Source organism: Streptomyces sp. NPDC005784 (genome assembly GCF_042871525.1).
Taxonomy (GTDB): domain Bacteria; phylum Actinomycetota; class Actinomycetes; order Streptomycetales; family Streptomycetaceae; genus Streptomyces.
In genome coordinates, this window is sequence record NZ_JBIAIQ010000028.1 from 1 (window position 1) to 57,671 (window position 57,671).

Sequence of the window (57,671 nt, forward strand, 5' to 3'; positions counted from 1 at the left end):
ACCGCCCTGCTGCTCTCCCTGCCCGGCTCGCCGATCCTCTACTACGGCGACGAGATCGGCATGGGCGACAACATCTGGCTCGGCGACCGCGACGCGGTGCGCACCCCCATGCAGTGGACCCCCGACCGCAACGCCGGCTTCTCCTCCAGCGACCCCGGCCGCCTCTTCCTCCCCACGATCATGGACCCCGTCTACGGCTACCAGGTCACCAACGTCGAAGCATCGATGTCGTCACCGTCCTCGCTGCTCCACTGGACCCGCCGCATGATCGAGATCCGCAAACAGAACAAAGCCTTCGGACTCGGCTCCTACACCGAACTCCAGTCCTCCAACCCCGCCGTCCTCGCCTTCCTGCGCGAAGCGCCGTCGACCGAGGGCGAAGGGGACGACGACCTCGTGCTGTGCGTGCACAACTTCTCCCGCTTCGCCCAGCCCACCGAACTCGACCTGCGCGAGTTCAACGGCCGGCACCCGGTCGAACTGATCGGCGGCGTGCGATTCCCGGCCATCGGCGAACTGCCGTACTTGCTGACCCTCGCCGGTCACGGCTTCTACTGGTTCCGTCTCCGCAAGGAAGCCGTCTAGAACCCGGGCGGCGGGGCGGTTTCTCCCGCCCCGCCCTGGGCACGCATGACTCACACCTCGCCCGGTATCCGGGGCCCCCGGGTCGCTGGGGAAAGGACGCGACGCCATGTCGGAAGCCGTAACCCACTCCGCCCCGGCCCCGGTCGCACGCCCCGAGTTGCTGACGTCGCTCGATCCACTGCTGCGGGAATGGCTGCCCCGGCAACGCTGGTTCGCGGGCAAAGGGCGTCCGGTGACCGGATTCTCCCTGGTGGCCGCGGTGGAACTGCTGCCTGCCGGAGCCCAGTTGGGTCTGATCCATCTGCTCGTACGAGCGCATCAGCCGCGCACTCCCGCACAGGGCGCCACCTCGTATCCCGGGGACTGCTACCAGTTACTGATCGGCGTACGCGAGGCGCTGCCGCCGCGGCTCGCGCCGGCCCTGATCGGGCATCTGGAGGAGGGACCGCTGGCCGGCCGCACGGTGTACGAGGCGCTCCACGACCCGCGCCCCGCCGGCGTCCTCCTGGAAGCCCTGCGCACCGGGGCCCGCGTCGGTGACCTGCGCTTCGAGCACGACCGGCGCCAGGAGATACGCAAGGACCTGGTCCCGCGCCTGGTGACGGCGGAACAGTCCAACTCGTCGGTCGTCTACGGAGATACGTTCATCCTGAAGGTGCTGCGCCGGATCGTGCCCGGGATCAACCCGGATCTGGAGCTCCCGCTGACGCTGGCCCGGGAGGGCTGCGCGCGGGTGCCGGCGCCCGCGGCCTGGATGCTCGCGGACCTCGACGCGGAGACCTACGTACTCGGTGTGCTCCAGCCGTTCGTGCAGGGCGCGGCCGACGGCTGGGAACTGGCACTGCGGGAACTGGCCAAGGGCGAGGACTTCACCGCCGAGGCGCGCGCGCTGGGCCGGGCCACCGCCGAGGTGCACACCGCGCTCGCCCGGTCGCTGCCCACGGTCACCCTGGGCCACACCCATATGCGGCCTCTCATCGACGCCATGACCGAGCGGCTCGACGCCGCCGCGCAGGCCGTGCCCGCGCTCCGGCCCCACGCACCCGGCCTGCGGACCGCGTTCGAGGCGCTGGCCGATCTGTCCGCCGAGGGCCACACCTGGACGGCTCAGCGCATCCACGGCGATCTCCATCTCGGCCAGTGCCTGCGCTCCCCCGACGGGGAGTGGTCGCTCATCGACTTCGAGGGCGAGCCGTCGAAACCGCTCGCCGAGCGCCGTATGCCCCAGCCCACGGCACGCGACATCGCGGGCATGCTCCGCTCCTTCGACTACGCGGCCCACTCCGTCCCCCAGGCTCTCGGCTCCCCGGGGACCCCACTGGCGTCCGGCTGGGCCGACGCCTGCCGGGCCGCCTACTGCACCGGATACGCCGAGGTCAGCGGCCTGGACCCGCGCACGGATCCCGTATTACTGCGTGCCTTCGAGACGGACAAGGCGGTGTACGAGGTCGTGTACGAGGCCCGGCACCGCCCGGACTGGCTGCCGGTTCCGCTGGCGGCGGTACGGCGGCTGGCCGCGTCGCGCTAGATCCCCCTGCTGTTCCCCCAGTTCACCCTCCTGAGGAGGCCCTGCCCGTGACGCCCCGCCCCCCGTCCGACGACAGTCCGAAGAAGAACGGCGCGAAGAAACCGGCCGCCGCCGAGAAGACGCCCACCGAGAGGCCCAAGGCCAAGAAAGCGGCCAGGAAGGCGGCCACCGGGACAGCACCGGCCAAGGCGGTCGAGGGCGAGACAGTTCTCGGCGAGGGCGAGAGCGGTCCAGCGGCGGGCGAGCCGGGTCCCGGCCAGGGCGAAGCGCGTCCCGGCCCAGGCAGGCGCGGTCCCGCCGCCGACGGGACAAGCCCTGGCCCGGGCGAGGCAGGCCCCGGCCGGATCGGAGGCAGTCCCGGCCCGGTCGCAAGCGGTCCCGGCTTCGCCGGTGTCGGTCCCGCGGACCGGCAGCGGCTGCTCGACGGTACGCACCACGATCCGCACGGGGTGCTGGGCGCCCATCCGGTGCCGGACGGGATCGCCTTCCGGGCCTTCCGCCCGTACGCGCTCGGGGTCACCGTCGTCACGGACGACCTGCGCGCCGAACTGCGCGACGACGGGGACGGGTTCTTCTCCGGGCTGCTGCCGCTGCGCGCGGTCCCGGACTCGTACCGGCTGCTCGTGACCTACGAAGGGACGGTGCTGGAGACCGAGGACGCGTACCGATTCCTGCCGACACTCGGTGAGTTGGACCTGCATCTGCTCGGCGAGGGCCGGCACGAGGAGCTGTGGCGGGCGCTCGGCGCCGAGCCGATGGAGCAACAGGGAGTCGCCGGCACGCGCTTCACCGTATGGGCTCCGAACGCGCGCGGTGTCCGGCTGGCCGGCAGCTTCAACTTCTGGGACGGCACGGGACATCCGATGCGGTCGCTCGGCTCCTCCGGTGTGTGGGAGCTGTTCGTCCCTGCGATAGGTGAGGGCGAGCTGTACAAGTTCGACATCACCCGCCCCGACGGTTCCCGCACCCTGCGCGCTGACCCGATGGCCCGCCGGACCGAGACTCCGCCCCACACGTCGTCGATCGTCCACGCGTCCCACCATGTGTGGCAGGACGCGGAGTGGCTGGCGAAGCGGGCCGCCCGGCCGGCCCATGAGGCGCCGTTCTCGGTGTACGAGGTGCATCTGCCGTCCTGGCGACCTGGATTGACCTATCGTCAGCTCGCCGACCAGCTTCCCGCCTACGTCTCGGACCTCGGCTTCACCCACGTCGAGCTGATGCCCGTCGCGGAACACCCCTTCGGCGGCTCCTGGGGCTACCAGGTCACCGGCTTCTACGCCCCCACGGCGCGTCTGGGCACCCCCGACGACTTCAAGCACCTCGTCGACGCCCTCCACCGCGCCGGCATCGGCGTCCTCATGGACTGGGTCCCCGCCCACTTCCCGCGCGACGACTGGGCCCTCGCCCAGTTCGACGGACGCCCGCTCTACGAACACGCCGACCCCCAGCGCGCCGACCATCCCGACTGGGGCACCCTCGAATTCGACTACGGCCGCCGCGAGGTCCGCAACTTCCTCGTCGCCAACGCCAGCTACTGGTGCGAGGAGTTCCACATCGACGGCCTGCGCGTCGACGCCGTCGCCTCCATGCTCTACCTCGACTACTCCCGCGAACCCGGCCAGTGGACCCCCAACGAACACGGCGGCCGCGAGAACCTCGACGCCGTCGCGTTCCTCCAGGAGATGAACGCCACCGTCTACCGCCGCAACCCCGGCGTCGTCACCATCGCCGAGGAATCCACTGCCTGGGACGGCGTCACCCGGGCCACCCACCACATCGGCCCCGGAGGTTTCGGCGGTCTGGGGTTCGGGCTGAAGTGGAACATGGGATGGATGCACGACTCGCTGGACTATGTGTCCCACGAGCCGATCCACCGCAAGTACCACCACAACGAGATGACGTTCTCGATGGTGTACGCGTACAGCGAGAACTACGTCCTGCCGATCTCCCACGACGAGGTCGTGCACGGCAAACGCTCACTCGTCTCCAAGATGCCCGGCGACTGGTGGCAGCAACGCGCCAACATGCGTGCCTACCTCGCCTTCATGTGGGCCCACCCCGGCAAGCAACTCCTCTTCATGGGACAGGAGTTCGCCCAGGGCGCCGAATGGTCCGAGGCCCACGGCCCCGACTGGTGGCTCCTCGACCCCGCCTACGGCGCCGAAGCCGATCACCGCGGTGTCCGTGACCTCGTCCGCGACCTCAACACCACCTACCAGCACGAACCCGCCCTGTGGGAACGCGACACCGATCCTTCCGGCTTCACCTGGGTCACCGGGGACTCCGCCGACGACAACGTCTTCGCCTTCCTGCGCCACGCCGCCGACGGCACCCCGCTCCTGGCCGTCTCCCACTTCTCCCCCGCCGTCCGCCACAACTACCGCCTCGGCGTCCCCGAGGACATCCCCGCCTGGCGCGAAGTCCTCAACACCGACACCGCCCGCTACGGCGGCAGCGACGTCACCAACCCCGACCCCGTCAAACCGGAACCCCAGGGCTGGCACGGCCGCCCGGCCAGCATCCAGCTGACCCTGCCACCCCTGGCGACGGTGTGGCTGCGGCCGGCCTAGCAGCTCGTTCGCGGTGCTCCTCGGCCGTCCCTCGGTGGCCCGGCCACCGAGGGACGGCCGAAGCCGCCGAGGGCGGCACTCCTCCGCGACCTCACTCCAGACCGATGGCGCACATCCCTCATTCCAGACCCGTGCCTCGCAGCGAGGCGGGCAGTTCCCCGGTGTGCACGACGCCCAGGCTCTGGGTGGCCCGGGTCAGCGCCACGTACAGGTCGCTCGTCCCGTACACCGCGGGCTCGACCACCAGGACGGAGTCGAATTCCAGCCCCTTGGCCTGCCGGGGGTCGAGGAGCACCACCGTGCGGGTGAGGTCGGGCTCCTGGCCCGCCGTCACGCCGTCCAGCCGGCCGGCGAGCGCGGTGTGCAGGGCCCGCGGCGCGATCACCGCGAGCCGTCCGTCGGCGGGGGTCAGTTCGGCGACGGCCTTGGCGACCGCGCCGGGCAGGTCGTCCCCGGCGTCCCGCGCCCAGGGCCGTACTCCGGTGGAGCGGACGGAGCGCGGCGGCTCGAACCCGGGGCGCTCGGCCCGCACCACACCGGCGGCGACGTCCATGATCTCGGACGGGGTGCGGTAGTTGACGCCGAGCCGGGTGTGCTCCCAGCGGTCCTCGACGTACGGGGAGAGGATCTCCTCCCATGAGCCGACTCCCGCCGCCTCCGCCGTCTGCGCGGGATCGCCGACGAGCGTCATCGACCGCGTGGGGCTGCGCCGCATCAGCAGCCGCCAGGCCATCGGCGACAACTCCTGTGCCTCGTCGACGATGATGTGGCCGAAGGCCCAGGTCCGGTCGGCGGCGGCGCGTTCGGCGGCGCTGCGGTGGTCGTCCTCCTCGTGCCGTTCGGCCATCCGCTCGGCGTCGATGATGTTGTGCGCGGACAGGATCTCGGAGTCGTCCTCGTCCTTGTCCTCGAACTCGTACGTCCGCGAGGCGTAGGACACGTCGAGCACGCCCTGTGCGTAGGCGATCTGGGTACGGCGTTCCTGGTCGGCCAGCGCCCGTACGACCCGGTCGTCCTCGCCAAGGAGTTCGGCCGCCTCGTCCAGCAGCGGGACGTCCGCGACGGTCCAGTCGCCCGGACGGGTCAGCGGGCGACGGATCGCCGCCGCGTCCTCGTCCGGGACATGGCCGTACGGGTCGGCCAGGAAGTCGGCGACGAGTCGCTGCGGGGTCAGCCTCGGCCACAACTGGTCGACGGCCGACCAGACTTCGGGGTTCTCGGCGAGTTCGTCGCGGATCTGGGTGATGTCGCTCGGGTCGAGGAGGTTGGAGCCGTCGAAGGGGTCCGTGCCGATGCGTTCGGCCAGCATGTCGGTGAGCGTGTTGAGGATGTGGCCCTCGAAGTGCTCGCGGGCCACGTTGTGGGGCAGGTCGGCCGCGCGGGTGCGCTCCCGGGCGACCTGCACGAGGCCCGCGTCGAGCATCAGGACGTCCCGGTCGTGCTCGATCGTGATCACCGGGTCGGGAAGGGCCTGGCGGTCCCGGACGACCTCGGCCAGGACGTCGGCCATCCGGGCACGGCCCTTCACGGCAGCCGCCGCGGGCGTGTCGACGGCCGTCGCGTGGACGCCGGGGAAGAGCTCGCCGACGGTCGAGAGCAGCACGCCGGTCTCACCGAGCGAGGGCAGTACCTCGCCGATGTAACCGAGGAAGGCCGGGTTGGGGCCGACGATCAGGACGGCCCGCTTGGCGAGCAGCTCCCGGTGTTCGTACAGCAGATACGCGGCGCGGTGCAGGGCGACGGCAGTCTTGCCGGTGCCGGGGCCGCCCTCGACGACCATGATGCCCCGGTGCGGCGCGCGGATGATCCGGTCCTGCTCGGCCTGGATGGTCTGCACGATGTCGCTCATCCGGCCGGTGCGGGCCGAGTTGAGCGCGGCGAGCAGCACGGCGTCGCCGGTCGGGTCCTCGTGGCCGGTGCGTTCGCGGTCACCGAGGTCGAGGATCTCGTCGTGCAGGTCGGTGACGTGCCGGCCCTCGGTGCCGATGTGCCGGCGGCGGCGCAGACCCATGGGCGTGTGACCCGTGGCCAGGTAGAAGGGGCGGGCGACCTGGGCGCGCCAGTCGATGAGGATCGGGGTGAGCTCGCTGTCGTCGGCGCGGATGCCGATCCGGCCGATGTGGTGGCAGACGCCGGCGGAGGACGCCCCTTCCACGGGGGATTCCACCGGGGCCAGGTCGATGCGGCCGAAGCAGAGCGAACCGTCCACGGCGTTCAGCGCGGCCAGCAGCCCCGAGCGTTCGGCGACCAGGATGTCCCGCTCGAGCCGGGCCTGCCTGGGTGTGTTGCCCTGGGCGAGCGCGTCCCCGACCGAGGCCTCGGTGGCATCGCGCAGGGCGTCCACGCGCGCATACAACCCGTCGATGAATTCCTGCTCACTTCGCAGTTCGTCGTCGGGGAATTCTGTGTGCAATCCCTTGTTTGACAATTCCGCTCCCACCCAGATATACTGCGCCTAGTGAACTTCTTCACGATTCGATCCCTCGAAGTCGCGAATCATTGAATATACGCAGAGAAATCCCCCGGGCGCAATTGCCCAGGGGATTTTTTGTCTGCCGGGTTGTCTGCCTGGGGGATCAGAGCACGTCGGACAGCTCCTGCAGGAGCCGCCGCTTGGCCCGGGCGCCCACCATCGACTTCACGGGCTCACCGTCGCGGAAAACCATGAACGTCGGCATCGAGAGCACGCCGTACGCCAGGGTCGTCTCCGGATTGGTGTCCACGTCCAGCTGGACCACCTTGAACCGGTCGCCCTCCTCGAAGGCCAGCTCGCTGAGCACCGGGCCCATCTGCCGGCACGGCGGACACCAGTCGGCCGTGAACTCCACCAGCACGGGCAGCTCCGACCCGATGACCTCCGCCCCGAAGTCCGCGTCCGTCACTTCGGCCACGCCTGCCGCCCTGATCATCGCGTCCGCCCTCCCAGTTCACACACGGGTTCCGGACCGCCCGGAACCTCCGCGCCGGCCGCCAGCTCGTCGCGCGCCCGTTCCGCCCGCGCCAGCTGCTCGCCGACCTGCGCGCGCACCGACCGCAGCTCGTCGATCAGCGCGTCGAGCTCGCCGAGCTTGCGGCGGTAGACGTCCAGGGACGCCGGGCACGAGTCGCCCTCGGGATGGCCGGCCCGCAGACACTCCACGAAGGGCCGCGTCTCCTCCAGGTCGAACCCGAAGTCCTGCAGCGTCCTGATCTGCCGGAGCAGCCGCAGGTCGTGCTCGTCGTACGTCCGGTACCCGTTCTCGCCCCGCCGCGCGGGCAGCAGCCCCCGCGACTCGTAGTAGCGCAGAGTCCGCGTGGTCGTCCCGGCCCGTGCGGCCAGCTCGCCGATTCGCATGCCTCGACGGTAATCCTTGACGCCGACGTCAAGGCAAGCGGCCGCGAGGCGCCGTCTCGGCGGACGTCAGCGCGAGGTGCGCGGCAGCAGCGGCTTGCGGTCGACCGGTGACGACAGCACGATCGAGGTCGTCGTCCGCCCCAGCGCGGAGGTCTGTTCCAGGACGTCCTCCAGGTGGATCGTGTCCTCGACGGCGACCTTGAGGATCCAGCAGTCCTCGCCGACGACATGGTGGACCTCGGTGACCTCGGGACGGGCCAGCAGTTCCAGCGTCCGCGGATGCTTGAGCGTGTAGCCGCCGTGCGGGTTGACGCGGATGAAGGCCTGGATGCCGTAGCCGAGGCGGGGTGCGGACACCTGGGCGCCGTATCCGGTGATCGCGCCCGTCGCCTCCAGCCGGCGCACCCGCTCCGCGACCGCCGCCGGGCTCAGCCGGACCCGGCGGCCCAGCTCGCTGAGCTTGATACGTCCGTCGCTCTGGAGCAGTTCCAGGATCTGCCGGTCCAGCGCGTCGAAGCCCACCGACGTTTCGCCGGAGACGGCGCGCGGATGCCGTGTTTCTTTCGGTGCGACGACCGGATCTCCCACGTCTCCCCCTTCGGACCTGACCCCTGCGACGGGAGAATTATGACCACAGGCCGGAGCACCGTGAACGACCGGCGATCGGTGACGGGTGCATGGGCTCGGGCGCATGGGTGCATGAGGCGCGCGTGCAGGGAATTGGGGGAGGGCGACATGCGAGAGATCTGCGTGATCGGCGGAAACCGGTATTTCGGAAAGCGTCTCATTGCCCGGTTGACGGCAGCGGGAGACCGGGTCACCGTCATCAATCGCGGCTCGTCGGCGCCGCCCGCCGGGACGATTCATCTGATCGCCGACCGCAATGACGAGAACTCCCTGGAAAAGGCGCTGGGTTCACGGACTTTCGACGTCGTCGTCGACCAGGTCTGCTACACACCGCGGCAGGCGGAGATCGCCCGCCGGGTCTTCGCGGGGCGCACGCGCCGCTATGTGATGACGTCCACCGTCGAGGTGTACGAGTACGAGGACACGGCGGACCCGGTCGGCGAGGACGCCGTGGATCCCCGTACGGTCGCCGTCGATCTCGGCCTCCCCTGGGACGACGCCGAGTTCCTCGACGCGCACTACGGCGAGGGCAAGCGGCAGGCCGAGGCGGTGTTCGCGGCCGATCCCGGCCTCCCGTACGTGGCCGTGCGCGTCGCCCATGTGCTGGGCGGGGACGACGACTTCACCGGCCGGCTGGAACACTACGCCGACCTGATCCGCGCAGGCGGGACGATCGCCGTGCCGCCGGTGAACCACCCGGCGACCTACATCCATGTCGAGGAGATCGCCGACTTCCTGTTCTGGACGGTGGGCGAGGACTTCACCGGCCCGGTCAACGCGGCCTCCCACGGGCCGCTGACCACGGAGGAGTTGTGCGAGGCGATCACCGCGCACCTCAAGGACGGCAGGACGGTCCTGGGTGCCGTCGAGGTGGGCGAGGTCTCCCCCTTCTCCTTCGGCCGTTCCTACGGCATGGACAACTCCCGGGCCACCCGGCTCGGTTTCCCCTTCGGCGACGCGCGGCAATGGCTGCCGCACGCCGTGGCCGAAACCCTCGGAAAGGGCGACTGCCCACCGGCCGTGAGCCGGACGTGAGCCCGGAGGTCAGACCATGACCCCGGCCGACTCCTCGACCTCCAGAAGCGACGCGCTCTGCCGCTCCGCCTCGAACGCCTTGTGTCCGCCGCGCAGGCCGAACAGCCGTTTGGCCAGGGCGATGTAGAGGACGGCGAGGACGTTCAGGACCAGCGTCGCGATCTTCAACCAGCTGATGTGCTCGGTGAGTTCGTAGATCTCCAGCGGGAGGAACGCGGCGGTGGCGACGACCGTGAGGTATTCCGCCCACCGCTTGGCGTACCAGAGCCCGACCGCCTCGACGAGCTCGATCAGCGCGTACACCAGCAGCAGGACCGCGACCAGCAGCAGCGTGGAGTGCTTGTAGCCGAAGGTCTTCTGGATGGTGCCGACCACGGGCGAGTGGTCGAGGTCGTAGTGGAAGTGCCGGAAGACCGGCCTGAGGACGTCGAGGTACTCGTCGAAGAGCCGGCGCACCGCGTACTGGCTGTTGCTGAACTTCCAGACGGCGGCCGCGACCAGCACGATGAACACCCCGCGCACGGCCCGCTCGATCGCCAGGAAGCGCAGGATGAACAGATCGCGGAGCACCTTGCCGCGCGGCACCAGGGGCGCCTCGTCCGCGGGGCCCGAGCCGTGCGGATCGCCGAGCGCGAAGTCGCCGCAGCGCAGACAGCGCCAGGCCTCGCCGAGGCCCGTCTCGGCGCGCAGCCGCTCCCGCAGCACCCGCTCGTCGGGCGCGTACGTCACGTGGCCGCGCCGCGCGCACGTACGCCGGTCCCAGTCGATCTTCATGCTCGGTGTCCTCCGCAGAACGTGCCGTGCCGTGCCGGTCGGTCCGGCACGGCACGGTAGTGCATGTTCTACGAGACGGCGGCCCGGGGGGTCACGGTTCCGGCCGAATCGCCGCTCGAACCCTCGGCCTCACCGTCGGCCCGCTCCTCGGCATCCTTGTCGACGTCCGCCTCGGGCTCGCTCTCGACCTTGCTACCGGCCTCGGTACTGGCCTCGCTCTCAACCGAGGCCTCGTTCCTGGTCTCAACCGAGGCCTCGTTCTCAGCCTCAGCATTCTCGGCCTCAGCCGAAGCCTTCTTCTCGGCCTCGTCCTCAACCCCCGTACGGCCCTTGCGCGGCAGCAGCACCGCCACCAGCACCGTGCCCACGCCCAGGATCACCGCTCCGACGAGGCTGGTGTGGGCCACCGCGTCCGAGAAGGACGAGCCGACCGCGTCCGCCATCTGCCGTGCACCGCCGGCGAGTTGACCGGCCTGCGCCTTCAACTGGGCCGCCTGCTCGGCGTTCGCCGTCTGCGCGGCCTGTTCGCCGAGCGCGCGGGCCTTGTCGCCGATGCCCTGGGCGACGGCGTACCCGGCGCCCACCGAGTCCTGCGCCGTGGCCAGGGCGCCCGCCGGGAGCTTGCTGCCCGCGGTGGCGTCGGCGAGGTGCGAGGAGTACGAACCGGCCAGCACCGAGCCGAGGATGGCGATGCCGAGTGAGCCGCCGAGCTCCAGCGAGGTGTCGTTGACCGCGCCGCCGACGCCCAGTTCGGCCTCGGGGAACGCGCCCATGATGGCGTCCGTGCAGGGCGAGAGCGCGAGTCCGATGGCGAGGCCGAGGATGACGAGGGGCAGCACGAAGTCGCCGTACGCCGAGGAGGCGTCCACCCGGGTGAGCAGGGCCAGTGCCGTCGCGCCGCCGACCATGCCCGCGGTGACCGTGAACTTCATGCCGATGCGCGGAGTGAGGTACCCGGTGAGTGCCGAGCCCACGAAGACGGCGCCGGCCAGCGGCAGCATCCGCACTCCGGTGTCCAGCGCGTCGTAGCCGAGGACGAACTGGAGGTGCTGGGTGAGGTAGTAGAAGGCGCCGAAGACGGCCAGGAAGAAGAGGGCGACGGCGAGGTTCGAGCCCGCGAAGCGACGGTGGGCGAAGCGTCGCACGTCGATGACCGGGCGCGGGTGGCGCAGCTCCCACAGGACAAAGAGGACCAGTCCGACCCCGGCGACCACCGCGGCTGTCACGGCTTTCACGCCCCACCCGAAGTGCGGGCCTTCGATGATCATGTAGACCAGCGAGCCGATCCAGACGACGGAGAGCAGCCCGCCGACGTAGTCGATGCGGTTGTGGTGCGCGGCCTTGGACGGCGGTACGAGGACGAGGGCGCCGACGATGGCGAGGACGGCGATCGGCACGTTGATCAGGAACGTGGACGACCAGCCGTGGTTCTCCAGCAGGGCGCCCGCGACCAACGGCCCGGCGGCGATGGCGAGTCCGGCGGTGGCGGTCCACAGGACGATCGCCTTGGCCCGTTCGGCGCGCGGGAAGGTCGCGGCGAGCAGCGAGAGCGTGGCGGGCATGATCAGCGCGGCGCCGACGCCCATGACGGCGCGGGCCGCGATGACCCCGGTGGAACTGTCGACGAGCGAACCGGCGACCGCGCCGCCGCCGAAGACGACGAGCCCCAGGATGAGGGCGCCCCGACGGCTGTACTTGTCCCCGATGGCGCCGAGCAGCAGCATCAGCGCGGCGTACGGGACGGTGTAGCCGTCGATGACCCATTGCAGGTCGGCGCTGGACAGGCCGAGGTCCTGGGTCATGTCGGGAGCCGCGACCGTGAGGGCTGTGTTCGCCATCACGATGATCAGCAGGCTCAGGCAGAGCACCAGCAGCGCCCACCACCGCCTGGCGTAGGGCCGGTCCATCCTCTCGACCGGTTCGTTCATGACGAGACGCATGGCTACGGTCGCCCTTCCTTCGTCGACGGGTACGGAGATCCGTCCGCACCAGGACTTGCACTTCAGGACTTGCACAGTGAAGTGCAATTACACAACGCTGTGCAATCTACGAGATTGCACAGCACTGTGCAAATGGAGGAGGTGGAGAGCCTGTGACCGCGGGACGGGAAGTCGCCCGAGGGGCGGGCAGAATGGCAGCCATGACCACGGGTAACCCGAGCCGCGCCGATGTGAACCGCCGCCGCATCCTCGACGTCGCACTCGCCGAACTGCTGCGTGACCCCGACGCGTCCATGGACCAGATCGCCCGGGCGGCGGGTGTCGTGCGGCGCACGGTGTACGGGCATTTCCCCAGCCGCGAGGCGCTGGTCGGCACCCTGACCGACGAGGCCGTGGCGGCGGTCGCGGCGGCGCACGCGGCGGGCCGCGAAGGGGTCGCGGACCCGGTCGAGTCGCTGGCCCGCTCGACCCTGGCCGTCTGGGAGATCGCCGACCGTTACCGGCTGCTGGTCGCCCTCGCCCAGCGCAGCGTCACCATGCAGGGCATCCGCGAACGCCTCACGCCGGTCCGCGAGGCCTGCGCTGAGATTCTCCGGCGCGGCCTGGAACAGGGCGTGTTCGCTTCGCCGCTGCCCCCGTACGCACTGGCGTACGTGCACGAGCAGACCCTGTTCGCCCTCATGGAGGCGGTGAACGACGGCCTCCTGGCAGCGGAGGAGGCGGGCAGCTCCGCCACGGTCACCATGCTGACCGCGGCGGGCGTACCCGCCTCACGCGCCACGGAACTCGTGGCCAAGCTGAGCGACTGAGTCCTCGGGCGTTCAGGGCCTGCGAGGACTCAGCGGCCTTCAGCGGTGCACCGGGCGGCCGGGCCCGTGGGGGGATGCCCGGCCACCCGGCGTCTCAGGGGTTCCTACGCCTCGGCCGGGGCTTTCTCGCCGCCCTGCTCCGGCAGATCCGCGTGGACGTCGGCGGAGCCGGGAGTGGAGGCGGAAGTGCCGGTGTCGGCGTCGTCCAGCAGGGTCTTCTCGTCGAACGGAAGCTGTCCGGCGAGGACCCTGGCCACCCGCTCCTTGTCGATCTCCTTCGTCCAGGTCCCGATCAGGACCGTGGCCACGGCGTTGCCGGCGAAGTTCGTCAGCGCGCGTGCCTCGCTCATGAAGCGGTCGATGCCGACGATGAGGCCGACGCCGTCCACCAGGGCGGGCTTGTGCGACTGGAGGCCGCCGGCCAGCGTGGCGAGGCCCGCCCCGCTGACGCCCGCCGCGCCCTTGGACGCGACGAGGAGGAAGAGCAGGAGCGGGATCTGCTCCCCGATCGCCATCGGCGTGCCCATGGCGTCGGCGATGTAGAGCGAGGCCATGGTCATGTAGATCATCGTGCCGTCGAGGTTGAAGGAGTAGCCGGTCGGGACGGTGATGCCGACGACCGACTTGCCGACGCCCAGGTGCTCCATCTTCGCGATGAGCCGCGGCAGGGCGGACTCGGAGGACGAGGTGGACAGGATCAGCAGGAACTCCCGGCCCAGGTACTTCAGGAACGTGAGGATGTTCAGGCCCGTCACCACGCGCAGCAGCGTGCCGAGCACGATGAAGACGAAGAGGAAGCAGGTGACGTAGAAGCCGAGCATCAGCACGGCGAGACTCTTGAGCGCGTCCAGGCCGGCTGAGCCGGTGACGGCGGCGATGGCGCCGAAGGCACCGAGCGGGGCCGCCCACATGACCATGGCGAGGATACGGAAGACGAGCCGCTGGATGTGCTCCACACCGCGCAGGACCGGCTGCCCGGCCGTCCCCATGGCCTGGAGCGCGAACCCGGTGAGGAGCGCGACGAGCAGGGTCTGCAGGACCTGGCCCTCGGTGAACGCCGAGATCATCGTGGTCGGGATGATCGAGAGCACGAAGTCGACCGGCGGCAGCGCCTCCGCCGACACCTGCCCCTGGCCGGCATGCTTGACCGCGTCGGTCATCGCCAGGCCGGTGCCCGGCTCCAGGATGTTGCCGACGACCAGGCCGATGGCGAGCGCGACCAGCGACATGACCAGGAAGTAGCCGAGCGCGATACCGCCGACGGCGCCGACCTTGGCGGCCTTGCGGACCGAGCCGATGCCCAGCACGATCGTGCAGAAGATGATCGGGGAGATCATCATCTTGATCAGGTTCACGAAGCCCGTACCGATGGGCTTGAGCTCGACGGCGAAGTCGGGGGCGATCAGGCCCACCGCGATCCCGAGGATCACGGCCCCGATCACGGCGATGTACAGATAGTGCGTGCGGTCCCGCTTGGCGGCGGGTGCGGCAGGTGCCGTTTGCGGCGTGCTGGCCACGGCTGCCCTCCTTGACGACGTCGTCGGCATCATCCGGCGTGCGGCTCACGACCGGCAGAACCCGGCGTGCGGCTCACGACCGGGGAAACCGGGAGGCGTGGGCTCCCGGGGGGATGAGGGGACTATCTCCCGGCGTGTGAGGGCGGTCACCCTTCCGTTCATTGAGTTCACGCGCCCCGGCACAGCCGTCCGGCCGGCCGGTGCCGGGTGGAGTCACCCGCGCCCCCCACAGCCGTCCGGCTACCGGCGTCGGGTGGAGTCGCCCACGCCCCGGCACAGCCATCCGCTTACCGGTGCCGGGTGGAATCACCCGGCACCGGCACAGTCATCCGGTTGCCGCCGCCCGGAGGAGCACCCGTCCGGGCGAGGCACACTGAACGGCATGCGCCTCCTCCGTGTCCCGCGACCCCGCAGCCTGGCCGGCCAGCTCTTCGGCATGCAGGCCGTACTGATCGCGGTCCTCGTCGCCGGGTACGCGCTGTTCACCTACGTCAGCGACCGCAGCCAGGCCGAGGACGCCGCCGGCCGCCAGGCGATGGCGGTCGCGCGCGCGGTCGCGGACACCCCGTCCGTCCACGCGGCCATCGGCACCGCGAACCCCACCGGGGAGCTCCAGCCGTACGCCCTGCGGGTGCAGCGGGACACCGAGGTCGACTTCGTGACGATCATGAATCCGCGGGGCATCCGCTGGACGCACCCCAAGGAGAAACTGATAGGCAAGCACTTCCTCGGGCACTTCCGGCCCGCACTGGGGGGCAGGTCCTTCACGGAGACGTACACGGGCAGCCTCGGCGCCTCCGTGCGGGCCGTCACCCCGATCCAGGACGGTGGGCGGACCATCGGCGTGGTCAGCGCGGGCATCAAGGTCCAGGCGATCACCGAACGCGTCCAGGACCAGGTCACCGCCCTGATCGGGGTCGCGGCCGGCGCGCTGCTGCTGGGCGGTGTCGGCACGTACGTCATCAACGCCCGGCTGCGCCGCTCCACCCACGGTATGAACGCGGCCGAGCTGAGCCGCATGCACGACTACCACCAGGCCGCGCTGCATGCCGTGCGCGAGGGGCTGCTCATGCTGGACGGGCAGTTCCGGGTGGCTCTGATGAACGACGGCGGCCGGGAACTGCTCGGCGTCACGGACGACGTGGTCGGCCGTTCGGTGGCCGAACTCGGGCTGCCCGCCCCGCTGACGGGCGCGCTGCTGTCGGCGGAGCCCCACGTGGACGAGGTCCATCTGACGGACGCGCGGGTGCTGGTCGTGAACACCTCCCCGGTGTCCGGCGGCGAACGCCGCGGCACGGTGGTCACCCTGCGCGATGTGACCGAACTCCAGGCGCTGACAGGCGAGTTGGACTCGGAGCGTGGTTTCACCCAGGCGCTGCGATCGCAGGCGCACGAGGCGGCGAACCGTCTGCACACGATGGTCTCCCTCATCGAACTGGGCCGCGCCGAGGAGGCTGTCGACTTCGCCACCGCCGAGCTGGAACTGGCACAGACCCTCACCGACGAGGTGATCTCCGCGGTCAGCGAACCGGTCCTCGCCGCGCTGCTGCTGGGCAAGGCGGCGCAGGCGAACGAACGCGGTGTGGAGCTCGTGGTCTCCGAGGACAGCGGCATCGACGACGGACTGCTCCCGGCCTCGCTCTCCGCGCGCGACCTGGTCACCGTCCTCGGCAATCTGATCGACAACGCGATGGACGCGGCGCAGGGCACGGTGGGCGCCCGCGTGACGGTGACGGCGTTCACGGACGACTCCGCCCTGGTGCTGCGGGTCGCCGACACCGGCCCCGGGGTGGACCCCGCCCATGCCGAGCAGGTCTTCCGGCGCGGCTGGTCCACGAAACCGGCGGGCCCCGGCGGCCGCGGCCTCGGTCTGGCCCTCGCCCGGCAGACGGTGAGCCGGCACGCCGGCACGCTGGACGTACGCGAAGGGGCCGACGGCGGAGCGGAGTTCGCAGTACGCCTGCCGCTCCCCACGCCACCCCCGGACTCCGGCTCGCCCTCGCCCTCGTCCACGCGGTCCGCCCGGCCGTCCGAGCCCGCTCTGCCCGGAGGTGGCGCATGACCGATCCGATCCGTGTGCTCGTCGTCGAGGACGATCCCGTCGCCGCCGACGCGCACGTCATGTACGTCGGCCGGGTGCCCGGCTTCACGGCGGTCGGCAAGGCCCACACGGGTGCGCAGGCGCGCCGCGCCCTGGACCGTACGCCCGTGGACCTGCTGCTGCTCGACCTGCATCTGCCGGACACGCACGGCCTCCAGCTCGCCCGCTCCCTGCGCGCCGCCGGCTATCACGCCGACGTCATCGCGGTGACGTCGGCGCGGGACCTGGCGGTCGTACGGGAGGGGGTGGCGCTCGGGGTCGTCCAGTACGTGCTGAAGCCGTTCACCTTCGCCACCCTGCGCGACCGGCTGATCCGGTACGCGGAGTTCCGCGCGGCGGCCGGCGAGGCGAGCGGCCAGGACGAGGTGGACCGCGCGCTGGCCGCCCTGCGGGCTCCGGGCCCGGCCGCGCTGCCCAAGGGCCTGAGCGCGCCGACCCTGGAACGCGTGACCGTCACCCTCCGCGGCAACGCCGAAGGACTGACGGCGGCCAAGGTCGCCGAGGCCGTCGGCATCTCCCGGATCACCGCCCGGCGCTATCTGGAACACCTGGTGGAGGCGGGCCGGGCGGCACGCGCTCCGCAGTACGGGACGGTCGGGCGGCCGGAGTTGCAGTACCGCTGGGTCAAGGGCTGACCCGGGGCCGCCCCTTCGGCGGGCCGGGGCCGAGGACCTCGGTCAACGCGCCGCCGGAGCCCCGGGGCCCGGCGGCGCGTGATCACGGGCACCCCGAAGAGCGGCGTGCCGAGAGCACCGCCCGGACAACCTCCTTGTCACTTGCGCGACTTGCACTCCTGCACAGTCATTGACCTGACATCCGCACAGCTTTACGTTCGGCGGGCAGACAACTCGGCTCGCACGACAACGATGTCGGTCCGTAGGAGGTCCTGCCCGTGCGCCCCACCGCCGCCCCCGTTCTCCTCGCCACGCTGCTCGCCGCGACGACGCTCACCGCTTGCGGATCCGGGTCCGGAAGCGATCCGGACACCGTGAAGGTGTCCTACAAACAGTCCACCGACAACTCGATCCGGGTGATGGACACCTACCTGGGCGAGATGAAGAAGCAGTTCGAGAAGGCGAACCCGGGGAAGAAGGTCGAACTCGTCCCGATCAAGGCCCCGGACTCCGAGTACTACACGAAGCTCCAGCAGATGCTCAGGTCGCCCAAGACGGCGCCCGACCTGGTCTACGAGGACACCTTCCTCATCAACTCGGACATCACCAGCGGGTACTTGAAGCCGCTCGACCCGTATCTGGACAAGTGGTCCGACTGGGGCCGGTTCATCGACACCGCGAAGGCGGCGGCCAAGGCGCAGGACGGGAAGACGTACGGCGTCCCGGACGGGACGGACACCCGCGGACTCTGGTTCGACAAGGGCGTCTTCGCGAAGGCGGGACTGCCGGCCGACTGGCAGCCGAAGACCTGGGACGACATCCTCACCGCCGCCCGCACCATCAAGAAGAAGGTCCCCGGCGTCACCCCCCTGAACGTCTACACGGGCAAGCCCGCGGGCGAGGCCGCCACCATGCAGGGCTTCGAGATGCTGCTGTACGGGACCGGTGACGGCACGGCGGACCCGCTGTACGACACCGCGTCCAAGAAGTGGGTCGCCGACAGCCAGGGCTTCAAGGACGCCCTCACCTTCGTGGAGACGGTCTACAAGGAGAAGCTCGGCCCCGACGTCACCGACGCGCTCGACCCGAACTTCGCGACCAGTGTCCGCGGTGAGCTGCTGCCCAAGGGCAGGCTCGGCATCGACCTCGACGGCAGTTGGCTCCCGCAGGACTGGCTGAAGGGCTCGGGCCACGAGTGGCTCGAGTGGTCCCACAAGCTCGGCCTCGCCCACATGCCCACCCAGCACGGCCAGGCCCCCGGCAAGGTCAGCATGTCCGGCGGCTGGACCTGGTCGATCCCCTCCAAGGCGTCCAACCCCGACCTCGCCTTCAAGTTCGTCGAGACGATGCAGACGAAGGCGAACGCCCAGAAGTGGTACATCGCCAACTCCGGTATCGCGGTGCGCGACGACGTCGCAGCCGACCCGGCCTACGTGAAGGCACAGCCCGGCATCAAGTTCTTCACCGACCTGGTCGCCAGCACCCACTACCGGCCCGCCTACCCGGCGTACCCGAGGGTCTCGACCGCCATCCAGGAGGCCATGGAGAGCGTGACCACCGGCGACAGTTCCGTGGACAAGGCCGCGAGCGCGTACGACGAGGAACTGAAGACGGCCACCGACGACCAGGTGACCCGGAAGTGAGTGTCGGCACGAAGGCGGCCTCCCCGCCGGTCCGGCCGCTGAGGACGGGGGTCGCCGCCCCGCGCCGGGGAGGCCTCCTGCGCTCCCTCACCCGGACACTCCCGCTCGCCCCCGCCGTCGTCCTCCTGCTGCTCTTCCTCGCGGGCCCGATCGTCTACTGCGCGTACATCGCCTTCACCGATCTGCAGTTGACGGGGCAGGCGCACTCGTCGTTCGTCGGGTTCGCCAACTTCCGGGCGGCGTTCAGGGACGACGCCTTCATCAACGCCGTATGGCTGACGCTGGTGTTCACGGTGCTGTCGTCGCTGGTCGGCCAGAACACCCTCGGCCTCGCCCTGGCCGCGCTGATGCAACGGGCGTCGAAACCGGTGCGCACGCTGGTCGGCGCGGTCGTCATCACGGCGTGGGTGCTGCCGGAGGTGGTCGCGGGCTTCCTGCTCTATGCCTTCTTCCGCCGCGAAGGGACCCTGAACGCCATCCTGGACTGGCTCCATCTCCCGTCCCAGAACTGGATGTTCACATTGCCGATCCTGGCGGTGTCGTTCGCGAACGTGTGGCGGGGCACGGCCTTCTCGATGCTGGTCTACTCGGCGGCGCTGGGCGAGATCCCGAAGGAGATCACCGAGGCGGCCGAGGTCGACGGAGCCGGTGGCTGGCGGCGGATGTGGCACATCACGCTGCCGATGATCCGCCGCTCGATCGGCACCAACCTGATGCTCAACACCCTCCAGACACTGTCGGTGTTCGGGCTGATCTGGGTGATGACGAGGGGCGGTCCGGGAAATCGCAGCCAGACCCTGCCGCTGTTCATGTACGAACAGGCCTTCCAGAACAGCATGATCGGGTACGGAACGGCGGTGGCACTGCTGCTCCTGGTGGTCGGCTCACTGTTCTCCCTCGTGTACATGCGGCTGCTGCGGACGGAGGTGTGAGATGGCCGTTCTGACGCGCGGCGCAAGCCCCGGGTCCCGCCGCTCGGGACGGCGGCTGGCGGCCGACGCCGGCCTGCTGGTGGTGGCGGCGGCGTTCGCGCTCCCACTGGCCTGGGTGGTCCTGTCCTCCCTGGACGCGCACGCGGACCTGCGGGTGAAAATGCCGGACGGTGTGACGCTGTCCAACTTCGACGCCGTACTGAAACCGGACATCACCTTCACCCCGCTGCTGAACAGCCTGATCCTGTGCGGTGGCGGCACCGCGCTGACCGTGGTGTGCGCGGCCCTCGCGGCCTATCCCCTCTCGCGCTTCCGGTCCCGGCTGAACCGCCCCTTCCTGCTGACGATCCTCTTCGCGACGAGCCTGCCGATCACGGCGATCATGGTCCCCGTCTACGCCCTGTTCGTGCAGGTGAACCTGATCGACACCACCCAGGGCACGATCTTCTTCTTCGCCGCCTCCCAACTGCCGTTCGCCATCTGGCTGATGAAGAACTTCATGGACGGCGTGCCGAAGGAGCTGGAGGAGGCGGCCTGGACGGACGGGGCGTCGGCCCTGCAGTCCCTGGTGCGGATCGTGCTGCCCCTGATGGGACCGGGCGTGGCGGTGGTGACGGTCTTCTCGTTCGTGATGATGTGGGGAAACTTCTTCGTCCCGTTCATGCTGCTGCTCACGCCGGACCAGATGCCGGCGTCGGTGAGCATCAACGAGTTCTTCGGAAACCGGGGAACCGTGGTCTACGGGCAGTTGGCGGCGTTCTCGGTCATCTACTCGACGCCGGTGATCCTGCTGTATGTGCTGGTGGCCCGGCGGCTGGGCGGGGGGTTCGCTCTCGGCGGGGCCGTCAAGGGGTGAACTCCCTTTCCAGTACGGCGAATTCAGGGCCGCGGCCGAAACCGTATGTTCCTACAATCTGTGATTGTGGCCGAACAGACCGTAGTCATCGCTGCCCCGGACCCATACTTTGTGGCGCGTGCACCGACCGCAAGCCCAACAGCCCACCCCGCCCTTCAACGCCCCGGCCGCCCGAAGACTGCGGACAGCGCTCGGAATGGGGCCCGAGCATGTCGCGTACGGACTGAGAGCCTCGTACGGGCTGCCGTACGTCACGCCCGATCTCGTCACCGCCTGGGAGCACGGCATCACCGCGCCGAGCAGCCCCGAACTCACCGCCCTCGCAGGCGTGTTGTGGTGCTCGGCGGGTGAACTCATAGGCACCCCGCGCACCTTGCGCGAACACCGCGTCGCCCGCGATCTCGCCCCGGAGGACGTGGCACACGCCGTCGGGATCGAACTCCTCGCCTACCAGCGGATGGAGGAGTCCGGCAGCTGGCGCGGCAACGAGCGGCAGTCGGCCGCGCTCGCCGAGGTGCTCGGACTCTCGCTGCCCGACTTCATCACCGTGACGGGCCGCGACGGCCGGCTCGCCGACCTGCTGCGCAGCGCCGTGACCACGCGCTGGCAGGCCTACGTGCGCCCGGTCGGGAAGGTGGTGCCCCTGGACCGGCACCTCCTGGAGAGCGTGCTGGAGGAAATGCACACCGACTACCAGGGGCAGATGGTCGCCACGCTGAACTGGGGCGGGGTTTCGGCCGCCACCGGGTCGGGCGAGTCCGGCCGGGACTTCCTCGACCGGGTCGTCGACCACTTCTGGGAAACGGTCCAGAGAATCCCGTACTGAGACACCCGACCAGGAGGACGGGGCCTCGACCGCGAAGTCGGGGCCCCGGCCACAAAGGCGAGCCCCCGACGGCCAGGGGGACACCTACGGCGAGGGCGGGACACCGACGACGGCAGCGAGGGGCCCCGAAAGCAGGACTCGGACCACAAAGGCAGGGCCCCGACCACGAAGGCAAGGTCCCGGCCACGAAGGTGCAGCTCCGACCGCGAACGCCCCGACCACGAAGAGCGGCGCTCCGGGCACCCAGGACAAGGGGCCGGAGCCAGACCGGACGCCGGAGGCGACGGGCCGGAGCCAGGGGCCGGACGCCGGAGCCAGGGCCCCGGCGGGTGCAGGGTCCTGGTCGGACGTCGGGCCCTCGCCGGGCGTCGGGCGTCGGGCCCTGGCCGGGCCTCGGGCCGGACGCCGGGCCTCGGGCCCCGCCCCGGATCCCGGGCGCACGGCCGGACCCCGGGCGCACGGCCGGACCCCGGGCGCACGGCCGGACCCCGGGCGCACGGCCGGACCCCGGGCGCACGGCCGGACCCCGGGCGCACGGCCGGTGTTCTCGTCCCCGAGGGGACTAGAACACCGACTCCGCCTCGTCCATCCGGTCCTTCGGCACCGTCTTCAGTTCGGTGGTCGCGTCCGCGAGCGGCACCATCTCGATCTCCGTGCCGCGCAGCGCGGTCATCCTGCCGAAGTCGCCGCGGTGCGCGGCCTCGACGGCGTGCCAGCCGAAGCGGGTGGCGAGGACACGGTCGTACGCGGTCGGCGTGCCGCCGCGTTGGATGTGGCCGAGGATGACCGGCTTGGCCTCCTTGCCGAGGCGGCGCTCCAGCTCGTAGGCGAGGGCCGTGCCGATGCCCTGGAAGCGCTCGTGGCCGAACTTGTCGATCGCGCCGTGGCCGTAGTCCATGGTGCCCTCGGCGGGGTGGGCGCCCTCGGCGACGCAGATGACGGCGAACCGCTTGCCGCGCGCGAACCGCTCCTCGACCATCGCGACGAGGTCGGAGGGGTCGAAGGGGCGCTCGGGCAGGCAGATGCCGTGGGCGCCGGCCGCCATGCCGGACTCCAGGGCGATCCAGCCGGCGTGCCGGCCCATGACCTCGACGACCATCACGCGCTGGTGGGACTCGGCCGTGGTCTTCAGACGGTCCATGGCCTCCGTGGCGACGCCGACGGCGGTGTCGAAGCCGAAGGTGCGGTCCGTCGCGGAGATGTCGTTGTCGATCGTCTTCGGCACGCCGACCACGGGCAGGCCGGCGTCCGCCAGCATCCGGGCCGCCGTGAGCGTGCCCTCGCCGCCGATCGGGATGAGCACGTCGATGCCGAACTCGCGGGCCATGTCCTGCGCGTTGTCGCAGGCCTCGCGGAGCCGGTCGCGCTGCAGCCGGGAGGAGCCGAGGATGGTGCCGCCGCGGGCGAGGATGCCGCTGACGGCGTTGAGGTCGAGGGTGCGGTAGTGGCCGTCGAGGAGCCCGGCGTAGCCGTCCTCGAAGCCGATGACCTCGTCCCCGAAGTTGGTGACCGCTCGGTGCACGACCGACCGGATCACTGCGTTCAGGCCAGGGCAGTCGCCGCCTGCGGTGAGAACTCCGATGCGCATCGTGCTGTGTCTCCTGCTCCCTGCTGGTTCGTGTGAGCCGGTTCGATTGTTTCACGGCCCGGGGTGGGCCGCCGATTCCCTCCTACGGCCCATCCGCCGAGCCGCCGGAAACGCCCGTCCCGGCCGCCCGGCACGCCTGCCCTGGCGGGCGTCTTAGCCAGCGCCGGAGGTATTGTCAAGAGGGTTCTGCTCACGTTGGTGGGCCCTTTTTCCGAGCCCAGAAATCAGCCTGGCGACGAAACGGATGGAGAGCACGCGTGACGCGCAGCGTGTACGTGACCGGGATCGACCGAGGTGACGGCCGTCAGGTCGTCGAACTGGGGGTCATGGAGCTCCTGACCCGCCAGGTCGACCGGGTGGGGGTGTTCCGTCCGCTCGTGCACGACGGTCCGGACCGGCTCTTCGAGCTGCTGCGGGCCCGCTACCGGCTGGCGCAGGACCCGGCGACGGTGTACGGCATGGACTACCACGAGGCGTCCGCGCTCCAGGCCGAGCAGGGCACCGACGAACTGGTGTCCACGCTCGTCGACCGGTTCCACCTGGTCGCCCGCGACTACGACGTCGTCCTCGTCCTCGGCACCGACTTCGCCGGCACCCAGGTCCCCGACGAGCTGGCGCTCAACGCCCGCCTGGCGAACGAGTTCGCCGCGTCCGTGATCCCGGTCGTCGGCGGCCGGGACCAGAGTGCCGAGTCGGTGCGCTCCGAGGCGCGCAACGCCTACCGCGCGTACGACGGGCTGGGATGCGACGTCCTCGCCATGGTGGTGAACCGGGTGGCCCCTGAGGACCGGACGGCGATCCTGGAGCGGCTCGACTCCCGGCTTCCGGTGCCCTGTTACGTCCTTCCGGACGAGCCCGCGCTCTCCGCTCCCACCGTCGCGCAGATCACCCACGCGCTCGGCGGCAAGGTGCTCCTCGGGGACGACGCGGGGCTCGCCCGTGACGCGCTCGACTTCGTTTTCGGCGGCGCGATGCTGCCGAACCTCCTGCGGGCGCTGACCCCGGGATGCCTTGTGGTCACCCCGGGGGACCGGGCCGATCTGGTGATCGGCACGCTCGCCGCGCACAGCGCCGGCACTCCTCCCATAGCCGGCATCCTGCTCACCCTGGACGAGCGGCCCAGCAAGGAGATCCTCACGCTCGCGGCCCGTCTCGCACCCGGCACCCCGGTGGTCTCGGTGGCCGGGAACTCCTTCCCCACCGCGACGGCGCTGTTCGCCATGGAGGGCAAGCTGAACGCGGCGACGCCCCGCAAGGCGGAGACCGCGCTCGGCCTCTTCGAGCGGTACGTGGACACCACCGACCTGCTGAACCGGGTCTCCGCGCCCAGCAGCGACCGGCTCACCCCGATGATGTTCGAGCACAAGCTGCTGGAGCAGGCCCGCTCCGACAGGCGCCGTGTGGTGCTTCCGGAGGGGACCGAGGAGCGCGTCCTGCACGCCGCCGAGGTGCTGCTGCGTCGGCGTGTCTGCGATCTGACCCTGCTCGGCCCGGTCGACCAGATCCGCAAGAAGGCCGCCGACCTCGGCATCGACATCAGCGCCACCCAGCTCATCGACCCCGTGACCTCGCCGCTGCGCGACTCCTTCGCCGAGAAGTACGCGGAACTGCGCGCCCACAAGGGAGTCACGGTCGAGCTGGCCTACGACGTCGTCGCGGACGTGAACTACTTCGGGACGCTCATGGTGCAGGAGGGCCTCGCCGACGGCATGGTGTCGGGGGCCGTGCACTCGACGGCCGCGACCATCCGGCCCGCGTTCGAGATCATCAAGACCCGTCCGGAGTCGAAGATCGTCTCGTCCGTCTTCTTCATGTGCCTGGCCGACAAGGTCCTGGTCTACGGCGACTGCGCGGTGAATCCCGACCCGAACGCCGAGCAGCTCTGCGACATCGCCATCTCCTCGGCCGCCACCGCGGAGCAGTTCGGCGTGGAGCCGAGGATCGCGATGCTGTCGTACTCCACGGGGACCTCGGGTTCGGGCGCCGACGTCGACAAGGTGCGCGAAGCCACCGAGCTGGTGCGCCGGCGCCGCGGCGACCTGAGGATCGAGGGGCCGATCCAGTACGACGCCGCCGTCGAGCCGTCGGTCGCGGCGACCAAGCTGCCGGACTCGGAGGTCGCCGGGCAGGCGTCGGTGCTGATCTTCCCCGACCTGAACACCGGCAACAACACCTACAAGGCCGTGCAGCGTTCGGCCGGCGCGATCGCCGTCGGCCCGGTGCTCCAGGGTCTGCGCAAGCCCGTCAACGACCTGTCCCGCGGCGCGCTCGTCCAGGACATCGTCAACACGGTCGCCATCACGGCGATCCAGTCCCAGGCCCCCGACCAGAAGGCTGCCCAGCAGTGAGCGCCCACCCGTCCCCCTCCTCCGCCGACGTGACCGACGAGCCCGCTTCCCGGCCGGCCACGCGCGTCCTCGTCCTCAACTCCGGCTCCTCGTCGGTCAAGTACCAGTTGCTCGACATGCGCGACAGCTCGCGGCTCGCCGTCGGTCTGGTGGAGCGCATCGGTGAGGGAACCTCCCTGCTGCGGCACACCGCGCTGACGACGGGTGAGACCCGTGAGAGGACCGACGAGTTCGCCGGTCACGAGGCCGCGCTGAAGGCGGTGTCGGAGGAACTGGCCGTGGACGGACTCGGCCTGGACTCCCCCGAGCTGGCCGCGATCGGACACCGGGTGGTGCACGGCGGGAGGACCTTCACCGAACCGACCGTCATCGACGCGGCGGTCCTCGCGGAGATCGAGCGGCTGATCCCGGTGGCGCCGCTGCACAACCCGGCGAACCTCACCGGCATCCGCACCGCGATGGCGCTGCGCCCCGACCTTCCCCAGGTCGCGATCTTCGACACCGCGTTCCACACGACGATGCCGGAGTCGGCCGCCCGCTACGCGATCGACGTGGCGACCGCCGACGAGCACCGCATCCGCCGGTACGGCTTCCACGGCACCTCGCACGCCTTCGTCTCCCGGGCGACCGCCGAGCTCCTCGGCAAGGCGCCCGAGGAGGTCAACGTCATCGTGCTGCATCTGGGCAACGGCGCCTCGGCGTCGGCGGTCAGGGGCGGGCGGTGCGTGGACACCTCGATGGGGCTCACGCCCCTGGAGGGTCTGGTGATGGGAACGCGCTCGGGTGACGTGGATCCGGCCGTCATCTTCCATTTGGAGCGCGTTGGCAAAATGTCCACGGACGAGATCGACACTTTGCTCAACAAGAAGAGCGGTCTGATCGGTCTGTGCGGCGACAACGACATGCGGGAGATACGCCGCCGTGTCGACGAGGGCGACGAGCAGGCGCGGCTCGCCTTCGACATCTACATTCACCGGCTGAAGAAGTACATCGGCGCCTACTACGCGGTCCTCGGCCGGGTGGACGCCGTCGTCTTCACCGCCGGAGTGGGCGAGAACGCAGCCCCGGTGCGCGAGGCCGCGATCACGGGCCTGGAGGAACTGGGGCTCGCGGTCGACGGCGAGCTGAACGCCGTGCGCGGCGGTGGGCCCCGGATCGTCTCACCGCCGTACGCGCGGGTCGCGGTCGCGGTGGTGCCGACGGACGAGGAACTGGAGATCGCCACACAGACGTATGCGCTGGTCGGAAAAGGGCAACGCCTGAGCGGGCCGGAGAGCCACGCCTGAGCGCCCGCCCGCCCATTTGTATCTTCCACCAGACGGAATATTCCGTAGCGAAACAAACCGATAGGATCGCCCCATGCGCCGTTCGAAAATCGTCTGTACTCTCGGCCCCGCGGTCGACTCCCACGAGAAGCTGGTCGAGCTGATCCAGGCCGGCATGAATGTGGCCCGTTTCAACTTCAGCCACGGATCCCACGCCGAGCACCAGGGCCGGTACGACCGTGTCCGGGCCGCCTCGGCCGAGACCGGTGTCGCCATCGGCGTGCTCGCCGACCTGCAGGGCCCGAAGATCCGCCTGGAGACCTTCGCCGAAGGCCCCGTCGAGCTGGAGCGTGGCGACGAGTTCGTCATCACGGCCGAGGACGTGCCGGGTGACAAGCACATCTGCGGAACGACCTACAAGGGTCTGCCCGGGGACGTCTCCCACGGTGACCAGATCCTCATCAACGACGGCAACGTCGAGCTGCGCGTCGTCGAGATCGACGGCCCCCGGGTCAAGACGGTCGTCATCGAGGGCGGCGTGATCTCCGACCACAAGGGCATCAACCTGCCCGGCGCGGCCGTGAACGTGCCGGCGCTGTCGGAGAAGGACGTCGAGGACCTGCGTTTCGCCCTGCGGATGGGCTGCGACATGGTCGCCCTGTCCTTCGTGCGTGACGCCGACGACGTGAACGACGTCCACAAGGTGATGGACGAGGAGGGCCGCCGCGTCCCCGTCATCGCCAAGGTGGAGAAGCCGCAGGCGGTCGACAACATGGAGGGCGTCGTCGCTGCGTTCGACGCCGTCATGGTGGCCCGTGGCGACCTGGCCGTCGAGTACCCGCTGGAGCGGGTGCCGATGGTGCAGAAGCGCCTCGTGGAGCTGTGCCGCCGCAACGCCAAGCCGGTGATCGTCGCGACCCAGATGATGGAGTCGATGATCACCAACTCCCGTCCGACGCGCGCCGAGGCCTCCGACGTGGCCAACGCGATCCTGGACGGCGCGGACGCGGTCATGCTGTCGGCCGAGTCCAGCGTGGGCGCGTACCCGGTCGAGACCGTGAAGACGATGTCGAAGATCGTCGTCGCGGCCGAGGAGGAGCTCCTCTCCAAGGGCCTGCAGCCGCTGGTCCCGGGCAAGAAGCCGCGCACGCAGGGTGGTTCGGTCGCCCGTGCCGCCTGCGAGATCGCCGACTTCCTCGGCGGCAAGGGTCTGGTGGCCTTCACCAAGTCCGGTGACACCGCCCGCCGGCTGTCCCGCTACCGCGCCGCGCAGCCGATCCTGGCCTTCACCACGGACGAGGGCACCCGCAACCAGCTCACGCTGAGCTGGGGCGTCGAGTCGCACGTCGTGCCGTTCGTGAACAGCACCGACGAGATGGTCGAACTGGTCGACCGCGAGCTGCAGAAGCTCAAGCGGTTCAACGAGGGCGACGTCGTCGTGATGACCGCCGGTTCGCCCCCCGGTGTCCCCGGCACCACCAACATGGTCCGGGTGCACCACCTGGGCGAGGTCCACCACGCCTGATCACCCGCTTCCGTACGCCGCTGAGGGCGCCCCCTGCGAACAGGGGCGCCCTCAGCGTTTGTGCGGCTCCCGGACGGGCTCTGGACGACTCAGCCGGTCGTGTACTGGTGGAGTCCGGGGACGGTCAGGGTGCCACCGAACTGACCGGCCTGAACGACCTTCACGTTGGTGAAGTAGATCAGCGGGATGTTCAGCGGCGGAGGGTTGTCCGGGTCGAACGTGACCGGGATGAGCCCGAGCAGGTTCCCGGAGATGCTCTCCGTGTACATGATCGTCTTGCCGTCACGGATGGTGGACGTCGTGCCCTTGGCAGCCTGCACGTGGTAGGTCTTGCCGCTCTGCTTGTCCTCCACCGTCTGGTGCAGGTCCCCGATGTCGGTGCCGTCGGAGATGACGTACTTCAGCACCTTCTTGACGGTGCCGTCGGCGGTCCTCACCTTGACGATGCCCTGGTAGTCGGCGCCCTTGAGGAGCAGCGAACTGGCGTTGAGGTACCAGGGGTCGACCGGCAGGGTGACCGGGTTGTCCACGCCGCCCTGGTCGTCGGTCGCGACCGGGCAGTCCGCGGCGTTCGTGGTGGCGCTCGCGGAGGGGCTGGGCGACTCGGTGGCCGCGTCGGCCGCCTTCTTGACCGTCTCGGTGGTGTCCGAGGCGGCCTTCGACGCCGTGTCGGTGACCTTCTCGGTGGTGTCCTTGACCGTGTCGGTGACCTTGTCGGTCGTGTCCTTGACGGTGTCGGAGGCACTCGTGCCGCCGGACGCGGTGTCCGCGGGCGCACTCGTGCTCGCCGAGGCGGACGGCGCGGGTGTGGAGCTCGCCGTCTCGTCGGGCGTGAGGATGTCCTTGATGGCGTCGCCGACGCCCAGCGGGTCGAGCGGGTTCGTGCTGCTCTTGGACGCCGAGGGGGTCGGCGTGGACGCGCTGCTGTCCGCCGCCTTGTCCGACTTGTCGGACGTGCTCGCGGAGGAGGACGCGGAGGGCGTGGGCGTGGCCTTGTCGTCGGAACCTGAATCCGACGAAGAGGTGTTGCCCGGCTCAGCGGACTCCGATGACGCGGAGGGGGTCGGTGTGGCCTGGTCGGAGGACGCGCTCGCGCTCGGCGTGGCGGAGGGCGACGCCGTCTCCGACGCGTCCTTGCCGGTCACGGCCTCGACGCACGCCTGGTACTCGTCCGCCGTGAGGCTCTTGGACGTGGAGTGGTCGTCGGCCTGGGCGAGCGTCGGGGTGAAGCCCATTCCCATGAGCACCGCCGTCGGCATCGCCGCTATGGCTATCGCCTTGCCGGCAGGCATCTGCAACCTGGTGAGCAGCGGCTTCCTCGGGGCCGCGTGGCGCGGCCCGGTTCTCACACGGGACTCCTCCACATCAGTCCCGTGGGTCACCTTGTCAGCCGGCACTGTGCCTCCCGTCCGCCCCGTTGCTCGGGCTCGTTCCTGACAGATCGTTCGGGTCGCCCGCACCGTCCGCCGCCTCGGGCCCGACGGGCTCGGCCGCCGCGCTGTCCGGCAGGCCGTCCTTGTCGAGGGACCGCTGCGCGGAGTACCCCTCGTCGGGTTCGCCGGGAACCCAGGAGACCGCCATGGCGCCGCCGATCAGGGCGAACAGGAAGCCGACCAGGAAACCGCCGAGGTTGGCCACCGGGATGGACACCAGAGCGAGGAGGATCGCGGCGACACCGGCGAACGTCCGTACGTGCTTCTGGAACCAGAGGCTGATCCCGAGCACGACGAGGAGTACGCCGATGATCAGGGAACCCGCGCCGGCTGTGGTGGACATCGCCAGCGTCAGATGACCGAGCTGAAGGTGCGCGTACGGGAAGTAGGCGATGGGGAATCCGCCGAACACGATGAACAGACCGGCCCAGAACGGGCGGTCGCCCCTCCAGTTCCGGAAGATCCGCCGGAACGCCTGAAGGTAGTGCTCATCGTTCTGGCCGGGCGCGGCAGGAGTCTCGGCGCTCATGGAAACAGCTCCCTGGAACGGCATTGCTGTGAGAAGTACGCGTTGAACGCTCCGCGTACGACGGGCGGAGCGGCGGGGCGGGCGAAGCGGCCTAGGCCTCCTCGCCCACCCCTGGGGTGCTCAGTAGCACTCGTGGGTGCCGGCGGACACCGACATCTTCAGACCGCTGAGCTTGAACGTGCCGGCGGTGGTCGCCCACGCCGTCTGCTTCACGTCGGTCAGCGTGGCCGAGTCGGCCTGCTGGGCGAACCCGTAGGGGTTGGCCTGCTCGCCGCCGCCCTTCATGCCCGGACCCTTGCTGGCGTCCTTGGCGGCGACACCGATGTCGATGCCACGGAACGTCGCGTCGGCACCGAGGTCCTCGACGTCGATGTACAGGTTGTCGGCGTGAACCGGCGTACCACTGCCGCCGGCCTTCAGCACGAGGCTGACAGAACCGAGGTAAGGGATACCCGGGGTCACGACGGACTGGCACATGTTGGTGATGTCGGCGCTCTTGAACGCCGACACCGCGACGGGGTGCAGTGCCGTCTTGCCGTCGAGGCTGGTACCGGTGTCGAGAGCTCCGTACTGCGAGAAGCCCTGGCCGTCAAGCTTGTCCGCGGACACCTTGAACGACTGACCGGAAACGCTGAACGACGCGGCGAGGGCACCCTGCGCGAGGGCGACACCTATCGCTGCCGTGGCTGCCACGCTGGGCACCATGACGACGGCGAACCGCTTCCATCTGGTCCCGCCACGCACCTGGGACATCATATTTTCCTCCTTCTCGGACGTACATCTCCTGGCCCTGACTGCCACGTTGCGGCGGCTCAGCCGGGCAGGGATGGGAGAAGTGCTACGTCCTCGGGAAGGAGAGCGCCTGACCCTGAGGTGCTATTGCACCCGAATCACCGGCGATCACCCCCGAGCGACAACCACTGGTCGCGCCTGACACACATCACGCACAACCTGCTGGACAGGCTCCGCCGGACGGCAAAGACCCCCCTGCCCAAGAACCGACCGCACTGGCCGTCGGCCCTACTCGGTGGGGACCCAGAAAGTCCGCCGACCCGATTGGCTGTCGGGGTGCGGGAATGGACCGAGCGTCGCCGATCGTGGTGCATTCTCGCCGCGTGCACAAGGGGGTTCGTTACTCGCTAGTAACGGCGGGATAACCGAAGAACGACCCGTCGGTATCGGGTGGCGACACAGGGTGGCACCGTCGGGGGTGACACAACGGTCAAATGCCGGACGGAACCAGACAGTTCAACGCCCTCGACTTACTACGAGTAACAGCGGCCGCGTTTACCAAGTTTTGGTAAAGCGCGGCCACATGTACCCCTGTCGGCCAATCTTTCACCTGGGCATCACAGGCCCTGGCGTTTAGGGACTGGTCAGAACAGAGCGCGGGCCAGTGCCCGGCGCGCCGCGACCACGCGCGGGTCGTCGGCCCCGACCACCTCGAAGAGCTCCAACAGCCGCAGCCGTACGGCATCCCGGTCGTCGCCCGCCGTACGCCGCACCGTGTCGATGAGCCGCCCGAAGGCGTCCTCGACATGGCCGCCGACGAGATCCAGGTCGGCCCCCGCGATCTGCGCCTGCGCGTCTCCCGGCTTCTCGGCGGCGTCCTTGCGCACCTGCTGCGGATCGAGGTTCTGCACCCTCTGGAGCAACTCGGCCTGGGCCAGGCCCAGTTTGGCCTCCGTATTGCCCGGGTCGTCGCCCAGCACGTTCCTGTAGGCCTGGACGGCACCGCCGAAGTCGCCCGCGTCCAGCGCCTGCACGGCGGCCTCCAGCAGCGCGTCGTACGGTCCGGCCGGCATCTCCTGCACCGCCGGGGCCCCGCCCGGCTCGGCGTCGGCGTCGGCGTCGGCGTCGACCGTCAGGCCGGTCAGGCCGAAGCGCTGCTCGGCGACCTGGACGAGCTGGTCGAGGGTCCCGCGGATCTGCGCCTCGGCGGCGGCTCCCTGGAAGAGCGGCAGGGCCTGTCCGGCCACCACCGCGAAGACGGCCGGAATCCCCTGGACCCCGAACTGCTGCATCAGCATCTGGTTGGCGTCGACGTCGATCCTGGCGAGCACGAAGCGCCCGTTGTACTCGACGGCCAGCCGCTCCAGGACCGGGCTCAGCTGCTTGCAGGGCTCGCACCACTCGGCCCAGAAGTCGATGACGACGGGCACCTCGGTGGAGCGTTGCAGGACATCGTGCTCGAATCCCGCCTCGTCGACGTCGATGACAAGGCTCGCGGGGGTCACTGCGCCACCCCCGCCGCCCTGCCTGGCGGCTTCGGCGCGCGCCTGCTCCGCCTTCGACTTGGCCTCCTGGGCCGCCTTCACCGCGGCGAGGTCGACGACTCCGCTCATGGACATGTTCCGTGGCTGCATGAGTACATCCTCCCCCTTCCTCGCGCACGTGTGAAAAGCGTTGTGAAAGCCAAGCCTTGTCATGCGTGTTCGGCGCCGGGTCCCCACCTGACGCCTGCGCGGTTGTCGCCGCGTTCGAGCTTTCGCTACGAGTCGTAGCGTAACTGTGCGAGGGCATGCCCGTGCACCGTCTCCCGGTGATCTCCCTCACGGCTTCACAGAACCGCCGGATATGGCTGTTGAATCGGCCGGATATGGTCACTGACATGCAATGTCGCTCCCAGGCCGCCCGTACGGGCCGCCCCCGCAGCGCCGCCGCGGACGCCGCGATCCTGGAGGCGACGCGCACGGCCCTGGTCGAACTGGGCTGGTCCAAACTGACGTTGGGGTACGTGGCGACCCTCGCGGGAGTCGCGAAAACGACCCTTTACCGTCGCTGGGCGGGCAAGAACGAACTCGTCGTCGACGCGGTGGCCGAGCTCTTCGACGAGCTGGAACTCCCCGACCGGGGCAGTCTGGCCGCCGACATCGAGGGCGTGGTGCTCCAGTTCGCGGCGATCCTGGACCGTCCGGAGGCGAAGACGGCGCTGATGGCCGTGGTGGCGGAGTCCACCCGTGACGAACCGCTGCGCGAACGCATCCGCACGTCCATCGTCGACCGGCAGAAGCGCCTGGTCATGGAGGGCCGTGCCCGCGCCCAGGCCCGCGGCGAACTCCCGCCGGAGGAGGACCCGGTCGCCGCCGACCGCACCGCCGCGCTGATCTTCGACGTGGTCGCCGGAGCGGTCGTCCATCGCACCCTGGTCAGCGCGGAACCCGCGGACGAGGAGTGGGTGCGCTCGTTCACCCGGGTCCTGCTCTTCGGCCTCACCGGAGCGGCAGCCGACGACCCGGCGCCTCCCTCGACGGAGGGCCCGGCCGGGGTCTGACAGGGCCGGCGGGAACGTCGTGGGTCGGGGCCGCGCCGGTGCATCAGCCCGTCGCTGTCGGACGAGGCGTGACCGTCGGTGGCGACGGGCATCGATGTACCGGCACGTCCCCTCGCACCGGATGCCGACTGCGGGTGCATCGTGGTGGCCGCGCCACATTTCAGCCCAGCCGCGGCAAGTTTCAGCCCCGGCCAGGGAAATCCAGCCCCTCCGGCGATTGAGGAGCGGGGGTCCGGGGGCGGAGCCCCCGGGTACGGGACGGGTAGGGGCGGAGGGGGCGAGAAAAGGGCACCTGGCGCCGGGCAGGCCTCGGTGGCGGAGCGAGAGCCCGGAGCCCCGGGCCCGGCCCGGATGCCAGACAGGCAGGGGCGCCGGGCTGCCCGGGGCCGTTCAGAAGCCCGCCGGCTCCGTGTACACCCCCCACTCGTCCCGCAGGACACCGCAGATCTCGCCCAGCGTCGCCTCGGCGCGGACCGCCTCCAGCATGGGGGCGATCATGTTGGACCCGTCGCGCGCGGCGGCGAGCATGGCATCCAGCGCACCGCGCACGGCGGCCTCGTCACGGCCCTCCTTGCGCGAGGACAGCTCCCGCACCTGCTCACGCTCCACCTCATGGCTGACCCGGAGGATCTCCAGGTCGCCGGTCACGGAGCCGTGGTGGACATTCACGCCGACGACCCGCTTGTCGCCCTTCTCGACCGAGCGCTGGTACTGGAACGCCGACTCGGCGATCTCCCCGGTGAACCACCCGTCCTCGATCCCGCGCAGGATGCCGGAGGTGATGGGACCGATGGGGTGCTTCCCGTCCGGGTGCGCCCGCAGTCCGCGCTCCTTGATCTGCTCGAAGATCTTCTCCGCGTCGGCCTCGATCCGGTCGGTGAGCTGCTCGACGTACCAGGAACCGCCCAGCGGGTCGGCGACGTTGGCGACGCCGGTCTCCTCCATGAGCACCTGCTGCGTCCGCAGGGCGATCTCCGCGGCCTGCTCGGACGGCAGGGCGAGCGTCTCGTCCAGCGCGTTCGTGTGCAGCGAGTTCGTGCCGCCGAGAACCGCCGCGAGCGCCTCCACGGCGGTCCGCACGACGTTGTTGTACGGCTGCTGGGCCGTCAGCGAGACGCCGGCGGTCTGCGTGTGGAAGCGCAGCCACTGCGCCTTCTCGGAGGTGGCGCCGTACACGTCCCGCATCCAGCGGGCCCAGATCCGGCGGGCCGCGCGGAACTTGGCGATCTCCTCGAAGAAGTCGAGGTGCGCGTCGAAGAAGAAGGAGAGACCGGGGGCGAAGACGTTCACGTCGAGCCCGCGGGAGAGCCCCAGTTCCACGTAGCCGAAGCCGTCGGCCAGCGTGTACGCGAGCTCCTGCGCGGCCGTGGAGCCCGCCTCCCGGATGTGGTAGCCGGAGACGGACAGCGGCTTGTACGCGGGGATCTTCTCGGCGCAGTGCTCCATCAGGTCACCGATGAGGCGCAGGTGCGGCTCGGGCTGGAAGAGCCACTCCTTCTGTGCGATGTACTCCTTGAAGATGTCGGTCTGGAGCGTGCCGTTCAGTACGGCTGGGTCGATGCCCTGGCGCTCGGCGGCGACCAGGTACATGCAGAAGACCGGCACCGCGGGACCGCTGATCGTCATCGACGTCGTGACGTCACCGAGCGGGATGTCCTGGAAGAGGACCTCCATGTCGGCCGCCGAGTCGATCGCGACACCGCAGTGCCCGACCTCGCCGAGCGAACGGGCGTCGTCCGAGTCGCGGCCCATCAGCGTGGGCATGTCGAAGGCCACGGAGAGGCCCCCGCCGCCGTTGGCGAGGATCTTCTTGTAGCGCTCGTTGGTCTGCTCGGCGTTGCCGAATCCGGCGAACTGCCGGATGGTCCACGTACGCCCTCGGTAGCCGGTCGCGTAGAGCCCCCGGGTGAAGGGGTACTCCCCGGGCCAGCCGATCCGCTCGAAGCCCTCGTAGTTGTCCCCTGGCCGGGGACCGTACACCGGCTCCACGGGATCACCGGAGAGCGTGGTGAAGTCGGCCTCGCGCTTGCGCGAAGCGTCGTAGCGAGCCTGCCAGCGTCGGCGGCCTTCCTCGATGGCGTGAGCGTCCATACCCTCGAATTTACTAGGACGTCCTAGTAAATGTCGATGGCAAACCGCCGTACGATCCCGTACGGCGGTGTGGATCAGGCCTTGACGACCTCGGGAGAAGCCTCCGCGACCTGAGATTCGAGCTCGTGGCTGATGCGGCGCTCCACGAAGAAGGCTGCCGTGGGAATCGTGCCCGCCAGCAGCACCCAGAGCTGCTTGCCGACCGGCCACTTCGCCTTGGAACCCAGGTCGAAGGCGAAGATCAGGTAGACGACGTACAGCCAGCCGTGCGCGATGGCGACGACACGGGTGAAGTCCGCGGCCCCGTCGACGCCCATGCCGTACTTGGCGATCATGCTCAGGCACAACAGGACCAGCAGCACGCCGGTGACATAGGCCATGACGCGGTAGCGGGTCAACACGCTCTTCTTCATGGCACGAGGGTAACCACCCTTTTTGCGCGATCTTCACGCGCCCCCACGCCTCGCCCGCCCCCGGCCGACGACGCCCCGCCCGCCGTCGGACTACTCGTCGTCGAAGTCGTGCGCGGCGACGCGCAGCGGCCGCAGCATCGCGAAGATCTCCGCGCACTCCTCGGCGTCGTAGACCCCGAGCCCGAAGTCCATCGCCATCAGGTCGCGGGTGGCCGCGTCGCAGACCTCGCGTCCCTTGTCCGTGATGGAGGCGAGGGTGCCCCGCCCGTCGTTCGGGTTCGGGCGCTTGTCGACGAGCCCGGACCGCACCAGCCGGTCCACCGTGTTGGTGACGGACGTCGGATGCACCATGAGCCGCTCGCCGATCTTGGACATCGGCAGCTCGCCCGCCTTGGAGAAGGTGAGCAGCACCAGCGCCTCGTAGCGCGCGAAGGTCAGTCCGTACGGCTTGACGACCGCGTCCACCTCGGCCAGCAGGATCTGGTGCGCGCGCATGATCGAGGTGATCGCGGACATGGACGGCACGGAACCCCAGCGCTGCTGCCAGTGTTCGTCGGCGCGGGCGATGGGATCGAAGGCAAGACTGAGCGGCTTCGGCACGCCAAAGACCTTACCGGCCGGTCACATCGTGGTCAGCCCCGTCTCGCGTTTCGGTATTCACCCTCACGGCGGCCGGGTTCCGGGCCCGTTCGAGCGACTGGATCCGCGTGTCTTCCACGCCTCTCCCTTCACCTGCCTACTCGCCCCGCGCCCCGCCGTGTTCGGTACGCCGTGCCGCGACCGCAAGGCCCGCACAGACCACGGTCCCCAGCACGCCCGCGCCCACGATCGTCGCCCGCACCCCGGCGAACTCCGCCACCGCCCCCGCCAGTGCCATTCCCACGCCCTGAACGGTCATCAGCCCGGCCGTGTTCAACGTCATGGCGCGCCCCAGCAGTTCGTCGGGCACCGCCCGCACGAACCACTGGTCCAGGCCGAGGGTGTACGCCGATCCGGCACCGGCGAGCACCAGCAGGACCAGCGACCAGCCGAGGCCGGGCCGCAGCGCGTACCCGGCGTAGGGCAGCAGCGTGACGCTGACCAGCGGAAGCGTGAGCCGGTTCCGGGTCGCGGGCCGCAGCCGCGAACCCGCGAACAGTTCCCCCGCGATCGTGCCGACGGGCAGCGCGCACATCAGCAGGCCGAGCCCGGCCGTACCGGCCCCGAGCCCCGAGGCGTACGGCGCCGCCAGCGCCTCCGGCACGACGACGAACATCGACGGCGCCCAGAACAGCAGGAGCAGTACGAGGATCCGGCGGTCGGCCAGCACCTGACGGGCACCACGGAGGGAGTCCCGCACGAGCGCCTGCCCCGGGTGCGCCCGCGCGGGCCGCCGCCGGGTGCCGAACCGCAGCAGCACGGCGGAGAGAAGGAAGGTGCAGACCGTGACGAGGAGCGCGTGGCGCGGGGACACGACGGTGAGCAGCAGCCCGCCCGTCCCGAACCCGGCCAGCAGCGCGCTCTGCGAGAGGATCCGCAGCAGGGAACGGCCGAGCACGAACAGTTCCCCGTCGCCGAGGACGTCCGCGAGGGTCGCCGTCCGCGTCCCCTGGAACACCGGGGCGACCAGGGCGAGCGCGGCCCGCATCGCGAGCAGCACCGCGATGGGCGCGCCCGGCAGCACCATCACGGCCACGCATCCCGCGCACACCAGATCGCACACCACCAGGACCCGACGGGCCGGGAAGCGGTCCGCGACCCCCGCGAGCAGCGTCCCGCCGATCAGATAGGGCAGAAAGCCGAGCGCGAACGTCAGGGCGCTCAGCAGCGGAGACCCCGTCAGGTCGTAGACGAGGACGGAGAGCGCGATCTCACTGACGACGAGTCCGAGCAACGAGAACGCGTGCGCGGCGAAGACGGCACGGAACTCGGGCACGGCGAACACGGGACCGTACCCGGTGCGCGCGGCGACGGTCTCCGGGGCGCCCGCCCCTTTCGGCGCGCTCGGGGTACTCGGGGCGCTGGTCTCTGCTTCTGGCATGGGCGACAGCGTGCCCGGACCCGCCCCGGACCCGTAGAGTTTCGGCTTCAGCCGAATCTTCCGGGGTCGTTCCATGCCGTCACTGCTGCACTTCTCGGAGGACGACCTCCTCAACTGCCGGTTCGCGGTGTCGCCGCTGTGGGAGACGCAGGAGGCGGTGCGCACGCTCAACCGGCCCGCGCGGCACGGCTATCACGCGCACTGGCTGCGCCGTATGCGCGCGGCGGCCGCCGGACTCGACCTCACCCCGCTGTGGCTGCTGATGCCGCAGCGCGGCTACTCCCCCGACTGGCTCGGCCCGCCCCCGCTCGGCCCGGCGGCGAGCTTCGAGGAGGAGCTCGCCGCGATCCGCGCGGCCGACCCGGACGTGGCCCGCGAGGAGAGCGCGCGTTCGCTCGCCGAGACCCCCGGCGCCCTCGCCTCGCCGCGCGGCCGCGCCCTGCTGGCCGACCCGGCCCGCATGGTGCGCGAGCTGACCGGCCTGCTGGAAGAGGCCTGGCACACCCTTGTCGAACCGGACTGGCCACGGCTGCGCGCCCTGCTGGAGGCCGACGTCGCCTTCCACTCACGGCGGCTCGCCGAGGTCGGCCTCGGCGGACTCCTCCCGGAGATCGACCGGCGGTTCGGCTGGCGCTCGCACACCCTGACCATCGACGTCGGCGGCCGGCACGAACGGCATCTGGCCGGGCAGGGCCTGGTCCTCATGCCGAGCGTCTTCTCCTGGCCGGACGTGATCAGCGGCTTCGAACCCCCCTGGCAGGCGACCCTCGTCTACCCGGCGCGCGGCATCGGCGGCCTGTGGGCGGAGCCGACCGACCGCACGCCCGACGCGCTCGTACGACTCCTCGGGCGCGGCCGGGCCGCCGTGCTCACCGCGCTCGACGAACCGGCCGGCACGACGGCCCTCGCCCACCGGCTGCGCCTGGCGCCGTCGTCGGTCTCCGCGCATCTCGCCGCCCTGCGCGACGCGGGCCTGCTCGTCTCCCGCCGGTACGGGCACCAGGTGCTGTACGAGCGGACGCCGCTCGGGATCGCGCTGGCGTCGGGCGGCGACTGACCCCGGGGGGCACCAGGGGAACCAGAAACAGCGGGAACACCAGAAACACCCGGAGCACCGGGAGCACCGGAAGTGCTCATCACGCCACGCCGCTTCCTCGACGAAATGCCCCCTTGTGCAACGATTGGTGACCGGTCGTCACCTTCGCGCAAGGGAGCAGCATGCCCCGGCTGATCCACGCTCTCGCGGCACTCGCGGTGCTCGGGCTCATGGCGGGCTGCACGTCCTCGCCCGAGGTCGGCGAGGCCTCCGTCGTCGGTGCCGCCTCGAAACAGGCGGGCACCGCCTCCCGCTCGCCCTTCTGGGTCGACCCGGCCGGCCCGGCCGCCCGGCAGATCGAGCTGTGGCGGCGGCAGGGCCGCACCCGGGACGCCCTGCTGCTGAAGCGGATCGCGGACGAGCCCGTGGCCCTGTGGCCGGCCGGTGAGCTCGACCCGGGCCCGGCGGTCCGGTCGGCGACCGCTTCCGCGACGCGGGAAGGGCGGACGGCGCTGTTCGTGGCGTACGACATCCCGCACCGGGACTGCGGCCAGCACTCGGCGGGCGGGGCGGCGGACGCGGACGCCTACCGGCAGTGGATCGACCGGTTCGCCGACGCCCTCGGCGACGGCCGGGCCCTGGTGGTCCTGGAACCGGACGCGGTCGCCCACATGGTGGACGGCTGCACGCCCGGCGAGTACCAGGACGAGCGCGAGCAGCTGCTGTACGAGGCGATCGTCCGGCTGAAGCGCCAGCCGCGCACCAAGGTGTACCTGGACGCCGGAAACCCCGCCTGGATCCTCGATTCCGGGAAGCTGGTCGAGCCCCTGGAACGCGCGGGCATCGCGAACGCCGACGGCTTCTCGCTCAACGTCTCCAACTTCCAGACGGACGCCGCCGGCAAGCAGTACGGAGTCCGCCTCTCCGACCGGCTCGGCGGCAAGCACTTCGTCGTCGACACCAGCCGCAACGGCAACGGCCCGCTGGAGGGCGTCTGGTGCAACCCGCCGGGCCGGGCGCTGGGCACGCCGCCCACCACGGCCACCGGTGAACCGGTCCTCGACGCCTACCTGTGGATCAAGCGGCCGGGCGAGTCGGACGGAGAATGCGAGGGCGGCCCGGCGGCCGGCCGGTGGTGGCCGGACTACGCCCTGGAACTGGCACGCAACTCCGTCACCTGACCTGGATCCACTTCGCCTCGGAGGGCGTGCCCTGAGCGTCCGTCACGAAGAGCATGTACCAGCCGGGCGGCACCAGCGCGGGGTCCCTCGGTACGTCGACGGTGACCGAGTCCGCGGTCTTCGTCAGCCCCAGCTCGATCGACCGCTGTTCGACGTCCGTGGTGTGGGTGACGGCGCTGGGGCGCATCAACCGGGCCTTGACGACCCGTTCCGGGTGGTCGGTGGCGAACGTCGCCCGGTGGTTCCCGTCGAGCTCCTCGGGGCCGTGGCCCAGCACCGGACGGTTCTTGCCGTTCCTGTGCAGTGCGGGCGGGGTGAAGACCTCCATGCGCTGTTCGAAGTGGCCCAGTTTGGTGTTCCGCTGGTCGTCGAAGAGCGGGTCGGAGCCGAAGGTGGCGACGCGACCGTCGGGCAGGAGCAGCGCCTCGGAGTGGTAGTTGCGGCCCACACCCGGGGAGGCCGCCTCATGGAAGGCGTTGGCCTTGGGGTCGTAGAACTGCGCCTTGAGGATGTTGCTGGCGCTGCGGCCGCGGTAGTCCTTGGAGCCGCTGGTGGTGAGGACGGAGTCGTCCGGCATGATCACGCTGTTCAGATAGCGCGTGCCCTGGGGAAGGTCGGGGCCGTCCTGGAAGGCCGGGCTGTCCTTCTTGAGGTCGACGATGGCGGTGCGGGCGGTGGACTTCCTGGACTCGCCGACGCCTCCGCCGCCGAGGATCATCACCTTCTGGTCCTGGGCGGGCGGCAGCAGGAGCGACGCGGAGGTCTCCGTCTGGTCGGCGTCCCGCAGGCCGGGCACCTTCTGGAACGTGTTGGTCCGAAGGTCCCACAGGCCCGGCTCGCGGCCCTGGTCCGCGGGTCCGTATCCGGCGTTGGAGGCCGGGTAGAAGAGTTTGCCGCCCTTGGTGAGGAAGAGGGCGGGGTAGGTGGGGAAATAACGATGCGGGCCGGGGCTCCACTTCTTGGTCCTCGGGTCGTAGATCTCGTTGTCGCCGGGGTCGATGACCCCGACGTCGTCGAGGCCGGAGACGGCGAGGACCCGTCCGTCGTCGAGTCCCACGAGGGTCGGGTACCAGCGGGCCTTGTCCATCGGGTCGACGGGGATGTACTTCTCGGCCTTCGGGTCGAACTCGTAGGCGGCCCTGATGCCCTGGAAGTCCTGCTTCTCCAGGGTGATCTTCTCCGAGAGGCCGTACGTGTTGTGCGCGTCCGCGCCGCGCAGGCCGACGATCTCGTACTGGGCCTGCCGGTCGGTGACCGACGCCGGTCCCTTCTCCTCGGCCTCCACGAAGACGCGGGCCTCGCCGGCGGTGACCTCGGTCCTCCAGGGCTGCATGACGCCGGCCTTGTCGTACGTGATGATCTGGTCCCGCTTGGCCCTGGGGACCGTCACGTCGACCCTGCTGACGTAGTCGACGCCTGCGGGTGAGCGGAAGACGGTGCCCTTCTTGAGGACGATGGCCCTGTCGGGGTTCTCGTTCTTCACGCGCATGCCGCCGCCGGCCCGTACGACCTCGCCGTCCAGCCGTTCGTAGCGGGCGGTGCCGCCGGCCACGAGCATTCTGCCGTCGGGGAGCTGGGCGTGTCCGGAGCAGAAGAAGTCGTCCGGGGTGGGGACCTTCTTGAAGGTGTCCGTCCTCGGATCCCACAGGACCGTGTCGAAGGACCCCTTGTCGAACTTCTTCTGTTCGTTGCCCGACCCGGCGACGATGAGCACCTTCCCGGTGTGCAGCAGGGCCGCGTGGATCGCGTTGGTGCGGTACTTCGCGGGGATGTCGATCCGGCTCCAGGAACCGTACTTCGCCTGGTAGGCGGGCTGGGCGATCTTGTACTCGTGGTACTGCTCACCGGCGAAGCCGAGCGCCGCCGGGGCGTTGAGCCCCGCGAGGACGGCGATTCCCGCGATGCCGAGCGCCGTCTTCTTCGTCTTCTTCGAGGGCCGGTACGCCATGACCTAGGTGCCTCCTGTCGTGGAGCCGGTGACCGTGATGGGGGTGCCGGCCGCGGCCGGTACCGGTTCCTCGCGGACCGGGCCCCGCGCCGGGGCGGGCAGTACGAGCCGGGTCCGGCGCTCCTTGAGGAGGGTGAGGACCCATACCGCGACCGGTGCGAGGGAGATCCCCATGGCCAGCAGCGCCCAGGTCCGCATGGCCGCGTGGGTGTGGCCGAGGACGGCCGACGCGCCGAGCGAGACGGCGAGGAACGCGGCCCAGCCGAGGTGGACGCGGAAGGTCAGGAGCCGGTCGGGGCTGGCGTCGCGGCCCTTCGGGGTGACGACGAAGCGGCTGGGGCGCCGGATCAGCGCCTCGCTCAGGGACTTCAGATAGATGGGGGCCGACAGTGCCGACATCGCCATGCCGGCCAGGCCGCCGGATCCCTCGGGTTCGTGCGGCGAGACGTTGTGCCGCCGGTTCCACAGGTACAGACAGACCTGGAGGGCGGCGGCGTCGCTGTAGAGCATCAGCCACACGGACGCCGTCACCTGTGTCCCGGAAGCCCCGAACCACAGGAACAGGAAGCAACTGAGCATGCCCAGAAGCCAGTTGACGGCCGTCATCGGGTAGTAGAGGAGCATCAGGGTGTACGAGAACAGCCGGCCGGGAGGCATGGTGAACGGTGCCTTCCAGTACTGCTTGAACAGGGTCTCGTAGGTGCCGCGCGACCAGCGCGTCTGCTGGGTGAAGAAGTCGGTCCAGCAGGAGGGTCCTTCGCCGACGGCGAGGACGTCCGGTGTGTAGACGGACCGCCAGTGCCGGCCCGTCCGGGGGTTCCGGTGCCGGTGCAGTTCGAACCCGGTGGCCATGTCCTCGGTGATGGAGTCGTACAGCCCGCCGATCTGCTTGAGGGCCGCGATGCGGACGACGTTGTTGGTGCCGACGAACATGGGCGAGCCGTAGCGGTTGCCGGCGCGCTGGATCAGGGCGTGGAAGAGGAACTGCTGGGACTCGGCGGCCTTGGTGACGGGGTTCCCGTAGTTCCCGTACACCTGGGGGCCGACGACGAACGCGACGTCGGGGTCCCGGAAGTAGCCCAGCATGCGCTCGAGGAATCCGGGCAGCGGGACATGGTCGGTGTCGACGGAGGCGAAGAAATCGTACGCGTGACCGTACAGGGAGAGCCACGCGTTGTAGTTGCCGTGCTTGGTGCGCGCCCGGTGTCTTCCCTCGGGGCGGTTCCACTCGGGCACCCCCCTGCGGGTGAAGTGCCTCACCCCGAGCTCGGCGCACAGGGCCCTGGCCCGCTCGTCGTCGCCCTCGTCGAGAAGCCAGATGTCGAGGCGACCGGCATGGGTGATGCCCACCGCGCCTTCGAGGGTGGCTCGGACCGTGGCGAGGGGTTCCTTTCCCGGGACGTAGGTGGTGAGGAAGGCGACCCGGGTCCCCTGCGCGGGGACGACGGGAACGGGGTCGCACGCGACCAGCGTCGCGTGGGCGATGCTCATGACGTTGACGACCATGAACAGCTCGATCAGACCGATGGCTATGAGCGTGGTGGTGTCGAGGCCGATCAGCCACGGCTCACCCCCTTCGCGGTCCACCCAGCGGGTGGGCCACACGAGGTAGACGAGGAGTGCGCCGGTGAGGACGGGGGCGAGGGTCATCAGCAGGACGGCGCGCACTCGGTGCGGTTCTCGCGAGAGGAGCTTGGTGTACTGCACCCGGTAGCCCGTGCCGGACGGCTGGTTCAGAGGTCCGGCGAGTCGGCTGCAGGTGTCGTAGTCGTAGCCCTCGGGCCGCACATCGCCCTCCAGTGGTTGAACGTGTCCGGTGATCGTTCTGGCTGGTACCCACACATAAGTGGAGTTTTGACGACGTGTCGAACGGGGCGCGTCCGGTTGGGTGCGGGGGTCGTGCGGGCGGGTGGACTTTCGCCCCCGGGGCGGCCGTTCGGCCGCGGGCGTGGAACTGCGCGCCCACGCGGGGCCGGTGGCGCCGCAGGCGACCGACGCCGTCGCCGCCGCCGGGACATGAGAGAACCCCGGCCCTGGGGACCGGGGTTCTCTGCGCGGGGCCTGCGCCCCGAGGTCATGCAGTCACGCCGCTATGCCGTTATGCCGTTATGCCGTTATGCCGTTATGCCGGCATAACGGCATGGCGTCATGCCGACAGGTGCCGTTCCACGGTCTCCACCTTGGAGGTGAGGCCGTCCGTCACGCCGGGGCGGATGTCCGCCTTGAGGACGACCGAGACGCGGGGCGCGCGTTCCTCGACGACGGCGACGGCGCGCTTGACGACGGCCATCACCTCGTCCCACTCACCCTCGATCGACGTGAACATCGCGTCGGTGCGGTTGGGCAGGCCCGACTCACGGACGACGCGGACGGCGTCGGCGACGTACTCCCCCACGTCGTCACCGACACCGAGCGGTGTCACGGAGAAGGCGACGATCATGCGTTCACGGTCCCTTCCTTGGGGGCGCGGGAGGCGACGACCGCGTCCTCGGCCTCGCGCTTGAGCTTGCGCTCGGCGAAGAAGCCGCCGGTGGGCAGGACGGAGAGGACGAAGTAGAGGACGCCGGTGCCTGCGCTCCACCGGGCGCGGTTCCAGGCGTCCGCCCAGAAGATCACGTACAGGATGAAGAGGACACCGTGGACCGCGCCCATGACTGGCACGGCGTTGAAGTCCGTGGTCCGCTTCAGCACCGAGCAGACGAGCAGCAGCAGAAAGGAAACGGCTTCGGGCGCCGAGACCAGACGGAGCCGGCGGAGTGCGGTGGCGGTCTTTATGTCCACGGGTCACCTTCGGTGGGATTCGCTGTCGGGGGAAACGCTTCCTTGTGAACGCAAGCACAAGCGTCCCGGACATTGTGGCATCCGAAGGCCGCGATCCCGGGTCCGGGGCACCTAGGGGTCGATTCAGGGGCGGGATCCACCCGTGGGCTCTGTCCGCCGTCCGGCGCTGCGGCTACCTTCAGGGCGTGGCGATGTTTCGACTTCAGGGCAGCAAGGTGCTGGCCGTCGACATGACCGGGGACGCCGTGAAGGCGAAGAACGGCTCCATGGTCGCGTACGACGGCCAGATGGCCTTCAAGAAGCTGAGCGGGGGCGGTGAGGGGATCCGGGGGATGGTGACCCGGCGCCTCACCGGTGAACAGATGACGGTGATGGAGGTGAAGGGGCACGGCACGTGCTGGTTCGCGGACCGGGCCTCGGAGATCAACCTGGTGGCTCTTCAGGGGGACAAGCTGTACGTGGAGTCGAGCAATCTGCTCGCCACGGACGCGGGTCTGCGCACAGGTACGACGTTCACGGGACTGCGCGGCGCCTCGCAGGGCAACGGTCTGTTCACGACCACCGTCGAGGGCCACGGCCAGGCGGCGATCATGTCGGACGGGCCCGCGGTGGTGCTGCGGGTCAGTTCCCAGTACCCGCTGACGGTCGATCCGGGGGCGTACATCGCGCACCAGGGCAATGTGCGGCAGTCGCTGCAGTCCGGTGTGACGTTCCGCACGTTCCTCGGCGAGGGCGGTGGCGAGGCGTTCCAGATGCGCTTCGAGGGCGACGGGCTGGTCTACGTCCAGCCCAGCGAGCGCAACACGATCGCGGGGGATGTTTGACATGGCGTTCCGCGAGGTGAACTCGAAGGTGGTCGAGGCGACCGTGGTGCCGGGTCAGCGGCTGTTCAGTCAGCGCGGCGCGATGCTCGCGTACAAGGGCGAGGTGTCGTTCACGCCCAACATCCAGGGCGGGCAGGGCGGTGTGATGTCGATGATCGGCCGCCGGCTGGCCAACGAGGCGACTCCCCTGATGACCGTCGAGGGTGCGGGCACGGTGCTCTTCGGGCACGGCGGCCACCATGTCCACGTGATCAGCCTCACGGGTGACACGTTGTACGTCGAGGCGGACCGGCTGCTGGCCTTCGACGGGACGCTTCAGCAGGGCACGATGTTCCTGGGCTCGCAGGGCGGCGTGATGGGCATGGTGCGGGGTCAGGTGACGGGCCAGGGGCTCTTCACGACCACGCTCAAGGGGCACGGCGCGGTGGCCGTCATGGCGCACGGCGGCGTCTTCGAGGTCCCGATCACCCCGCAGCGGACGGTGCACGTGGATCCGCAGGCGTACGTGGCGCACCACGGCGACGTGCGCAACAAGCTGTCCACGGCGCTGGGCTGGCGCGACATGGTGGGCCGCGGTTCGGGCGAGGCGTTCCAGCTGGAGCTGAGCGGGAGCGGTTCGGTGTACGTCCAGGCGTCGGAGGAGAAGCTGTGAGCGGGTACGGAGCCCCCGGCGGCCCGGTGATCCACGATCCGATGTCGCTGCCGGTCGACGACAATGTCAACAAATACACCTTCTGCGTGGAGCTCAAGGGGAGCGAGTGGTTCCTGCAGAAGGGCAAGATGATCGCCTACTACGGATCGATGGAGTTCAACGGCATCGGGCACGGCCGACTTGACCGTCTTGTCCGTACGTCTTTCCATTCGCCTCTGCACGCGAGCGACTGGGTCGTGGCGCAGGGTTCGGGCAAGATGCTCCTCGCCGACCGGGCCTTCGATGTGAATTCGTACGACCTCGACGACGGCAACCTGACCATTCGCTCGGGCAACTTGCTCGCTTTTCAGCCAAGTCTCGCGCTCAAGCAGTCGATCGTGCCAGGCTTTCTGACACTGATCGGAACCGGCAAGTTCGTGGCCGCGTCAAACGGTCCGGTGGTGTTCATGGAACCCCCGATCAGGGTCGACCCGCAGGCCCTCGTCGGGTGGGCGGACTGCCCGTCCCCGTGCCACCACTACGACCACGGGTACATGACAGGCGTAATGGGCGGTCTACGTGCGATGACGGGCCTCGGAGGCGCCTCCGGCGAGGAGCACCAGTTCGAGTTCGTCGGGGCCGGCACGGTGCTGCTCCAGTCCACCGAGATCCTGATGGCGGAGCAGCCCACGGGGGCGGTCCCGCACCAGGCCGGAGTGCCCGGCGCGGGAGGGGCGCCCGGTCAGCACGGGGGGCAAGCCGGCGCACCGCGCCTTCCCGGACAGCTGGGGGACCTCCAGCGTCGCTTCGGGCTGTGAGCGGTAGTCTGCGGAGTGTGACATCGAACGCGCATCGAACGCGTGCGCACAGTCACACAACCCCTCACTAGTTCGCCTTTCAACATTTTAGGTAGACTTCATTCATGGAGACCGAGACGGCCACGCGCTGGCTGACCGATGCGGAGCAGTGCGCCTGGCGCACCCACCTGGAGGTCAACAGGCTGTTGACGTACCAGCTCGAAAGGGACCTTCAGCCGTTCGGGCTGACGATGAACGACTACGAGATCCTGGTGAACCTCTCCGAGTCGGAGGGCGTACGCATGCGGATGAGCGACCTGGCGTCCGCCACCCTCCAGTCCAAGAGCCGCCTCTCGCACCAGATCACACGTATGGAGAACGTGGATCTGGTGCGCCGGGAGAACTGCGAGTCCGACCGGCGAGGGCTGTACGCGGTCCTCACCGAGCACGGCATGGAGACGATGAAGAAGGTCTCGCCGCATCATGTGGCGTCCGTGCGACGGCACTTCATCGACCTGGTGTCACCCGAGGCGCTGGAGGACCTGCACAAGTCGCTGCGGCCGATCGCCGAGCACCTGCTGGGGCAGCGCGGCAAGCCGTAGAACTAGCAGGGGAGTTGCGCGCCGTCGGCCTCGGCGGGGCGCGCGCCCTCGGCCGCACGGTGCCCCGCGTCCGCATCCGGACGCGGGGTTCTCGCGCTCCGTACGCAGACCAGCGCCGCGGCCAGCGCCAGCGTCCCCGAGAGCGCGAAGCACAGCCCCAGGGGCAGTCGGCCCACCAGCAGACCCGCACCGGCGGCGCCGCCCGAACTCCCGGCGTTCACCGCGGTGTTGACCCAGGCGCCGGCCTGGGTGCGGAAGCCGGGCGGGGCGGCCGCGTCGGCCATCAGATAGGACGTCGTGAGGGCCGGGGCGACGAAGAAGCCGGCGCAGGCGACGGCCACGGTCAGCGTGCCGAGGCCGGGGGCGAGCCCTGCGGCGAGCAGCGTGAGGCCCAGGCAGCCGGCCAGCAGCGGCAGCCGTACGCCGGGGGCGGTGCGCCAGTCGACCGCGCCGTTCAGCAGGCCGCCCAGTGCGCTGCCCAGCGACAGCGCGGCCAGCACCCAGGCCACCACGCCCGCGCCGTGGTGGTGTTGCCCGGTGAACGCGATGACCAGGAGGTCGACGGCGCCCAGGGACAGGCCGACGCCGAGCGCGACGACGACGGGCTGGGCGAGGGCCCGTCCGCCCCGCCATCGGCGCCCGCCGTGCGCCGCTTCGGCCGCCTTCGCCGCAGCCGGACGGACGCCCGCCACCACCGGGGAGAGAACGAACGCCAGGGTTCCCGACCACACCAGCAGGGCGCTCAGCGCGACCGCCGCGGCAGGCGGCGCCACCTGCACGACCGCGCCGACGAGCAGCGGTCCGGAGACGAAGAGGATCTCCTCGACGACACCGTCGAGACTGTAGGCACGCTGCAACAGCCTTTCGTCCTGGACCACTTCGCCCCATACCGCGCGCATCGTGGGGCCGAGCGGCGGTGTGCAGGCGCCCGCGGCGACCGCCAGCGCGCCGATCGCCGGTACGGGTGCGCCGGGCCGCCAGGCCGCGGCGGCGAAGGCCGTGAGCAGGCCCGCGTAGAGCGAGGCCATGGGGATCAGGGCACGGCGGGCGCCGTGCCGGTCGATCAGCGCCGCCCGCGCGGGCGACAGGAACACGCTCATCGCGCCGAACAGCGCCATGACGGTGCCGGCCACGGCGTACGACCCGGTGGCTCGGGTGGTGGTGAGCATCATCGCCAGGGAGACGACGCCGTACGACAGACGTCCGGTCATGGCCGCGACAAAGGTGCGGCGGGCATGGGGAATGCGGAAGAGCGCGGCGTAGGACGGCCGCGAGGGTGACGCAGACATGGGTGGAGTTCCTCAACTGCGAGGCGGGACAGGGGTCGCCGGAGTGCCGCGACGCCGCAGCCACGGTGCTGCGTCCACGTCGCGGGCCTGGGCGGGCCCTATGCCAAGAGGAGGAACATGCCGCTCAACGTAACAGCGGGCGCGGGGAGTCGGCCACGGATTTCCCCGGCCGTCCGTCCCGCACCCGCTGTCACGCTGCTGCCGTTCAGCTCTCCGTCAGGCCCTCGATCAGGGTGTCGGCGGCTCGGTAGGGGTCCAGTTCACCTGCGACGATGCGCTCCGCGAGGGCGCTCAGCCGGCGGTCGCCGTGGAGGTCGCCGATGCGCCGGCGCAGCGCGGTGACGGCGATCGTCTCGACCTCCTGGGACGCTCGGGCGAGCCGGCGCTCGGCCAGTACGCCGTGCTCCTCCATCCACGCCCGGTGCTTCTCCAGGGCCTCGACGACCTCGTCGATGCCCTCCCCGCGCGCGGCGACGGTCTTGACGATCGGCGGCCGCCAGGCCCCGGGGCCACGGGACTCACCGAGGCTGAGCATGTGGTTGAGCTCGCGGGCGGTGGCGTCGGCGCCGTCACGGTCCGCCTTGTTGACGACGTACACGTCGCCGATCTCCAGGATTCCCGCCTTGGCGGCCTGGATGCCGTCGCCCATGCCGGGGGCCAGCAGCACCACCGAGGTGTCCGCCTGGGACGCGATCTCGACCTCGGACTGGCCGACGCCGACGGTCTCCACCAGGATCACGTCGCAGCCCGCCGCGTCCAGGACGCGGATCGCCTGGGGGGCCGACCAGGCCAGTCCGCCCAGGTGGCCGCGCGTCGCCATCGAGCGGATGTAGACGCCCGGGTCCGAGGCGTGGTCGGACATCCGGACACGGTCGCCGAGGAGCGCGCCCCCGGAGAACGGCGAGGACGGGTCGACGGCCAGCACACCGACCCGCTTGTCCTGCCGCCGGTAGGCCTTCACCAGCGCCGACGTCGACGTCGACTTGCCGACGCCGGGCGAGCCGGTGAGCCCCACCACGTACGCGTTGCCGGTCAGCGGGGCCAGCGCGGCCATGACCTCACGGAGCTGTGGTGCCGCTCCCTCCACGAGGGAGATCAGCCGGGCCACCGCCCGCGGCCGTCCTTCCCTGGCCTGGGTCACCAGCGAGGAGACGTCCTGCATCACAGCTCCGTTCACGAGAGGTCGGTCGTGCGAACGCGGGTCAGGCCTTGGCCACCCGCACGATCAGGGCGTCGCCCTGACCGCCGCCACCGCACAGGGCGGCCGCGCCCACGCCGCCGCCGCGCCGCTTCAGTTCGAGGGCGAGGTGCAGCACGAGGCGGGCGCCGGACATGCCGATCGGGTGACCGAGGGCGATGGCGCCGCCGTTGACGTTCACCTTTTCCGTGGACACGCCGAGGTCCTTCATTGACTGGACCGCGACCGCCGCGAAGGCCTCGTTGATCTCGATCAGGTCGAGATCCTCGACCTCGAGGCCCTCCTTCTTCAGGGCATGCAGGATCGCGTTCGAGGGCTGCGACTGCAGGGAGTTGTCCGGCCCCGCCACATTGCCGTGCGCGCCGATCTCCGCGATCCACTCAAGACCCAGCTCCAGCGCCTTGGCCTTGCTCATCACGACCACGGCGGCAGCGCCGTCCGAGATCTGGGAGGAGGTGCCGGCGGTGATGGTGCCGTCCTTGGCGAAGGCCGGGCGCAGCTTGCCGAGCGACTCGGCGGTCGTCTCGGCGCGGATGCCCTCGTCCTTGCTGAAGACGACAGGCTCGCCCTTGCGCTGCGGGATCTCGATGGGTGTGATCTCCGCCTCGAAGAGGCCGTTCTTCTGGGCGGCGGCCGCGCGCTGGTGGGAGAGGGCCGCGATCTCGTCCTGCGCCGGGCGCTGGATCCCGAGGCGGGTGTTGTGCTTCTCCGTCGACTCGCCCATGGCGATGCCCTCGAAGGCGTCCGTCAGACCGTCGTACGCCATGGCGTCGAGCATCTCGATCGCGCCGTACTTGTAGCCCTCGCGGGACTTCGGGAGCAGGTGCGGGGCGTTCGTCATGGACTCCTGACCGCCGGCGACGACGATGTCGAACTCGCCCGCGCGGATCAGCTGGTCCGCGAGGGCGATGGCGTCGAGGCCGGAGAGACACACCTTGTTGATGGTGAGGGCCGGGACGCTCATCGGGATGCCCGCCTTGACGGCGGCCTGGCGTGCCGGGATCTGCCCTGCCCCGGCCTGGAGCACCTGGCCCATGATCACGTACTGCACCTGGTCGCCGCCGATGCCCGCACGGTCGAGGGCGGCCTTGATCGCGAAGCCTCCGAGGTCGGCCCCGGAGAAGGACTTCAGCGAGCCCAGCAACCGCCCCATGGGCGTTCGGGCGCCCGCGACGATCACCGAGGTACTGCTGTTCGTTCCAGACATGAGGTGCGATCCCCTTACCGGCTTGCACAGCCGAGGAGTGAACGAGGGTTTACTGAGAATGTACTGAGCGGTAGGCCACCCGTCATCCGGCCCGGAGTGTGATCGCGCGCACGTTGCGTAACCACGCCAGGAGCGCTGCACTGACTCCATGCTGACGCGAATCGACCACATCGGGATCGCCTGTTTCGACCTCGACGCCACTGTCGAGTTCTACCGTGCGACGTACGGCTTCGAAGTCTTCCACTCCGAGATCAACGAGGAGCAGGGCGTCCGGGAGGCCATGCTCAAGATCAACGAGACGTCCGACGGCGGCGCCTCCTACCTCCAGCTGCTCGAACCCACCCGCGAGGACTCGGCCGTGGGCAAGTGGCTGGCCAAGAACGGCGAGGGCGTGCATCACATCGCCTTCGGCACCGCGGACGTCGACGGTGACGCCGCGGACATCCGGAACAAGGGCGTCCGGGTGCTCTACGACGAGCCGCGCATCGGGTCCATGGGGTCCCGGATCACCTTCCTCCACCCCAAGGATTGCCACGGAGTACTGACAGAACTGGTCACTTCGGCGGCGGTTGAGTCGGCTGAGCACTGACCTCCGTATATCTGGGCCGGTAGGGTTGGGCTCGGCCGTCGCCTTTCGCGGGGGACGGCCGTGGTCCCGGCGCCTTCCGGCGAGCGGGACCAAGGGCCGGGGTCCAGGTTTCGGGGGGCGAGCATCGGGGCAGCAGCCCGTGCTCCGCCGTTGATCTGACACCATTCCCCGGGGGCCCCGTTCGGCGGAAGAACGGTGCTCGTTCGGATTTACTTGCGACCAGGGGACGGATGGGACCGCGCAGTGCGGGGCTACGAACGCCAGGAGCGAGAGCCGGCGGCTGACGTCGACCACCTCTCTCGGTTCGAGGCCGAGATGGAACGGCTGAAGACCGAGCGGGAGAAGGCCGTCCAGCACGCCGAGGACCTCGGCTATCAGGTCGAGGTGCTGCGCGCCAAGCTGCATGAGGCGCGCCGCAGTCTGGCGACCCGTCCTGCCTATGACGGGGCCGACATCGGCTATCAGGCCGAGCAGATGCTCCGTAATGCCCAGATGCAGGCCGACCAGCTGCGCGTCGACGCCGAGCGCGAGATCAGCCAGGCACGGGCGCAGACCCAGCGCATCCTCCAGGAGCACGCCGAGCAGGCCGCCCGGCTCCAGGCGGAGCTGCACCAGGAGGCGGTCACCCGCCGCCAGCAGCTCGACCAGGAGCTGGCCGAGCGCCGGCAGACCGTCGAATCGCACGTCAACGAGAACGTGGCGTGGGCGGAGCAGCTGCGCGCCCGCTCCGAGTCCCAGGCCCGCCGTCTCCTGGACGAGTCGCGTGCCGAGGCCGAGCAGGCGCTCGCCGCGGCCCGTGCGGAGGCCGAGCGGGTCGCCGCCGAGGCCCGCCAGCGGCTCACCAATGACGCCGAGGCGACCCGCGCGGAGGCCGAGGCGCTGCTGCGCCGGGCCCGCACGGACGCCGAGCGGCTGCTGAACGCGGCGTCGACGCAGGCCCAGGAGGCCACCGACCACGCCGAGCAGCTGCGCAGCTCCACGGCGAACGAGTCGGACAACGCCCGCCGTCAGGCCACCGAGCTGAGCCGGGCCGCCGAGCAGCGGATGAGCGCCGCCGAGGCGGCGCTGCGCGAGGCGCAGGCCGAGGCGGGCAAGGTTCTGGACGAGGCCAAGGAAGCCGCGGCCAAGACGCTCTCCGGCGCCGAGTCGGTCAACGAGCAGCGCACGCGGACGGCGAAGGAGCAGGTCGCCCGGCTGGTCAGCGAGGCCACCAAGGAGGCCGAGACCACCAAGTCCGAGGCCGAGCAGATCGTCGCGGACGCCCGTACGAAGGCCGAGACGATCGTCGCCGAGGCGGAGGAGAGCGCCCGCAGCCTCACCGCCGAGGAGACCGCCTCCCAGCTCGCCAAGGCCGCCCGTACCGCAGAGGACGTGCTCAACCGCGCGTCCGACGAGGCCAAGAGGACCACCAAGGCGGCGGCCGAGGAGGCCGAGCGGATCCGCACCGAGGCGGAGACCGAGGCCGACCGGCTGCGCGCCGAGGCGCACGACATCGCCGCGCAGCTCAAGGGCACGGCGAAGGACGACACCAAGGAATACCGCGCCAAGACGGTCGAGCTCCAGGAGGAGGCGCGCCGGCTGCGCGGTGACGCCGAGCAGTTGCGTTCGGACGCCGTCGCCGAGGGCGAGCGCATCCGCGCCGAGGCCCGGCGCGAGGCCGTCCAGCAGATCGAGGAGGCGGCGCGGACCGCCGAGGAGCTGCTCGGCAAGGCGAAGGCGGACGCGGACGAGCTGCGCCAGGCCGCCACGGCGGACAGCGAGAAGGTCCGCACCGAGGCCATCGAGCGCGCCACGACCCTGCGCCGGCAGGCCGAGGAGACGCTGGAGCGGACCCGCGCGGAGGCCGAGAAGCACCGCACGGACGCCGTCGAGCAGGCCGAGACGATCGCGGCCGACGCGGAGCGGGCCGCCGAGCGGCAGCGCGAGGAGACCGAGCGGGCCATAGCGGCCCGTCAGGCCGAGGCCGCCGAGGGACTGGCCCGGCTGCACACGGAGGCCGAGGAGCGCATCACCGCCGCCGAGCAGGCGCTGACGGACGCGCGTGCGGAGGCCGAGCGGATCCGCCGCGAGGCCGCGGAGGAGACCGACCGGCTGCGTTCGGAGGCCGCCGAGCGGATCCGTACGCTCCAGGCGCAGGCCGAGACGGAGGCCGACCGGCTGCGCAACGAGGCCGCGGGAGACGCGTCGGCGTCCCGGGCCGAGGGCGAGGCCATCGCCGTACGGCTGCGTTCGGAGGCCGCGGCGGAGGCCGAACGGCTGAAGTCGGAGGCCCAGGACAGCGCCGACCGGGTACGGAGCGAGGCGCAGGCCGCGGCCGAGCGCCTGGCGACCGAGGGTGCCGAGACGCTGGCCGCCGCCCAGGAGGAGGCCGCCCGGCGCCGCCGCGAGGCCGAGGAGACCCTCGGTTCGGCGCGCCAGGAGGCCGACCAGGAACGCGAGCGGGCCCGCGAGCAGAGCGAGGAACTGCTCGCTTCCGCGCGCAAGCGCGTCGAGGAGGCCCAGACCGAGGCCGTACGGCTGGTCGAGGAGGCCGACCGGCGCGCGACCGAGATGGTCTCCAACGCCGAGCAGACCGCGCAGCAGGTGCGGGACTCGGTGGCGGGGCTGCACGAGCAGGCCCAGGAGGAGATCACCGGGCTGCGTTCGGCCGCCGAGCACGTGGCGGACCGTACGCGGACCGAGGCGCAGGGGGAGGCGGACCGGGTCCGCGCCGATGCGTACGCCGAGCGCGAGCGGGCGTCCGAGGACGCGGCGCGCCTGCGGCGCGAGGCGAACGAGGAGACGGAGGCCGCGAGCGCCCTCGCGGAGCGCACGGTCGCGGAGGCGATCGCCGAGGCGGAGCGGATGCGTTCGGACGCGTCCGACCACGCCCAGCGGGTACGCACCGAGGTGTCGGACGCGATCGCGAACGCCGACCAGGACGCCGCGCGCACCCGTGCGGACGCCCGGGAGGACGCGAACCGGATCCGTTCGGACGCGGCCGCGCAGGTGGACACCCTCATCACCGAGGCGACCGCGGAGGCCGAGCGGCTCGGGATCGAGACCGCGGCCGAGGCCGAGCGGGTACGCGCCGAGTCCGTGGCCAAGGCCGAGAAGCTCATCTCGGACGCGACCGGTGACGCGGAGCGGCTGCGCGCCGAGGCCGCCGACGCGGTCGGTTCCGCGCAGCAGCACTCCGAGCGGATCCGCACCGAGGCCGAGCGCTTCAAGGCTCGGGCGACGGAGGAGGCGGAGCGGCGCACGGCGTCGGCGCGCGAGGAGGCCGAGCGCACGCTGGACGCGGCCCGTCAGGAAGCCAACAAGCGGCGCTCCGAAGCGGCCGAGCAGGTCGACACGCTCATCTCCGAGACGGCGTCCGAGGCGGACAAGCTGCTCTCCGAGGCACAGCAGAGCGCGCAGAAGACGACGGCGGACGCCGAGTCGCAGGCCGACACGATGGTCGGTGTGGCGCGCGGCGAGGCCGAGCGGCTCGTCTCGGAGGCGACGGTCGAGGGCAACACCATCGTGGAGCGGGCCCGTACGGACGCGGACGGGCTGCTCGTCGGCGCGCGCCGGGACGCCACGGCGATCCGGGAGCGCGCCGAGGAACTGCGCGACCGCGTCACGTCCGAGATCGAGGATCTGCACGAGCGGGCGCGCCGTGAGTCGTCCGAGGCGATGAAGAACGCGGGCGACCGGTGCGACGCGCTCGTCAAGGCCGCCGAGGACCAGCTCGCCGAGGCCGACGCGAAGGCCAAGGACCTTCTGTCGGAGGCGAACTCCGAGGCGAGCAAGGTGCGTATCGCCGCGGTGCGGAAGGCCGAGGGGCTCCTCAAGGAGGCCGAGCAGAAGAAGTCCTCGCTCGTCGCCGAGGCCGAGAAGATCAGGTCCGAGGCCATTCAGGAGGCGAAGGCGGCCGTCGAGGAGGGCAAGCGCGACCTGGAGGTCCTGGTCCGCCGGCGTGAGGACATCAACGTGGAGATCTCCCGTGTCCAGGACGTCCTCGAAGCGTTGGAGTCTTTCGAGGCCCCATCGGGTGGCAAGGACGGCGGAGTGAAGGCGGGTGCTGCCGCGGGGGCCACCCGTGCGGGTGGCAAGGCGTCGGAGAGCTAGCCGGAGGCACGGATTCCGTGCTTTGTAGGACGTTTGTCACAGATTCTGGCAAGCCATCCGACAGCTAGCCACCCAAAAGGAGTGTCATTCTCCAGATCAAACACGTATCCGCTCGATGACACACCGCATTGCCCCCTAGGATTCCCCCTATCACCTCACCGGTCTCATTCGACAGGAACCCCATGAGCGACACTTCCCCCTACGGCTTCGAGCTTGTGCGGCGTGGATACGACCGCGCTCAGGTGGACGAACGCATCTCGAAGCTCGTCTCCGACCGTGACAGCGCTCTGGCCCGTATCACCGCCCTTGAAAAGCGCATCGAGGAACTCCATCTCGAAACGCAGAACGCCCAGGCCCAGGTAAGCGACGCCGAGCCGTCGTACGCCGGTCTCGGCGCGCGCGTCGAGAAGATCCTCCGCCTCGCCGAGGAGGAGGCCAAGGACCTGCGCGAGGAGGCCCGTCGCGCGTCCGAGCAGCACCGCGAGCTCGCCGAGTCGGCGGCTCAGCAGGTGCGCAACGACGCAGAATCGTTCGCCGCGGACCGCAAGTCCAAGGCGGAGGACGAGGGCGTCCGGATCGTCGAGAAGGCCAAGAGCGAGGCCTCGCAGCTGCGCACCGACGCGCAGAAGGACGCGCAGTCCAAGCGCGAGGAGGCGGACGCCCTCTTCGAGGAGACCCGCGCCAAGGCCGCCCAGGCCGCCGCCGACTTCGAGACGAACCTCGCCAAGCGTCGCGAGCAGTCCGAGCGCGACCTGGCGTCGAGGCAGGCCAAGGCCGAGAAGCGCCTCGCGGAGATCGAGCACCGCGCTGAGCAGCTCCGCCTGGAGGCCGAGAAGCTGCGCACGGACGCCGAGCGCCGCGCCCGCCAGACGGTGGAGACGGCTCAGCGGCAGGCCGAGGACATCGTGGCCGACGCGAACGCGAAGGCCGACCGCATCCGCTCGGAATCCGAGCGCGAGCTGGCCGCCCTCACCAACCGCCGCGACTCGATCAACGCGCAGCTCACGAACGTCCGCGAGATGCTCGCGACGCTCACGGGCGCCGCGGTGGCCGCCGCCACCGGCCCGGCCGAGGACGAGCCGATCACTCGCGGGGTTCCGGCCCAGCAGTCCCGGTGAGCGCACAGCAGTAGCGATAACCGCACAGCACGACACCAGGGCCCGTTCCCTCTGCCGAGGGCGCGGGCCTTGTCGTGCCGGTGAGGGTGTGCTCGCTCAAGTGGCAGGCTCCCGGGGGCCGTCTTAGCGTGGCCGCATGATCGAGCTGGAGGGGCTGACCAAGCGGTACGGCGAGAAGGTGGCGGTCAACAACCTCACCTT

The 57,671-nt window shown here is 70.4% G+C and carries 48 protein-coding genes (1 of these 48 running past the window's edge); 25 read left to right on the top strand and 23 right to left on the bottom strand.

Annotation, left to right across the window (positions count from 1 at the left end):
- The 3 genes from ACFYR3_RS32555 to glgB all read left to right on the top strand — a co-directional run.
- Positions 1-585, top strand: a 585-nt coding sequence (locus ACFYR3_RS32555) for an alpha-glucosidase C-terminal domain-containing protein (protein WP_389285529.1), incomplete at its 5' end; no start/stop codon positions are given.
- A 106-nt stretch (positions 586-691) separates the two neighbouring features.
- Positions 692-2,113 (top strand): phosphotransferase, encoded by a 1,422-nt coding sequence (locus ACFYR3_RS32560; protein WP_356785278.1) that lies wholly within the window; start codon positions 692-694, stop codon positions 2,111-2,113.
- A gap of 47 nt (positions 2,114-2,160) precedes the next feature.
- A complete protein-coding gene (gene glgB / locus ACFYR3_RS32565) occupies positions 2,161-4,683 on the top strand; it encodes a 1,4-alpha-glucan branching enzyme (RefSeq protein ID WP_389285531.1) in 2,523 nt (840 codons plus the stop codon).
- Between the two features lie 118 nt (positions 4,684-4,801).
- Here glgB and ACFYR3_RS32570 read toward each other — a convergent pair whose 3' ends face one another.
- From ACFYR3_RS32570 to ACFYR3_RS32585, 4 genes are all read right to left on the bottom strand, one after another.
- The gene (locus ACFYR3_RS32570) at positions 4,802-7,069 is read right to left on the bottom strand and encodes a HelD family protein (RefSeq protein ID WP_389285588.1); all 2,268 of its coding nucleotides are present in this window, start codon (positions 7,067-7,069) and stop codon (positions 4,802-4,804) included.
- A gap of 190 nt (positions 7,070-7,259) precedes the next feature.
- Positions 7,260-7,592, bottom strand: a complete 333-nt coding sequence (locus ACFYR3_RS32575) for a thioredoxin domain-containing protein (protein ID WP_355853157.1) — start codon at positions 7,590-7,592, stop codon at positions 7,260-7,262.
- Positions 7,589-8,017, bottom strand: coding sequence for a MerR family transcriptional regulator (locus ACFYR3_RS32580; RefSeq protein WP_355853160.1), 429 nt, complete (start codon positions 8,015-8,017; stop codon positions 7,589-7,591). The genes ACFYR3_RS32575 and ACFYR3_RS32580 overlap by 4 nt, the downstream gene beginning before the upstream one ends.
- A 66-nt stretch (positions 8,018-8,083) precedes the next feature.
- The gene (locus ACFYR3_RS32585; RefSeq protein WP_355853302.1) at positions 8,084-8,539 is read right to left on the bottom strand and encodes an Lrp/AsnC family transcriptional regulator; all 456 of its coding nucleotides are present in this window, start codon (positions 8,537-8,539) and stop codon (positions 8,084-8,086) included.
- 213 nt (positions 8,540-8,752) lie between these two features.
- Between ACFYR3_RS32585 and ACFYR3_RS32590 the strand changes: the two genes are divergently transcribed.
- Positions 8,753-9,679: an NAD-dependent epimerase/dehydratase family protein gene (locus tag ACFYR3_RS32590; RefSeq protein ID WP_355853163.1), complete on the top strand. Its 927-nt coding sequence runs from the start codon at positions 8,753-8,755 to the stop codon at positions 9,677-9,679.
- A 9-nt stretch (positions 9,680-9,688) separates the two neighbouring features.
- Here ACFYR3_RS32590 and ACFYR3_RS32595 read toward each other — a convergent pair whose 3' ends face one another.
- Both ACFYR3_RS32595 and ACFYR3_RS32600 read right to left on the bottom strand, forming a co-directional pair.
- Positions 9,689-10,453 carry a DUF2127 domain-containing protein gene (locus ACFYR3_RS32595; RefSeq protein ID WP_355853166.1) on the bottom strand — a complete coding sequence of 255 codons (765 nt, stop codon included), beginning with the start codon at positions 10,451-10,453 and terminating at the stop codon, positions 9,689-9,691.
- A 68-nt stretch (positions 10,454-10,521) separates the two neighbouring features.
- The gene (locus tag ACFYR3_RS32600) at positions 10,522-12,393 is read right to left on the bottom strand and encodes an MFS transporter (RefSeq protein ID WP_389285534.1); all 1,872 of its coding nucleotides are present in this window, start codon (positions 12,391-12,393) and stop codon (positions 10,522-10,524) included.
- 191 nt (positions 12,394-12,584) lie between these two features.
- Here ACFYR3_RS32600 and ACFYR3_RS32605 point away from each other — a divergent pair, with 191 nt between their 5' ends.
- On the top strand, positions 12,585-13,202 hold the full coding sequence (locus ACFYR3_RS32605; RefSeq protein WP_355853171.1) for a TetR/AcrR family transcriptional regulator: 618 nt from the start codon (positions 12,585-12,587) through the stop codon (positions 13,200-13,202).
- Between the two features lie 104 nt (positions 13,203-13,306).
- Here the strand turns inward: ACFYR3_RS32605 and ACFYR3_RS32610 are convergent, their stop codons facing one another.
- On the bottom strand, positions 13,307-14,749 hold the full coding sequence (locus ACFYR3_RS32610; protein ID WP_355853305.1) for a cation:dicarboxylate symporter family transporter: 1,443 nt from the start codon (positions 14,747-14,749) through the stop codon (positions 13,307-13,309).
- Positions 14,750-15,101: 352 nt separating this feature from the next.
- Here ACFYR3_RS32610 and ACFYR3_RS32615 point away from each other — a divergent pair, with 352 nt between their 5' ends.
- The 6 genes from ACFYR3_RS32615 (at position 15,102) to ACFYR3_RS32640 (ending at position 21,691) form a co-directional block, all read left to right on the top strand.
- Positions 15,102-16,781, top strand: a complete 1,680-nt coding sequence (locus ACFYR3_RS32615) for a sensor histidine kinase (RefSeq protein WP_355853174.1) — start codon at positions 15,102-15,104, stop codon at positions 16,779-16,781.
- Complete coding sequence (locus ACFYR3_RS32620; RefSeq protein ID WP_356785268.1) at positions 16,778-17,455, top strand: response regulator; 678 nt, start codon at positions 16,778-16,780, stop codon at positions 17,453-17,455. The genes ACFYR3_RS32615 and ACFYR3_RS32620 overlap by 4 nt, the downstream gene beginning before the upstream one ends.
- A 251-nt stretch (positions 17,456-17,706) precedes the next feature.
- Complete coding sequence (locus tag ACFYR3_RS32625; protein ID WP_389285591.1) at positions 17,707-19,077, top strand: extracellular solute-binding protein; 1,371 nt, start codon at positions 17,707-17,709, stop codon at positions 19,075-19,077.
- Between the two features lie 38 nt (positions 19,078-19,115).
- The gene (locus ACFYR3_RS32630) at positions 19,116-20,009 is read left to right on the top strand and encodes a sugar ABC transporter permease (RefSeq protein ID WP_355853310.1); all 894 of its coding nucleotides are present in this window, start codon (positions 19,116-19,118) and stop codon (positions 20,007-20,009) included.
- Position 20,010: 1 nt separating this feature from the next.
- Positions 20,011-20,865 (top strand): carbohydrate ABC transporter permease, encoded by an 855-nt coding sequence (locus tag ACFYR3_RS32635; RefSeq protein ID WP_355853180.1) that lies wholly within the window; start codon positions 20,011-20,013, stop codon positions 20,863-20,865.
- A gap of 109 nt (positions 20,866-20,974) precedes the next feature.
- A complete protein-coding gene (locus ACFYR3_RS32640; protein WP_389285538.1) occupies positions 20,975-21,691 on the top strand; it encodes a helix-turn-helix domain-containing protein in 717 nt (238 codons plus the stop codon).
- Between the two features lie 562 nt (positions 21,692-22,253).
- Here the strand turns inward: ACFYR3_RS32640 and ACFYR3_RS32645 are convergent.
- Positions 22,254-23,279, bottom strand: coding sequence for an ATP-dependent 6-phosphofructokinase (locus ACFYR3_RS32645; RefSeq protein WP_355853183.1), 1,026 nt, complete (start codon positions 23,277-23,279; stop codon positions 22,254-22,256).
- A 257-nt stretch (positions 23,280-23,536) separates the two neighbouring features.
- Here ACFYR3_RS32645 and pta point away from each other — a divergent pair, with 257 nt between their 5' ends.
- The 3 genes from pta (at position 23,537) to pyk (ending at position 28,417) form a co-directional block, all read left to right on the top strand.
- Positions 23,537-25,627 carry a phosphate acetyltransferase gene (pta, locus tag ACFYR3_RS32650; RefSeq protein ID WP_355853186.1) on the top strand — a complete coding sequence of 697 codons (2,091 nt, stop codon included), beginning with the start codon at positions 23,537-23,539 and terminating at the stop codon, positions 25,625-25,627.
- Between the two features lie 29 nt (positions 25,628-25,656).
- A complete protein-coding gene (locus tag ACFYR3_RS32655) occupies positions 25,657-26,913 on the top strand; it encodes an acetate kinase (RefSeq protein ID WP_355853315.1) in 1,257 nt (418 codons plus the stop codon).
- Between the two features lie 73 nt (positions 26,914-26,986).
- Positions 26,987-28,417, top strand: coding sequence for a pyruvate kinase (gene pyk, locus ACFYR3_RS32660; protein WP_261707211.1), 1,431 nt, complete (start codon positions 26,987-26,989; stop codon positions 28,415-28,417).
- An 89-nt stretch (positions 28,418-28,506) separates the two neighbouring features.
- Here the strand turns inward: pyk and ACFYR3_RS32665 are convergent, their stop codons facing one another.
- From ACFYR3_RS32665 to ACFYR3_RS32680, 4 genes are all read right to left on the bottom strand, one after another.
- Positions 28,507-29,814, bottom strand: a complete 1,308-nt coding sequence (locus ACFYR3_RS32665) for a hypothetical protein (RefSeq protein ID WP_355853189.1) — start codon at positions 29,812-29,814, stop codon at positions 28,507-28,509.
- On the bottom strand, positions 29,804-30,379 hold the full coding sequence (locus ACFYR3_RS32670) for a DUF6114 domain-containing protein (protein ID WP_355853192.1): 576 nt from the start codon (positions 30,377-30,379) through the stop codon (positions 29,804-29,806). Before ACFYR3_RS32670 ends, ACFYR3_RS32665 begins: the two co-directional genes overlap by 11 nt.
- A 120-nt stretch (positions 30,380-30,499) precedes the next feature.
- Positions 30,500-31,135, bottom strand: a complete 636-nt coding sequence (locus ACFYR3_RS32675) for a DUF6230 family protein (RefSeq protein ID WP_355853195.1) — start codon at positions 31,133-31,135, stop codon at positions 30,500-30,502.
- A gap of 620 nt (positions 31,136-31,755) precedes the next feature.
- Positions 31,756-32,745 (bottom strand): tetratricopeptide repeat protein, encoded by a 990-nt coding sequence (locus ACFYR3_RS32680; protein ID WP_389285541.1) that lies wholly within the window; start codon positions 32,743-32,745, stop codon positions 31,756-31,758.
- Between the two features lie 245 nt (positions 32,746-32,990).
- Here ACFYR3_RS32680 and ACFYR3_RS32685 point away from each other — a divergent pair, with 245 nt between their 5' ends.
- Positions 32,991-33,653, top strand: coding sequence for a TetR/AcrR family transcriptional regulator (locus tag ACFYR3_RS32685; RefSeq protein WP_389285543.1), 663 nt, complete (start codon positions 32,991-32,993; stop codon positions 33,651-33,653).
- A 390-nt stretch (positions 33,654-34,043) separates the two neighbouring features.
- Here the strand turns inward: ACFYR3_RS32685 and ACFYR3_RS32690 are convergent, their stop codons facing one another.
- From ACFYR3_RS32690 to ACFYR3_RS32705, 4 genes are all read right to left on the bottom strand, one after another.
- Positions 34,044-35,744, bottom strand: coding sequence for a methylmalonyl-CoA mutase family protein (locus ACFYR3_RS32690; protein ID WP_355853204.1), 1,701 nt, complete (start codon positions 35,742-35,744; stop codon positions 34,044-34,046).
- Between the two features lie 74 nt (positions 35,745-35,818).
- The gene (locus ACFYR3_RS32695) at positions 35,819-36,157 is read right to left on the bottom strand and encodes a DUF3817 domain-containing protein (protein WP_355853207.1); all 339 of its coding nucleotides are present in this window, start codon (positions 36,155-36,157) and stop codon (positions 35,819-35,821) included.
- A gap of 90 nt (positions 36,158-36,247) precedes the next feature.
- Positions 36,248-36,757: a MarR family transcriptional regulator gene (locus ACFYR3_RS32700; RefSeq protein WP_355853210.1), complete on the bottom strand. Its 510-nt coding sequence runs from the start codon at positions 36,755-36,757 to the stop codon at positions 36,248-36,250.
- A 136-nt stretch (positions 36,758-36,893) separates the two neighbouring features.
- Positions 36,894-38,177, bottom strand: a complete 1,284-nt coding sequence (locus ACFYR3_RS32705) for an MFS transporter (protein WP_355853213.1) — start codon at positions 38,175-38,177, stop codon at positions 36,894-36,896.
- Positions 38,178-38,250: 73 nt separating this feature from the next.
- Between ACFYR3_RS32705 and ACFYR3_RS32710 the strand changes: the two genes are divergently transcribed.
- Positions 38,251-39,234 carry a DUF5937 family protein gene (locus tag ACFYR3_RS32710; protein ID WP_355853216.1) on the top strand — a complete coding sequence of 328 codons (984 nt, stop codon included), beginning with the start codon at positions 38,251-38,253 and terminating at the stop codon, positions 39,232-39,234.
- Positions 39,235-39,395: 161 nt separating this feature from the next.
- Positions 39,396-40,394 (top strand): glycoside hydrolase family 6 protein, encoded by a 999-nt coding sequence (locus tag ACFYR3_RS32715; RefSeq protein WP_355853219.1) that lies wholly within the window; start codon positions 39,396-39,398, stop codon positions 40,392-40,394.
- Here the strand turns inward: ACFYR3_RS32715 and ACFYR3_RS32720 are convergent.
- The 4 genes from ACFYR3_RS32720 to ACFYR3_RS32735 all read right to left on the bottom strand — a co-directional run bounded on the left by ACFYR3_RS32720 (position 40,387) and on the right by ACFYR3_RS32735 (position 45,123).
- Positions 40,387-42,342: a galactose oxidase-like domain-containing protein gene (locus tag ACFYR3_RS32720; RefSeq protein WP_389285546.1), complete on the bottom strand. Its 1,956-nt coding sequence runs from the start codon at positions 42,340-42,342 to the stop codon at positions 40,387-40,389. The genes ACFYR3_RS32715 and ACFYR3_RS32720 overlap by 8 nt on opposite strands.
- 3 nt (positions 42,343-42,345) lie before the next feature.
- Positions 42,346-44,130: a glycosyltransferase family 2 protein gene (locus ACFYR3_RS32725; RefSeq protein WP_389285548.1), complete on the bottom strand. Its 1,785-nt coding sequence runs from the start codon at positions 44,128-44,130 to the stop codon at positions 42,346-42,348.
- A gap of 358 nt (positions 44,131-44,488) precedes the next feature.
- Positions 44,489-44,782, bottom strand: coding sequence for an MTH1187 family thiamine-binding protein (locus ACFYR3_RS32730; RefSeq protein ID WP_355853228.1), 294 nt, complete (start codon positions 44,780-44,782; stop codon positions 44,489-44,491).
- On the bottom strand, positions 44,779-45,123 hold the full coding sequence (locus ACFYR3_RS32735; RefSeq protein ID WP_355853231.1) for a DUF3817 domain-containing protein: 345 nt from the start codon (positions 45,121-45,123) through the stop codon (positions 44,779-44,781). The genes ACFYR3_RS32730 and ACFYR3_RS32735 overlap by 4 nt, the downstream gene beginning before the upstream one ends.
- 191 nt (positions 45,124-45,314) lie before the next feature.
- On the opposite strand from ACFYR3_RS32735, the gene ACFYR3_RS32740 reads away from it, so the two are divergent.
- The 4 genes from ACFYR3_RS32740 (at position 45,315) to ACFYR3_RS32755 (ending at position 47,977) form a co-directional block, all read left to right on the top strand.
- A complete protein-coding gene (locus tag ACFYR3_RS32740) occupies positions 45,315-45,947 on the top strand; it encodes an AIM24 family protein (RefSeq protein WP_355853318.1) in 633 nt (210 codons plus the stop codon).
- A gap of 1 nt (position 45,948) precedes the next feature.
- Positions 45,949-46,599, top strand: a complete 651-nt coding sequence (locus tag ACFYR3_RS32745; protein WP_355853234.1) for an AIM24 family protein — start codon at positions 45,949-45,951, stop codon at positions 46,597-46,599.
- Positions 46,596-47,396 (top strand): AIM24 family protein, encoded by an 801-nt coding sequence (locus ACFYR3_RS32750; RefSeq protein ID WP_355853237.1) that lies wholly within the window; start codon positions 46,596-46,598, stop codon positions 47,394-47,396. The genes ACFYR3_RS32745 and ACFYR3_RS32750 overlap by 4 nt, the downstream gene beginning before the upstream one ends.
- Before the next feature lie 104 nt (positions 47,397-47,500).
- The gene (locus ACFYR3_RS32755) at positions 47,501-47,977 is read left to right on the top strand and encodes a MarR family transcriptional regulator (protein ID WP_355853240.1); all 477 of its coding nucleotides are present in this window, start codon (positions 47,501-47,503) and stop codon (positions 47,975-47,977) included.
- 2 nt (positions 47,978-47,979) lie between these two features.
- Here ACFYR3_RS32755 and ACFYR3_RS32760 read toward each other — a convergent pair whose 3' ends face one another.
- From ACFYR3_RS32760 to ACFYR3_RS32770, 3 genes are all read right to left on the bottom strand, one after another.
- Positions 47,980-49,266, bottom strand: a complete 1,287-nt coding sequence (locus ACFYR3_RS32760; RefSeq protein ID WP_355853243.1) for an MFS transporter — start codon at positions 49,264-49,266, stop codon at positions 47,980-47,982.
- A gap of 205 nt (positions 49,267-49,471) precedes the next feature.
- A complete protein-coding gene (gene meaB, locus ACFYR3_RS32765) occupies positions 49,472-50,428 on the bottom strand; it encodes a methylmalonyl Co-A mutase-associated GTPase MeaB (RefSeq protein ID WP_355853321.1) in 957 nt (318 codons plus the stop codon).
- A 40-nt stretch (positions 50,429-50,468) separates the two neighbouring features.
- On the bottom strand, positions 50,469-51,671 hold the full coding sequence (locus ACFYR3_RS32770) for an acetyl-CoA C-acetyltransferase (protein ID WP_355853246.1): 1,203 nt from the start codon (positions 51,669-51,671) through the stop codon (positions 50,469-50,471).
- A 148-nt stretch (positions 51,672-51,819) separates the two neighbouring features.
- Here ACFYR3_RS32770 and mce point away from each other — a divergent pair, with 148 nt between their 5' ends.
- From mce to ACFYR3_RS32790, 4 genes are all read left to right on the top strand, one after another.
- Complete coding sequence (gene mce, locus ACFYR3_RS32775; RefSeq protein ID WP_355853249.1) at positions 51,820-52,260, top strand: methylmalonyl-CoA epimerase; 441 nt, start codon at positions 51,820-51,822, stop codon at positions 52,258-52,260.
- 243 nt (positions 52,261-52,503) lie between these two features.
- Positions 52,504-56,352, top strand: a complete 3,849-nt coding sequence (gene scy, locus ACFYR3_RS32780) for a polarized growth protein Scy (RefSeq protein WP_389285551.1) — start codon at positions 52,504-52,506, stop codon at positions 56,350-56,352.
- A gap of 182 nt (positions 56,353-56,534) precedes the next feature.
- Positions 56,535-57,470 carry a cellulose-binding protein gene (locus tag ACFYR3_RS32785; protein WP_355853255.1) on the top strand — a complete coding sequence of 312 codons (936 nt, stop codon included), beginning with the start codon at positions 56,535-56,537 and terminating at the stop codon, positions 57,468-57,470.
- A 136-nt stretch (positions 57,471-57,606) separates the two neighbouring features.
- On the top strand, positions 57,607-57,671 hold the start of the coding sequence (locus ACFYR3_RS32790) for an ABC transporter ATP-binding protein (protein ID WP_355853258.1). The gene runs 922 nt beyond the window's last position; only the first 65 of its 987 coding nucleotides appear in the window; it begins with the start codon at positions 57,607-57,609; its stop codon lies off the right edge, out of view.

What these genes read in the sequence shown, in the direction of transcription:
- ACFYR3_RS32695 (WP_355853207.1), bottom strand. Translation starts at nt 36,157, where the DNA reads ATGAAGAAGAGCGTGTTGACCCGCTACCGCGTCATGGCCTATGTCACC.
- ACFYR3_RS32715 (WP_355853219.1), top strand. Translation starts at nt 39,396, where the DNA reads ATGCCCCGGCTGATCCACGCTCTCGCGGCACTCGCGGTGCTCGGGCTC.
- ACFYR3_RS32595 (WP_355853166.1), bottom strand. Translation starts at nt 10,453, where the DNA reads ATGAAGATCGACTGGGACCGGCGTACGTGCGCGCGGCGCGGCCACGTG.
- meaB (WP_355853321.1), bottom strand. Translation starts at nt 50,428, where the DNA reads ATGCAGGACGTCTCCTCGCTGGTGACCCAGGCCAGGGAAGGACGGCCG.
- ACFYR3_RS32600 (WP_389285534.1), bottom strand. Translation starts at nt 12,393, where the DNA reads ATGCGTCTCGTCATGAACGAACCGGTCGAGAGGATGGACCGGCCCTAC.
- ACFYR3_RS32690 (WP_355853204.1), bottom strand. Translation starts at nt 35,744, where the DNA reads ATGGACGCTCACGCCATCGAGGAAGGCCGCCGACGCTGGCAGGCTCGC.
- ACFYR3_RS32740 (WP_355853318.1), top strand. Translation starts at nt 45,315, where the DNA reads ATGTTTCGACTTCAGGGCAGCAAGGTGCTGGCCGTCGACATGACCGGG.
- ACFYR3_RS32730 (WP_355853228.1), bottom strand. Translation starts at nt 44,782, where the DNA reads ATGATCGTCGCCTTCTCCGTGACACCGCTCGGTGTCGGTGACGACGTG.
- ACFYR3_RS32685 (WP_389285543.1), top strand. Translation starts at nt 32,991, where the DNA reads ATGCAATGTCGCTCCCAGGCCGCCCGTACGGGCCGCCCCCGCAGCGCC.
- ACFYR3_RS32575 (WP_355853157.1), bottom strand. Translation starts at nt 7,592, where the DNA reads ATGATCAGGGCGGCAGGCGTGGCCGAAGTGACGGACGCGGACTTCGGG.
- mce (WP_355853249.1), top strand. Translation starts at nt 51,820, where the DNA reads ATGCTGACGCGAATCGACCACATCGGGATCGCCTGTTTCGACCTCGAC.
- ACFYR3_RS32680 (WP_389285541.1), bottom strand. Translation starts at nt 32,745, where the DNA reads ATGCAGCCACGGAACATGTCCATGAGCGGAGTCGTCGACCTCGCCGCG.
- ACFYR3_RS32635 (WP_355853180.1), top strand. Translation starts at nt 20,011, where the DNA reads ATGGCCGTTCTGACGCGCGGCGCAAGCCCCGGGTCCCGCCGCTCGGGA.
- ACFYR3_RS32590 (WP_355853163.1), top strand. Translation starts at nt 8,753, where the DNA reads ATGCGAGAGATCTGCGTGATCGGCGGAAACCGGTATTTCGGAAAGCGT.
- ACFYR3_RS32745 (WP_355853234.1), top strand. Translation starts at nt 45,949, where the DNA reads ATGGCGTTCCGCGAGGTGAACTCGAAGGTGGTCGAGGCGACCGTGGTG.
- ACFYR3_RS32785 (WP_355853255.1), top strand. Translation starts at nt 56,535, where the DNA reads ATGAGCGACACTTCCCCCTACGGCTTCGAGCTTGTGCGGCGTGGATAC.
- ACFYR3_RS32720 (WP_389285546.1), bottom strand. Translation starts at nt 42,342, where the DNA reads ATGGCGTACCGGCCCTCGAAGAAGACGAAGAAGACGGCGCTCGGCATC.
- pyk (WP_261707211.1), top strand. Translation starts at nt 26,987, where the DNA reads ATGCGCCGTTCGAAAATCGTCTGTACTCTCGGCCCCGCGGTCGACTCC.
- ACFYR3_RS32610 (WP_355853305.1), bottom strand. Translation starts at nt 14,749, where the DNA reads ATGCCGACGACGTCGTCAAGGAGGGCAGCCGTGGCCAGCACGCCGCAA.
- ACFYR3_RS32755 (WP_355853240.1), top strand. Translation starts at nt 47,501, where the DNA reads ATGGAGACCGAGACGGCCACGCGCTGGCTGACCGATGCGGAGCAGTGC.
- ACFYR3_RS32670 (WP_355853192.1), bottom strand. Translation starts at nt 30,379, where the DNA reads ATGAGCGCCGAGACTCCTGCCGCGCCCGGCCAGAACGATGAGCACTAC.
- ACFYR3_RS32580 (WP_355853160.1), bottom strand. Translation starts at nt 8,017, where the DNA reads ATGCGAATCGGCGAGCTGGCCGCACGGGCCGGGACGACCACGCGGACT.
- ACFYR3_RS32675 (WP_355853195.1), bottom strand. Translation starts at nt 31,135, where the DNA reads ATGATGTCCCAGGTGCGTGGCGGGACCAGATGGAAGCGGTTCGCCGTC.
- ACFYR3_RS32705 (WP_355853213.1), bottom strand. Translation starts at nt 38,177, where the DNA reads ATGCCAGAAGCAGAGACCAGCGCCCCGAGTACCCCGAGCGCGCCGAAA.
- ACFYR3_RS32620 (WP_356785268.1), top strand. Translation starts at nt 16,778, where the DNA reads ATGACCGATCCGATCCGTGTGCTCGTCGTCGAGGACGATCCCGTCGCC.
- ACFYR3_RS32645 (WP_355853183.1), bottom strand. Translation starts at nt 23,279, where the DNA reads ATGCGCATCGGAGTTCTCACCGCAGGCGGCGACTGCCCTGGCCTGAAC.
- ACFYR3_RS32605 (WP_355853171.1), top strand. Translation starts at nt 12,585, where the DNA reads ATGGCAGCCATGACCACGGGTAACCCGAGCCGCGCCGATGTGAACCGC.
- ACFYR3_RS32560 (WP_356785278.1), top strand. Translation starts at nt 692, where the DNA reads ATGTCGGAAGCCGTAACCCACTCCGCCCCGGCCCCGGTCGCACGCCCC.
- ACFYR3_RS32770 (WP_355853246.1), bottom strand. Translation starts at nt 51,671, where the DNA reads ATGTCTGGAACGAACAGCAGTACCTCGGTGATCGTCGCGGGCGCCCGA.
- ACFYR3_RS32710 (WP_355853216.1), top strand. Translation starts at nt 38,251, where the DNA reads ATGCCGTCACTGCTGCACTTCTCGGAGGACGACCTCCTCAACTGCCGG.
- ACFYR3_RS32760 (WP_355853243.1), bottom strand. Translation starts at nt 49,266, where the DNA reads ATGTCTGCGTCACCCTCGCGGCCGTCCTACGCCGCGCTCTTCCGCATT.
- ACFYR3_RS32615 (WP_355853174.1), top strand. Translation starts at nt 15,102, where the DNA reads ATGCGCCTCCTCCGTGTCCCGCGACCCCGCAGCCTGGCCGGCCAGCTC.